This window comes from Microbulbifer sp. CAU 1566 (assembly GCF_023156515.1).
Taxonomy (GTDB): Bacteria; Pseudomonadota; Gammaproteobacteria; order Pseudomonadales; family Cellvibrionaceae; genus Microbulbifer.
Window position 1 is genome coordinate 1 of the sequence record NZ_JALNMG010000005.1, and the last position, 57,671, is coordinate 57,671.

The following is a 57,671-nucleotide window of genomic DNA, read 5'->3' on the forward strand; positions in this document are numbered from 1 at the left end:
AATAGTGGAGCCACGATTTCACGTTGCCAAATCTGGCTACACCAGGTGCCGGTACCACCGTTTGTTGCACCAGACTTTCCGAAAGCCAAAGCTCAAAATGCCACCGCTGTAAAAAACACTAACGCCCAGCGCAGGCGCAGCCAATGTGGAGCACCTTTTGTGTTAATGTTTGAGCGCCAGCGAGTAACACAAAAGGCGCGTAGAGTTGGCTGTCGCTCTGCCGCTGTTTGTTAGGCATTTACGCCCCTCAGATTTGGGTAGTTACTTATTAGAAGTTCGTACATTTCAGGCTTACCACTACAGTTTTTCCTATCGAGGGCTTCTTGTAGTAGATCTCTACCTCTCCAATCTTTGATAGTTACATTTGGGCGATACTCTAAAAGGATTTTTAATGCTTGTAAGTCTTTATCATTAGCATCGCTGGTGTACATTGCCGCGGTTGTATTATCTGAAGAGATTGCATTTACATCTACGCCAGCTTTTAGCAATGACTGCATAATTCCGAAATAGTGCCTATTTGTTGCCCACATTAACGCGGTATGACCTTGATGGTACTCAGAGTTACCAGAAGTATCATTTGGATCCATGCCATTGTTAAGAAGCATGTCAATGACTGCTTGATCACCAGCCATAGCAGCATTAATTAAAGATCCATCTCCTTGAAATGAGCCACCCTTTTGTATTAATGCACATGCGAGTTCAGACTTCTTTGATTGTATACAAAAAACCAGTACCGTTTGGCCGAACGGGCCTCTAGCATTTTTTAAGGTCTTTTCTGTGGCAAGAGAAAGAACTTTCTCGTCGTCGCCTCTCATCAATGCTTTGAATATCTTTGGTGCAAAAATCTTATATAGGAATAGAGAAAATCGCTCTTTTAATTCATCAAGAGAAACAGTTTCTATAAAAATTGCCAATTTTCTCTCCTAGGTGCCTAACGCCGCGCTCAGCCGCGGACAATTTTGGGCGCTTTATGCGCGATAATGGGAGCGCAGCGACTGCGCATAAAGTGCACAAAGTTGGCCGTCGGTCTGCAGCGCATTGTTAGAAGCCTCCTCCGTAGTAGGGCTCTACAACAAAACCATTATGAGAACTCACCACAACTGCTGGATAATAAGCTCGATACGCTGCGTCTAAGATTTCATCTGTAACCCAAAATAGGTGGCGACCTTCCGAAATTTTCCCCTTGTAAGAAATACGAATATGATGCTGGCCGTTTTCATACTCAAGGGAAAACTTTCCGTTATAATCAAATTTATCCTTAAGCAATGTCTTCCGGTTGATTTGCGGCCCTAAAGACAAAGGAAATTGACGAATGCGTACACTATTCATTATTAATTCAATAAAATTATCTACGTTAGACGTTTGTTCGACCCCACGCGTGAGAGAACATTCCAGGTACTCACTTGAAACAAGCTTATTTATGGAAGTTTCAAGAATACGCTCCGAAGCTCTGAGTTTATTATAACTAGCACAATCCGATGCGACCTTTCCAGATTCCATAGCAATTTTGCTTTTTTCCCCAGCGAAACATACTGAAGAAATCATCATCAAAGCGAAAAAGTAACTCCGCACTGAACCTCCTAAAGCTTATAAAACTTATTTAGATTGAATTACTGTACGAACCTTAGTCTTGAACCCGATGGAATATCCTCTTTATGTAGCCCCATTAAAATATATGCTCCTTTTTCGATAGGAGTTGGCATTCGCCTGAGAAGCCACTCTTTAAAGGCCACCGTTTCGACATAATCACCATCAGGTTTAAGAACCTTAACCCCGAGAGGCTTACCGACAGGACGATCTGAGATATCGTCGAGGATCACAGCCACTCCCCGACCTGTAATCTCAAAGCACTCTACTATTTCGTACTCACCGGTCATAACTTCAACTTCTAACGCCGCGCACAGGGGCGGCTTACTTTATGCGCGTTTTGCGCGAAAATAGGAGCGAAGCGACTGCGCAAAACGTGCATAAAGTAAGCCGTCCCTTTGCTGCGCATTGTTATGTGCATTTCCCTGGAGGGACAATGCGAAGAGTCTCTGCGCCCAACTTAGTTTTATTCTTTGACAGGCAGATTTGTTCACCTACTTTCACTTGCCCCGCAGAAGATACATTTACGTCGGCCAATCTTCCATCGTTTAACTTAACCCTCAACATCGAACGATTACCAAGGTCAGATCCTACATAGAAATTTTCTATTGCGACAGCCCATGTGTATGAGGTTTTCGACGCGGGTATTCCAGAATATACAAGCAGAGAAACTACAACTGCTACTACAGCAAACCCTATCAATAGTGAGTTTTCGGCAATGTAGAACCTTATTAAATTTTTCACTTCACTCCGAAACTGTTTCTTGCACATAACAGTTAATTAGTAGGCGAAGTGCGCGATTCCCCTCTGCCTCATATCTTTTGAATTCTTTGACGCAAGAATGCCCCGGAGCCCTTGAAGCGTCAAGATTTCCGACGATTCCTCCTAATCACACCCCAGGAGTAATTGATCGACCTGCCCACTATCCCAATATTTCGGACACCACCTAACCTTTTGAAAAATAAGGATAAATTAAAAGTTCACAATCAATCCACTAGTTATGGGGCAGTGTAATCACTTGTAATTGGCAAAACTCAAGAACTGTGCAAAATACTGTATAGATAACCAGCAAAGGAAGTGCTGATGGAAGACTTGCCTCGCCCTATTCCAAACCCGCCGGTGCGCTTTATGGATCGCTTGCGAGCATTTATGCGCGCCAAAAGACTGGCTTATCGGACGGAAGATAGCTACTGCCGATGGATTCGGGACTTTATCCGGTATCACGGTATGCAAAGGCCCGAAGACTTGACGACAAGGCACATCGACCAATGGCTATCGCATCTGGTCTGCGATCGTTCGGTGTCGGTGAGTACTCAGAAAGTGGCGTTGAACGCTGTGGTATTCCTCTACCGGCAGTTTTTGCAGCTGGATATGGATACACTTCAGTTTCAGCGTGCCTTAAAAGGGCGGAGGTTACCTGAGGTATTCAGCCATGCGGAGGCGACAAAGGTCTTGTCATTGATGACCGGCCCGACGTTGCTCGCGGCATCCTTGATGTATGGCTCCGGGTTGCGCGTTATGGAGGCGCGCGACTTCGAGTGCGCGACCTGGATTTTGAGCGGCGATCGTTGATTGTCCGTGAATCCAAAGGGGATAAGTGGCGTAATACCCTGTTACCTGAGTCGTTAATTGGTTCGTTAAAGTCTCAAGTGGATCTGGCCATCGCGCTACATCGCCGTGACCTTGAGGAGGGTTTCGGTGCTATCTATGTCCCGGGAAGACAATCAGTCACTAACCGGGAGCCCGGTACTGAGTGGCTATTTTTATTTCCGGCACCAGATCGGGCGTTGTGCCCGATTACCCGGGTGGTACGCCGGCACCACATGCGCGAACAACAGATACGTCGCGCGGTGCGCAGAGCAATCAGGCAAGCAGGTATTCCCAAACTGGCCAGCTGTCATACGTTCCGCCATTCATTTGCAACCAATCTACTTATGGCGGGAACCAGTATTCGGAATATTCAAGAGCTGTTAGGCCACAGTGATGTGAATACCACCATGATTTATACCCACGTGGTGGGCAAGCACAAAGATAATGTGATCAGTCCTCTCGACCGCTCCAATAAGTAGTGAACAGTTCTTCGTGGGCGGGTAATTATATAGAGGAGAAAAAAAAGGCCCGCGATCGCGGGCCTTTTTTTGCGGGTTACTTGATTCCCAGTACTTCCTTTCCCTGAATGAAGGTCACATCCACAGGGATGTTCGCCTCCGCCAGGCGATCCAGGTCGGCCTGCAGCTCAGAGCTGATTACGCCCATACCGTCCAGCAACTCCTTGGCTTTGGCATAGTTACCGTCGCCCTGCACGGTCAGGATCAGATTGGACAGCTTGGTCATGGCCGCCTGCATTTTCTCGAAGTCGACACTGTACTGACCGGTTGCTTCATCACGGGTGAAGGCGCCTTCATTTTTAAAGAAGTTAAAGCGCATCATGTTGGCCTTGCCGTGGGCGCTGGCGGCACCAAAGCGTACGCTGCGGAATATGCCGGCGAGGAAGGTGACGTAGTTGTCCATCAGCTCCCCCTCTTCCAGCTCACCTTTCTCGTGCAGTTTGGTGATCATGTAGAGGCCAAGAATGTCTGCCTTGCCTTCTTCCAGCGCGGAAGAGGTTTCTTTCAGTGCCTGGCGCACATTGCTGCCGTCGGTGACGGTTTTCTTGATGCCAAGGCCGTGGGCCACTTCGTGGAACATGGTATTGGCGAAGAAAGCGTCGAAGGTAATGTGCTTGCGCTGGTCTTCCGCGATCAACACACCGCTAATCGGCAGCATGATCTGGTCAAACTTGGCGCGCATGGCATTTTTCAGCTGTAGGCGACGGGTGCCTTTTTTCAGCTGAACTTCTTCGTCGTTTGGCAAGTTGATGGCGATGGTCTTGGAGCCCGCGTTGCTATGCCCCGCGTAGTAGAGCACGTCGTAGGCATTCAGGTCGGAATCGGTTCCAGGAGTCTCCGCTTTGTACTTGTCATCCACCGGTAGGCCGCGCTGTAGCTCCGGCAGGAAGGCGGCGAACTTGGCCAGTTTTTCACTCCAGGCCATGTCTTTCAGCAGTACATAGGACTCGTAGGCGGTACGGTAGGCGAAGAGCTGATCTTCATAGTTTTCGATGGGGCCGATCACCACGTCGATGCGATTGTTCTTCATGTCCATCCAGGCCATGTCACTGTCGCGGAACTGATCGCTGACCAGCGCATCGGCGCGCAACTTCAGGTAGTTGGCGAATTCGGCATCCTCGGCCAGCTCGGATGCCTCGCGCAGCAGTGCGGCAGCCTTTTCCAGCTCAGTTTTGTAGGCTTCGGAATAAGACACCAGTTTCAGTTTGCCATCGCTATCGCGGCGCACCAGAGAGTACTGACCTTCCTTACCCGGTTGCTGCCAGGCCTCAAACTCTTTCTTGGTCATATCTTCCGGGTAGAACTCAGCCCCCAGGGGTTTGTCGCTGTAGCCCTCGATAAACGGTTTGTTGTCGTTCAGGCGATCCCAGGGACCATAATTGATGTCGGCGAATTTACGCGCAGCGCTGTCGTCGATGCCGCTCAGCAATTCCTGCGCCGGGCCGTAAGATTGCTGCCAGAACAGTTGATCCATGATTTTGCTGGCGTCGATCAGCAGGCCAATCATCTGGCGTTGCTTGTCAGACAGGGAAGAGAGATCCGCATTCAGCTCCACCGGTGCATAAATATTGAACCGGGACGGATCCACCCCTTGCGCGATGCCTCCCGCCTGAGGTCCAGTCGCCGGCTGCGCAGCTTCCGGTTTTACGGCTTGGGCGGAGGATTCCGCGGGTGCCGCGGACTCGGTTTCGGTGGTCATTTTGTTGGCGGTTTTATCGTCACTGGAGCAGCCAGCCATAACCGCGAGTGCCAGTGCGGAGGCGGCAAAGATTGCAGCTTTCATTCAGGTTCCTGCCTGTTGTTTTATTGGAGTAACGCCCGGGGGCTTGGGAGCCACATTAAATGTGGTCCCAAAAGATGTCCAGCTGTCCCCGGCGCAGAGCCCGGTGGGCCGCATATTCGACTGCAATTATGGGCAAGGAAAGGAAATTACGTGGCGCCAACTGCGCAGGAAAAAACAATTCACGCCACGCGTGTGGAAAAGACGGCAATAGCACACATGGCTAGCGGGATGAATGCCTACTTGCCGAAATCTCTTATCGGGAAGCCCTAGGGCGCAGCGGTTTCGGAATCCAGGGACCGCTCCCGCTGCTGCATACGCCACAGTGCCGCATAGTGACCATCGGCTGAAACCAGCGCACGGTGGTCCCCCTGCTCCACAATTCTGCCCTGATCCATTACCAGGATCAGATCTGCATCCACCACGGTGGATAATCGGTGAGCGATCACCAGGGTGGTCTGCTCCCGGGAAATTTCCTGCAACGCCCGCAGTATCCCCTGCTCCGAGTGGCTATCCAGGCTGGACGTGGCCTCGTCAAACACCATGATCGGCGGGTGCTTTAGCAGGGCCCGGGCAATGGCTACCCGCTGCTTCTCGCCGCCAGAAAGTTTCAGGCCGCGCTCACCAACCATGGTATCCGCGCCTTCCGGCAACTGGGCAATAAAGTCATCCAGCTGGGCGTGACGGATGGCTTCCATAACCTCGTCATCACTGGCGCCGACACGGCCGTAGCGCACATTTTCCAGGATCGATTGGTTGAACAACACCGTATCTTGCGGCACTACCCCGATGGTGCTGCGCAAGGAGTCCTGGCTCACTTCACGGATATCCTGGCCATCCACCACGATGCTGCCAGTGTCGACGTCGTAAAAGCGAAACAGCAGCTTGAACAGGGTAGACTTGCCCGCCCCACTGGCACCTACGATGGCCACCTTCTGCCGCGGCGCCACGGTAAAGCTGACGCCTTTCAGGATTTCCCGATCCGGGCCGTAGCCGAAATGCACGTCGCGAAACTCGATGGCACCGCGCTCGACCGCAAGCTCGGCTGCATTTTCACGGTCCTCGATCTTCGGTTTGACGTCGAGAATCGAAAACATTTTTTCGATATTGGCCAGTGCACCCTTCATTTCCCGATAAACAAAACCCAGGAAATTCAGCGGAATGAAGATCTGCATCATGATGGCGTTGATCAGCACAAAGTCACCAATGGTCATAGTGCCTCTGGTGACATTGACCGCCGCCATCACCATGGCACCGCACATGGCGGCCGCGATAATCAGGGCCTGGCCCGCGTTCAGCCCGAACAGCGACAGGCGGCTCTTGCGCCGGGCCTGCTCCCATACCGCCAGCTCCCTGTCGTAGTGACTGGCTTCATGCCGCTCGTTGCCGAAATATTTGACGGTTTCGTAATTCAGCAGGCTATCGACCGCGCGGCTGCTGCTTTGGGATTCCGCCTGGTTCAGCTCCCGCACAAAGCGGGTGCGCCACTCGGTGGCGACTACGGAAAAACCGATATAGGCCGCCACCGCCCCCAGCACTAGCAGGGCAAAACTGGCGCTGTAATTCCACCACAACAAGCCCACCACCATCAGGATTTCCACCAGGGTGGGCACTATGTTGAACACCATAAAGCGCATCAGAAACCCGATGCCGGAATTACCCCGTTCAATATCCCGCGACAGGCCGCCGGTGCGGCGGTTAAGGTGATAGTCCAGGTCCAGGCGGTGCAGGTGCTGGAAGACTTCCAACCCTACCCGGCGCTGGGCCGCGCTCGGTGACGCGACCGAAAATGGTGTCTCGCAGTTCGCCAAACAGCACCGAGGAAAAGCGCACAAAGCCGTAGGCCAGCAGTAGACCGAGCGGCAGTGCAATGGCAGCAGCCGCACCGCCGGCCCGATCCAGGTCATCGACAATATGTTTAAGCAGGAACGGCAGCCCCACACTGGCCGCCTTGGCGCCAATGAGGCACAGTAATGCCAGCAGCACCGGGCGCTTGAATTCCAGTAGATAGGGAAACAGGGTTTTGAGGGCGCTCCAGTGGACATCTTCCAGAGCGACGGCGGACTTGGGTCTGGGCATGGTCAATCTCGGCAAAACAGGCGCGCAGTATAACCGACCATCGACTCCTGATTGGGCGGCAACTTAGCTCAGCGCCCTGACCGGAACGTCATCCCGGCGCCCGATGGGAACGTCCAGCACCCGCACCAGGAATTCCGTCAACACACCGGCCGTAAAGCCCCAGATTTCGTAGCCCTGGTACTCGTAGGCCGGCAGGTAGATACGCCGCTGGTCGATGGTGATACGGTCAGTGCGAATCCGTGGATCATCAAAAAACCATGAAAGGGGTACACGGAAGATGGCGTCCAGCTCGCCGGGATTTGGGGTAAGTGTCGCATCGGCAGGCACTATGCCAAGCCAGGGGGTTACTTCTACCTGCCAGCGGGTACTGCGCGTCCACAAGGGGCCAAGAACCCTTACCTGATCCGCAGGCAGGCCTATTTCCTCGTGAGTCTCCCGCAGTGCGGTGTATTCGAGGGAAGGATCGGTATCGTCCCAGCGACCACCGGGCAGGGATACTTCGCCGGAGTGGCTGGATAACTGTTGGGAGCGCAAGGTCAGGATGACCTGTGGGTCGGGCTCATCGGTCAGTGCCAGCAATACGGCAGCGTGGCCGTGCAGGTTCGGGCCTTTTGGCACCCGCACCCGCAGCTCGTCGTTCACTGCAGAAAACTTGCGTTCAATAATATCCAGCATTGTGTGCTTCTAATACCGCTGCCACTCTTTCTAACACTATACCGCTGCGGAATGAATTGACCAGTACAGTGATTAACCGGACCAAGCGCATTGAACGTCATGGCATAAGCCTCTGACCGAGTTGCTGCTTAAGTCATTACGTCGTCCGCACCGACATCCTTGGGCTGGTGCCCGCCTTTCAGCTTCTCCCGCACGCCTTGTACCAGGCCGTAGTAAATAGGGACGAGGAAAGTTGAAAAGATACTTGCAGCAACCATGCCACCAAACACTGCCAGCCCAAGAGATACGCGGCTGGCTGCGCCAGCGCCTGAAGCGATGACCAGTGGAAAGATCCCCAAGATGAATGACATCGCCGTCATCAGCACAGCGCGAAACCGCAGGCGTGTAGCCTCCAGCGCAGCCTCTTCTACTGATTTCCCCTGATCCCGCTGCAACATGGCAAATTCCACCATAAGAATCGCCGTCTTCGCGGACATGGCGATTAGTAGCACCAGGCCAATCTGGGTATAGAGGTTGCTGTCGTGCCCCACCAGCCAGCACGCCAGTAAACCGCCGGCAATGGCAATGGGGATCGCGAGCAGTACCGCGATGGGAATGGACCAGCTCTCGTACTGGGCCACGAGAAACAGGTAGGCGAACAACACGGCGAGGGAGAACAGAATCGGCGCCAGGTTGCCCGCGCTAATCTCCTCCAGGCTGGAACCGGTCCACTCATAGCTGTAGCCCTGGGGCAGCTGCGCCCCCAGAGCCTCCATCGCCCCCATGGCCTCACCGCTGGAGTGGCCAGGCGCGGGCACACCGTTGACGCTGATACTGTTGTACATGTTGTAGCGATTCACCGTCTGCGGCCCGACGATCGGCAACACCTCGGTTACCGAGCTGACCGGTACCAGCCCACCGCTGTTGGCGCGCACGAAGAAGCCGTTTAGGTCCTGCTCATCATCACGAAATGGCGCATCGGCCTGCGCCATCACCCGAAACATTTTGCCGAAACGGTTAAAGTCGTTAACGTAGAAACCGCCGAGGTAGGTCTGCAGTGTCAGGTACACATCGGATAGCTGCAGCCCCAGTATGTGCGCCTTGTCTTTGTCTACCTCTAATTGCAGCTGGGGCGTGGCCGCCTGATAGGTGGTGAAAGCACGGCCAATTTCCGGGCGCTGGTTCGCCTCACCGAGAAGCGCATAGAGCACGGCTGCAAGCTCCTGGACATCCCGTCCTTGCAGGTCCTGCAGCACAAACTCAAAACCACCGATAGTGCCAAGACCCGGTAGCGCCGGCACCGGAAACGCCTGAACCTGGGCCTCGGGAACCCCGGCCCCCATCTGCTGCACTTTGCCGAGAATCGCAAACTGGTTCAATTCCGGCGACGTGCGCTCATCCCACGACTTAAGGATCACGATCATAAATGCGGTATTGGAAGTCACACTGTTGGACAACAGGCTGAAACCCGGTACCGCCATCACGTGTGCCACACCATCCAGTTTACCGATGTTGTCACTCAACCCCTGCACGACATTGACCGTTCGCTGCAGCGACGCCCCGTCAGGCAGCTGCACGTTCATCATGAAAAAGCCCTGGTCCTCATCCGGGATAAATCCTGTCGGCACCGCGCTAAACAGCCAGGCACACAGCACACCCACACCCACGATCGTCGCCAGCCCGATGATCGGTCGCAGAACACAGAAACGCACGATGCCCACATACATTTTTGTCGCACTGCGCAGGAAACGGTTAAAGAACCCGAACACTCCCGTCAATTTCTCCCCGTGCTCCCCCTCGCCTTCGGTGGGGCGCAACAGCAATGCGCTGAGTGCCGGACTCAGAGTCAGGGCGTTGACACTCGAAATAAATACAGAAATGGAAATGGTAAGGGCAAATTGCTGATACATCTGCCCTGTCAGACCAGGCATTAGCATGACCGGCACAAAAACCGCAAACAATACCGCGGTGGTGGCAACTACCGGGCCCGTCACCTCGCGCATGGACTGCATTGCCGCCTCTTTCGGCGTCAGCCCTTCGCCCAGTAATCGCTGGGTGTTCTCCACCACGATAATGGCATCATCCACCACAACACCAATGGCAAGAATCAATGCGAATAGGGTAACGGTATTGATCGTCATACCCGCCGCATACATCACCGCAAAGGTGCCGATTAGCGACACCGGTATCGCCACCGCGGGAATCAGCGTTGCACGCCAATCTTGTAGAAACACAAACACCACGACGATCACCAGCAACAGGGCGATCACCAGCGTCTCCACCACCTCCTTGATTGAGGCAATCACGAAATCGGTGGTGTCGTAAAGAATTTCCGATTTCAGCCCCACAGGGAAACGCTGGGAGAGAATATCCATCTTTGCCTCGATGGCCTGCGCAACGCTCAGCGCATTGGCATCCGGCAGCTGGTACACCGCGATTACAGCCGAGGGCTTGTTGTCCAGCTCACCGAACGCGCTGTAGCTCAGGCTACCGAGTTCGATTCGAGCGATATCACTCAAGCGCACAATGGCGCCATCGGCATTCGAACGAATGCTGATCTTGGAAAATTCTTCCGCGCTTTCCAAACGCCCGCGCGCAATGATGGTGTACTGGAACTGCTGTTCTTTCTGGATTGGCGGCGCACCAATACTGCCCGCAGCCACCTGCAGGTTTTGCGCACGCACCGCAGCAATCACATCGCTCGCCGTCACATCCAGCGCTGCCATCTTGTCCGGATTCAGCCACAGCCGCATGGAGTAATCCTGGGCACCCAGGATCTGCACGTCACTGACACCGTCCACTCGCGCCAGCTCATCGCGAATAAAGATTTCGCCATAGTTGGCCAGGAACAGGTTATCGAACTTGCCCTCTGGCGATAGCAGGTTCACCACCAGAAGAATGGTATTGGATCTTTTTTCTACGGTTACACCGCTGCGAGTCACCTCTTCCGGTAGGCTCGGCGTCGCCTGCTGCACGCGATTTTGCACATTTACCTGGGCGACATCTCCGTCATAGCCGCTCTCGAAGGTCACTGTCAGGCTGTAAGTGCCATCGCTGCTACTGGTAGAGGACATATACTGCATCCCCTCCACACCATTGATCTGCGATTCGATGGGGATGGCCACACTGTCCCGCATTACTTCGGCACTGGCCCCCGGAAAGGAGGCACTTACTTGCACCGTGGGCGGACTGATATCCGGAAACTGCGCGATAGGCAAAAGTGGCAGGCATAAAATCCCGGCGAGACTGATCAGGATCGAGATGACCAGCGCGAAACGCGGGCGACGGATAAACGTGGCACTGATCATTATCAGGCCATCCGAAACAACGGTGCGATATGCCGAGAACTACTTGCCGTCAAAATACGCATCCGGCTCCCTTTCCCGTGTCGGATCTTCCCGATCCCGCTGCACATCCGTGTCAGAAGCACCGGATTTTCTGCGCTCCTGTTCCGTTACTTCGCCTTCGCGTAATGGCATTACCGGGCTTGCGGTACTGGGCGGCTCTACCGTTTTTAATCCCTTGTACGGATTTAATTGGGTATTTTGCGGGGTAACCGGTTTTCCAGCATTCACCCGTTGCAGGCCGTTTACGATGAGTCGTTCACCGGCCTTGAGCCCCTCGGTTACTGCCCACAACTCCCCTTCCCGCTGGCCCAACTCCAGATAGCGCTTGTGCGCGATGTCCTGGTCATCGACCACGTAAACAAAGCGCCCCTGCATATCCTCCTGTACCGCTGCCTGGGGAATCAAAGGCTTGATCCCTTCCTTGCCAGAAAACACACTGATTTCCACCCGCACGAATTGCCCCTGAATCAACAGTTGCTCGGGGTTGGGGAAGCGCGCACGCACCAGCGCAGAGCCGGTGTTGGGATCGATCTGGTTATCCACAAATATCAGCAATCCCGGATACGGGTACATCTCACCATTGGGCTGTTTAATCCGCACATCCCGACGTTCTTGAGCAATCCCCTGCTGACGGCGCCGCTCCGCCTCTTCCTGCACTACAAATAGCCGGTGTTCAGGCACCTCGAAATTGACCAGGATCGGATCCATGCGCACGATGGTCGTCAGCGGCTCCGAATTGGGACCTACCAATGAGCCGTCGGTAAACTGGCTGCGGCCAATGATGCCCATCAAGGGCGCGCGGATTTCGGTGAATCCCAGATTGAGTTCGGCCGTTTCCACATTCGCCTGCATCGCCTCCATCTGAGATTGCGCAGACTCGTAGTTGCCGGTGAGTTCATCCATCTGCACCTTGCTGATGGCGCCGGTGCGCACCAGCTCTTGACCCCGGTGGAAATTGCGTTCCGCGATAGCGAGTGCTGAACGCGCTTGGGACAGGTTCGCGCGCTGATTCTCCAGCGCGGCCACGAACGGCCTGGGGTCGATGACATAGAGCAATTCGCCCTGCTGCACCATCTGCCCCTCGACAAAATTTCGGCTCTCTATGTAACCCTCTACCCGCGGGCGTACTCGGTATTCGTCGGTTGCTTCCACCCGCCCCACATATTCATAGCGGGGCACAACCTGGTGCGCACGCACTGCCAGGACTTCCACCGGTGGCGCCTTGGGTGCCGGCTGTTCCTCTTTTTTCGAGCAACCGAGCACCACCAGGGTAAGCAAGAAGAAAACAACAAAACGCGCCATGGAAAACCAACCATCGCCAACAGCTAAAAATTCTCTCTAACACTATAGAAGGCAGACTGGCGCTCACCCCTTCCGCGGGTATACTTGCGCCATGAAATTTTGCAGCCACTGTGGCCACTCCGTCGTATTCGAGATCCCCGCCGGGGATGACCGCCCCCGCCATCTGTGCCGGGATTGCGGCGCCATTCACTATGTCAATCCACGGGTAATCGTCGGTGTATTGCCTTATCTGGGCGACCAGGTGCTGCTGTGCAAGCGTGCCATTGAGCCGCGCCACGGGCTCTGGACCCTGCCGGCGGGCTTTATGGAAAATGGGGAAAGCAGTGAACAGGGTGCCCTGCGGGAATCCTGGGAAGAAGCGCGGGCCAATATCCGCGTCGACGAGCTGTTTTCGGTCTTCGACATCCCGCATATCAATCAGGTATACCTGATCTATCGCGGCGAACTCACCGACACCAATTTCGGCCCCGGCCCGGAGTCTCTGGAAGTGGAGCTATTTGACGAGAAAGACATCCCCTGGGAGGAGATGGCCTTTCCGGTAATGACCCAGACACTGAAGCACTATTTCAGCGATCGGGAGAAAGGCGTTTATGGCCTGCACCGAGGAGTGATCGAGCGGAAGCTCTGATCTGAATTACACGGGAAAGGATCCCTAAGCGCAGCGATCATCCAGCCGCCACAGGTCGAAGGCGGGTTCTTCGTAGGGGTGGGCGCTGCGCATGGCGGCGAGGACCGCGTCCACCACCTCGTCGGCACACACGGTTTCCACCCGGTATTCCGCAACCTGCTCCACCTGCCCCGTCTGCCCGATAAACGGCTGACTGCCGTCCAGCGGGCGGAACTGACCCATCCCCAACACCTGCCAACAGCAACTGTCGTAGTCGCCGATTCGCCCAGCGCCGGCAGCGAACAATGCCTGCTTGACCGGCTCCAGGTGCGACTCGGGAATATAGACGCAAAGTTTGTACATCGTCAGATCACGAACTTCAAAATAACAGGGTCATCAGCTTGCGCTGGTAGGTGGTGGCGACCGGGTCACCGGCGCCCAGTGCCTTGACGATATCGAGGTAGGCCTGCTTGGCAGCACCTTCGGCAAAACCCATATCTTTGCGCAGCAGACCCAGCAAAATCTCCAACGCCTCTTCGTGACGATCGGCCTGGCTCAGCTGTACCGCCAGTTTGTAGGCTGACTCCTGGTCGTCCGGGTTTTCCGCCAGCGCCTGTTGCAGCGCCTTGATTTCCGGGGAGTCGGCCGCCTGCAGTTTCAGCTCCAGCTGCGCCATCAGCTGCTGGTAATCGGCATCCTGATCCGCCATCAGAATCTTGCCCAGTACCTCTTCGGCATCCTTTGCGCGATTCTTTTCCAACAGCACCGCCGCGTACTGCTTGGCGATATCCGCGCGCTCACCGGAATCCCCGTAGGCCTGACGCAACAGCGGCAGCGCCTCGTCCAGTTGGTCTTCGCCAATCAGTTTCTGCGCCTGCTGCAGCTGTAGGTCCCAGGACTTGGGCAGGTACTTGTCCAGCATCTCGCGGATCTGCTTTTCCGGCTGGGCGCCGGCAAAACCGTCCACCGGCTGGCCGTCTTTCAGCAACATAACCGTCGGCAGGCTACGTACGCCCAGCTGGCCGGCGAGCGCCTGCTCGGTATCCGCATTCAGTTTTGCCAGCAGGAACTGGCCGGCGTATTCATTGGCGAGCTTTTCCAGAACCGGCATCAGCTGCTTGCAGGGCTCACACCAATCCGCCCACACATCCACCACCACCGGGCGCTTCATGGATTCCTCGATCAGCACCTGCTGGGCGTTCTGGGCGGTTACGTCAACAATGAATTCTTCCACTTTAACTCCTGAATTGGGCAACTTTGCCTGCACCGCCACATTTGGCCATGGCGGCCAGTGATCGGGCAAATTTAGCGCGCTATGATACCGGATTCAGCGCCGATCGCAGCCCGACGGCTCGAAAATCGCCTGGCGCCGAGGGTAAAAGGTAAACTGCCGCCAGAACCCGCAACTCCATGCCCACAACCCTATGCCCACAACCTCTCGCCCGGAACTGACCATGTCCAATCCCATTCACAAAGTTTCCCTGCTGTTCGCCATGGAGGAAGAGGCCGCCCCTGTCATCGCCGCACTCGGCCTTGCCAGGGATTCGGCGCTACACGATGGTGACCTGCCGTTTGTCACCTATTCTGGCTCGGCGGGGGATCTGCAATTGTCGCTTACCGTGAGTGGCCAGGACCCGCGCTTCCAGGTGGAGAACATCGGCCCGGTCGCGGCCACCTTGATGAGCTACACCACCATAGACTGTTTCTCGCCCGACCTGGTGATCAGTGCCGGCACTGCCGGCGGCTTTGCCGCAAGAGGGGCAGAAATCGGCACTGTGTACCTGAGCGATGATCGCTTTGTATTCCATGATCGCGTGGTGCCCCTTCCAGGATTTGATCAATCTTCTATCGGGCACTACCCCGCGTTGAATGTGCGGCGCATGGCAGCCGACTTGGGCCTGCCCACCGGCATTGTGTCTTCTGGCAGCTCGCTACAGAAGCATCCGCGGGATATTGACGTGATTGAGACGTTTGGCGCCGTCGCCAAGGAAATGGAAGCCGCGGCTGTAGCCTGGGTGTGCATGTTGAAAGGCACCCCATTTGTGGCCATCAAATCGATTACCAACCTGCTGGACGGCCCCGGCACGTCGGAAGCACAGTTTGTCGAAAATCTCGCAACTGCCAGCCAGAGTTTACAGGAGCAGGTATTACGCGCGCTCGCCTATATTCAGGGGAAAAACATACTGGCCTTGTCCGACTAATCTCACCGGACTGACCTTGCCGGACTGACCTTACCGATAAATATCTTCCTTCCCGTACGAGAGTTCAAGCGCCTGCCGCTCAATTTTGCGCAGGCCTTTGACGACCAGGCCGTAAGACCGGTCCATCATCCGCTCGATTTCATGATCCGGCACACTGCCATCCAGCAGCACTGTGTTCCAGTGTTTCTTGTTCATGTGGTAACCGGGTAAAACCCCGGAAAATATATCCCGCAGGGCCTGGGCTTCATCGGGGTCACACTTCAGGTTGGTGCGAGCCAAACCATCCTGAGTTGCCAGGGTAGCGAACATTTTTCCCTTGATTTTGAACACCGCCACATCGGGACCGAAGGGGAAGTCCTCAACGGTTTCGGGACGAGTAAGCAAATAGCTGCGCGCGCTGGAATAGTTCATGGGGCTAAATGTTGATGAAACCAGTCTGCCACTGCCTGGATATAGGCCTGGCGATTTTTGTTGAAGCTATGGCCGTCGCCCTCGAACTCCACCAGGCGGTGTTTGAATCCCAGGGTTTCCAGGCGCTGATCCAGCTTGCGGGACTGCTCAACGGAAACCCGATCATCTGCGCTGCCGTGTATCAGCAGGATCGGGACCTCCCGGTTGAGAGATTCCGCCCAGTAGAGTACCGAGCGACGCTGCAGCGCTGCCACTTTATCGTCGTCGTACCCGGGTATTCTGTTGCGGAATACTGTTTCCATATCCGGGCGCTCTTCCAATCCTGCGGCCAGGTCCGCGACGCCCGCAGCCACGACCAGTGCCCTGGCGGGTACGCCGGTTCGCGCGGTCATGAAGGTCTGAATTCCACCGCGACTGTGTCCCCACATACCGACTCTTTCTACATCGGCGCCCTGAATATCGGGGATAAGGTCGAACAACTGGCGAACATCATGGATATCGCTGCCCCCAAACTCATCCCTCGCCGCTCTCACATCTGCTGCCCCCGCCTTGGCGAAGGTACCGCGATACTGGCTGCCGATGACGATAAACCCCTGATCCGCGAGCGGAAACAGGTTGCGCATCATGCTGGTAAAGGTAACGGCGCCAAAGTCGCCATTGCCGCCGCGGTTGTAGACCACAACCGGTAACCTGCCCTGAGTATTCGCAGGTCGGATCAGGTAGCCAAGAACATCGATACCATCGACGGAGTAAGTGAAATGTTCGCAGCGAATCCTTGTGCGGAAATATTCGTACGTCTTTTCCGGAAAAGTGCGCTGAAATCCTGCCAGTGCTTTTTCGGCTTTTTTCTCTGGTAAATTGCGCGCGGCAATTCTGCTTGCCATCAGTGACGTCCACTCGGCATAACTGGCGTAGTCGTCGCTCCAGCAGCTCTCCGCGTTCTTGATCAGCGGCGAGGGCCCGTTACCAGTTTCCTCGGCCCAATTCACGCCGGGTGTCATCAAGGCTGGCAGCATCGCCAGTAGCACCACGAAAAACTTTGTCGGACACATGGCTTTGCCCCACACGCAAAAGATTACCAGTTCAGTGACGACGGCAGACGCGGTGAAGACAGCAGTTTGGAAAAGCGTTGCCAGTGTGCGTCTTCTGAATCCTCGCCCTGCTCCACGTACTCTTTCACCAACTGCTTGCCCCAGTTGTAATTGATCACATAGGCACCGTAGGTATCCACAAAGCGCACTCGCTGCCGGGCCTTTTCGGGGCTCATCACGGCGTATTGCTGAAAGTGTTCTACGGCTTTTTCGCGGTCAATGTCGCCATTGATATACTGGCGGGCGACCACATTTTCGGCAAAACTGAGTTTGCCTTTCAGCGCCAGTACCTGGTCATACTTTTCTGCCTGCTGGGGATCCAGACCCGCCAGGGGATAGAGCACTTCTTTTTCAAACGCCAGCCGCTTTTCTCCCGGGAAGGCGAGATCAATACCGTAGTTTGCACTGCCCTCTGCGATCAGCGACTGCGGACTGAACAATGGGTAAACACTGTATTCCACCCACCCCTGGTCTTTCACCAGGGTTTGTTCCAGCAAAGCGTTGTAGGTGTGATGCCCCGGGTAACCTTCGTGGCAGCCGAGATCAATCGCGCGGTCAATATGGATGGGGAGCTCGGTGTTGATCTGGATCAGGCTCTGGGCATTACCCTGATACCAGTTGTAACCGCTCCAGGGTTTGTCCTGGACATACTCCAGCACGAAGTTTTCATTGGCGGGCAACTGCACATGGGCTTTGGTTCTTTCCCGGCAACCTTTGATGGCTGCGTCAAAAACCGCGGCCATTTTATCGGCGGGAATTTCGAATTGATCCTGAAAGGCTTTCACCCGCAGGTACAGTGGCTCCTCCCCTGGCAACAGCTGTTCCAACTCCGCCAGTACCGGCTCAAATTCACTGTACTCTTGTATCGGTGGTGCCGTGTCGTATAGCGCCAGTGCCTCGCGGTCAAAGTCGCGGAAGCTGGCATCAGCCAGGTGATGCGCATGGTAAACCACCGCCCGCAACTGGGTTTTGAGGTAGTGGGCACGCAGGGTTTCCAGGTCCGATGCCGGCTTTACCTGTTGCGGCAGGCGCGCCAGTAACTGTTCCGCGCGGCTGGCCAATTCTGCCGCCGTCGCAGGATCCTGCACCGCTGCATCTTTCCACTCGGCGGGCCCATAGTAGGCATCCACGTAACTTCTGTCGTGATTGCCCAGGGTCAGCACAAGTCGCACATAGTCTTGCGCCAGCTGATCCATATCCAGGCTATGCAGGCCCTCCGCGGGCGCAGCTTGCTGGCCATTCGCCGTGGGCTGCGCCGATGCCGTCGATTCACGCTTTTCCGCCGGGGACTGCCGGTTGTCGCAGGCGGTAAGGGCGAGGAGAGAGAACAGCAACATGAGCAGCAACAGAGGTAGCGTTTGACGAGAAAATGATTGAATCACGGTAAGCCTTATCCTGAGATTGAGTTGTCTGTTTGTGTAGCGAGTCTAGCGCCTGAAAGCCCAGGGCTCAGGGCACCAGTGCAATTTCCGGAGGCAGCTTCGACAGTTCCTGCTTGATCCACTGCAAAAACAGCTGCACCTTGCGTGTCCGGTGCATATCCCGGTGCGTAATCAGCCACAGGTCTATCCGCCAGGACTCCGGTGGCGGCAGCATCTGGAGCAACCCTGGATTGCTGGCGGCGCCCCAGCAATGCAAAGGCGCCAGCCCCACACCTTGCAAAGCCGCATCTGCAAAGGGCCCGAACTCATTGCAGCGGAACACTACCTGTTCGTCGGGCACACTACGCGCTATCCAATCGATAAATGGCACAAAGGCCATTTCTTCGATGGCACTGGCAAACCGGTGCCCCTCAATGTTTTCGAGGCTTTCCAGCGGTCCACATTCCCGCACATAGTCTTTCGACGCGTAGAGACTATGCTGCAGGCTGGCGCCCAACTGCACCACATAATCTGGTGCCGTGGGGCGGGCGCCAGGGCGAATGCCTATATGCGCCTCACCGTGCTCCAAGCGCAGGTGGCGCCGATCAGCCACTATCTGCAGACGCACCTGTGGATAGCGCTGCTGAAATCCGCGCACGATTGGCATCAGCTGCGGAATAAGGTTATTGACCGTGGTAATGATGAGAGTTCCGCGGAGTTCCTCGTCCACCCCCTGTACCCGACCGACCAATTGATCCAGCTGATCCTGCATGTTTTCCGCGGCACTCATCAGCATGCGGCCGGCTTCCGTGGGAATGTAACCGCGGGCATGACGGTGGAAAAGGCGGGTTTTCAGCGCCTTTTCCAGAGTGTCGATGCGCCTGAGTACCGTGGTGTGCGATACCTCCAGCTCCAACGCCGCTCCCGACAGGGTACCCGCCCGGGCCACCGCCAGCGCATAGTGCAGGTTGTTCCAGTCTTTAACCGCCACGCCAATTCCTCGGATGGTGCCTGATTTCCGTTCCGTGGTCGCTATTCGGGCTCCCCACTGATCTCAGGCAGGCTAGACGAATAACACCTTCTGTGCAAATACGCACAGTAGCATTGCGCACAGTGCATTTATGTTCTTCCGCGAATCGGCCAGAATCCCTGCCATTGAAGTAATCCCCGGCGTCCAGCCCTTTAGCAGGCGGGCCCGGAACCAGATAAAGAGGGTTCCCCATGAGCACTGCAACCACCGACGTAACCAACGACCAACGCAAACCGCGTCTGCTGGCGCTTGCCGGTAGCCTGCGCAAAGACTCCTACAACCGCCAACTGGCTGCCAGTGCCGCACAGCTGGCCCGTGATGCGGGTGCGGAAGTGGTTGAAGTCAATTTGCGTGACTATCCCCTACCCCTGTTTGACGAGGACCTGGAAGCGGCCGGTATCCCGGACAATGCACGGGCATTAAAAGACCTGTTTGCGACGGCCGATGGCCTGCTGATCGCAAGCCCGGAATACAATGGCTCGGTAACGGCCGTACTGAAAAACATGATCGACTGGGTTTCCCGCCCGGACGGGCAGTTTGCGCGCGCAGAGCTCTTCGCCGGCCGCCGCGCGGCGCTGTTCGCCACCTCACCCGGCGGCCTTGGCGGCATGCGTGGCCTCAATCACCTGCGGGACATACTGCAGCCACTGGGTACCTGGATAAGCCCTACCATGCTGGCAGTGCCCAGCTCGATGAACATCTTTGATGAGCACGGGAAACTGGTCGACGAGATGGCGACCGCGCAATTACGCGACCTGGTGCAGCAGACGATTGCAGCGATTCCGACAACAACAATTCAGGCATAAACGGACCACGGAGGAAGCGCTAGCGAAGAGGGGCGGCGGATCTTCAGCCCTGTTCCTCGTAGCGCTTCCAGTACCGCTGCATTTTCAAAAAGAGGAAGGACGCCGTCCAGGTAATCAACACCAATCCAGTCAGCGCCTCCAGGCCCGCAGTGAAACGCAGCTCGCCATGAGGCTCTACATCACCAAAACCCAGCGATGTATAGGTAGTGAAGGAGAAGTACACACAATCGATCAGCGTGCCGTTGAAGTTGCCGGTGAGCGTGCCAAAAAATGGCGAGTTGTACATAAAGTAGTAACCCACCGCGAACATCCAGATCTCCAGCACATGTCCCACCAGTGCACCGAAAACACCAATCAGCACACCAAAATTGCGGCGCAGCTTGAGTTTGTGGCCGAGAAAAAACAGGCTGTTGAGCACCTCGTGATGGATCACGACGGCAAACGACACCAGAGCGGCATTAATCAGGAAGGCAAGCAGCATATCAGCGACGCTTTTGAAAGAATTCCTTGACCAGAGTACCCGCTTGCTCCTGCAGAACGCCACCTTCAACCTGTACCCGGTGGTTGAAAAATGTTTTCTCGGGCAACTGCAGCTGGCTCGCCACTACCCCCGCACGGGGTTCGGCCGCGCCGTAAACCAGGCGCGCAATACGCGCGTGAATCAGGGTTCCGAAACACATGGTGCAGGGCTCAATGGTGACATACAGTGTGGCACCGGGCAGGCGGTAATTTTCCTGATGACTGGCTGCTGCGCGCAGGGCAACGACCTCTGCGTGGGCACTGGGGTCGGACGCCGTAATCGGCTGATTGAAACCCTCACCAATGATCTCCCCGTCCAACACCACCACAGCACCTACCGGCACTTCTCCCAGCGCAGCGGCCTGCGACGCCAGCTCCAGTGCCCTTTGCATGTACATAAAATCCCGTGGTGTGGCCAAGGTTAACCTTCCTGCTCGATTGAAGTTACTGCTTTGATCCCGTGTTCCGCTTGGCACACATTATTCACTGGGTTTACGCAAGCGGCGCAACAGAAAATCGGCTTCCAGTATCAGTCGATCCAGCTGTTCCAAAGACTCGCGTGCCTCACTGCGCCCTTTCCAGGCAAACGGCGTCATTGAAAGAAAATCCTTGATCAGCGGCTGCCCGGCGATTTTCAGCGGAAAGCCGCAGCGCAATTCCACATCCGGATCCAGGCCTGCCAGCGGCGCCGGCGCCTCGTGCAGCTGGGGGCTTTCATACAGTCGGCTTTTAAGGCTCCAGAGGTGCTCTGGACCAGGAGAGACATCCAGCAACACGCCACCCGGTTTCAGTACGCGCACCAGCTCTTCGACAGGGCCTGGTGCGAAGACGCGCAAAATGGCATCGACACTGCCATCGGCCACTGGCAGGTGGTAACTGCTGGCCACGGCAAAATGTGCAGCTTTCTGCTTTTTTGATGCCAGACGCACGCCAGCCTTGGCAATATCGATCCCGCAGATCTGCTGTTGACGCCAACCATAGGCTTGAAGAGCGCGACTGTAATAGCCTTCACCACAGCCCACATCCAACAATACCGCGTGACTATTTCCCAGGTTCGCCAGCAGGGCACCAATGGCTTCCGCCAGTGGCTGGTAATGTCCCGCCTCCAGAAAGTTGCGGCGAGCATTGAGCATTTCCGCGGAATCACCCGGCTCACGGCTGCGCTTCTGCTGCACCGGCAGCAGGTTTACGTAGCCTTCTTTTGCACAGTCAAAACTGTGGCCACTGGCACAACGCCAGCTTCTGTTGTGCAATTCAAGGGACTGTTTGCAATGGGGGCATTGCCAGATCATGCGTTTTCGCTGATTTCCTGTTGTCTGTGAGCCGCCGTTTTTTTCAAAATCATTTCTGCGGCTTTTTCGGCGATGGCAATAACCGGCGCATTGGTATTGCCACTGATGAGGGTCGGCATTATGGAGGCATCCACCACCCTCAGTCCATCAACACCACGCACGCGCAACTCGTGATCGACAACCGCGTTTTCATCTGCGCCCATTTTGCAGGTACCCACGGGGTGATAGATCGACTCGGCCTGCTGACGAATAAAATTGGCGATAGCATCCCGCTGTGTCAAACATTCGCCGGGGTTCCACCAGCGCTTGTGCAGTGTTTGCAACTCTGACTGCGCAATGATTTCCCGGGCCATTTCGAAGGCTTCCACCATCACCTGAAGATCGTCCGCTGCCTCCAGGTAATTAGGCTGAATCAGCGGCGCTGCGCTGGGGTCGCGAGAGGCAAGTCGAATATGCCCCCGACTCAGGGGCCTGAGCGCACAAGCGTGCAGGGAATATCCATTACCCGGCCTTTTATCCTGCCCGTGACTGAACAGCGGCGCCGCACTCAGATGAAACTGAATATCCGGATGCTCCCCGGCCTTACTCGAGCTGGCAAATCCTCCGGCCTCGGCAATATTGTTGGTGAGCATACCCCGGTTGAGCAACAGGTACTCCGGCAGGTGCATGGCGGTTTTCAATTTGGGCCAGAACCCGTTATTGAAACCGACACAGCCATTGGTCTCCACCACCTGGGTAATATCCAGATGATCCTGCAGGTTCTGCCCGACCCCGGGCAGGTGGCACTGGGGAAGGATACCCAGCTTTTTCAGTTCATCCTCGGGCCCAATCCCGGAAAGCATCAACAGTTGCGGGGATTGAATCGCTCCCGCGCACAAAATCACTTCTTTATTGGCCACGATACGGCGACCGTTCAACAGGGTTACCGCGCACACTCTGTCGCCCTTGAATTCCAGGCCCGCCACCTGGCAGCGGGTATAGATACTCAGGTTAGGGCGGTTTTTTACCGGGTACAGGTAAGCGGTGGCGGACGAGCATCGGCGACCGCGCTTCTGGGTCACCTGATAGAAACCCACGCCGTTTTGCTGGTAGCCGTTAAAGTCATTGTTCAGGCGGTGGCCTGCGTCCTGGGCCGCGCGCACAAAGGCCCGCCCCGCCGTCGATTTCCACTTGAGATCAGAAATCGCCAGCGGGCCATAGCCGCTGTGATAAGCATCACTGCCACGCTGATTTCCCTCCGCCAACAGGAAATAGGGCAGCATGTCTGACCAACCCCAACCGGGATTGCCGGCCTGCTCCCAGGCGTCGTAATCCCCCGGGTTGCCCCGGGTATAGATCATGGCATTGATGGCGCTACTACCACCCAGCACACGGCCCCGCGGCCAGAACAGGCGGCGATTGCACAGCTGGGCTTGCGGTTCGGTGTAGTGATGCAGGTTGAAGCGTTTGCCCGGAACCAGATAACCGATACCCGCAGGCATCTGAATCAGGAGGTTGTGATCAGATGGGCCGGATTCCAAAAGGCAAACCCGGTTTTGCTCGTCTTCACTCAGACGGTTAGCGAGTACACACCCCGCAGAACCCCCGCCGACGATCACATAGTCGAATACCATGCTTCTAGCCATGCGCTTCACTTCTTTAATTTATGTGTTAGTGATTGACCCAGCTATTGTAGACCCGCATGGCGCGGCGATTCCGCTGAAGTGATGGGAACGGCGGAGAGGAAAGCGGTAAATGAGAAATAATGCAGTCGGTAAGGATGGGAAAGAAGAGGGATTTGGCGGGGAAAAACAAATAAGGGGCGGCGTAACCGCCCCTTCGTCCATCAGCCGATTATCTGGCGCCCAATACTCCGGCCGGCGCGATTTCCACTGCGCGACCGGCGCGCTGGCCATCGGCGCTGCGAGCTCGCAGTGACACAACGGATTCCGGCGCGACGTCGTCGGTGAAGGGTGCCCACTGCGCACCATCAAAATACTCCAGCTGCAGCCCAGGGTAAGGCAGCGCGGTCTGGATACCTTCACTTTGCGCTACCGCACCTGGCACCGGTACCCGGTAGCCAATGCCAGCGCGATCCAGTTTCAACAACTCTTTGTTGCCCAGGGCAGCGGAGAAGTCCAACCAATCGCGAGCCAGCGCGTGCTGGTCGACGAAGGTGGTTTCCCCGGAGAATGTCTGCCCCGCCTTGAGCGGCAGCTCCCAGGAGGCCTGATGCCAGGCGCGCTCCGCCAATGCCAGCAGGCGCGGGAACACCTGATACTCCACCGCTTCATCAGTGCGCACCACCTCACTCCACAGCTGTCCCTGGATACCGCGCACACTGCCGGCGAACTCTGCCTCCGGTGAGGTAGCGGTCCAGCTTTTGCCATCGCGGTTCGGGTAAACCTCAGCCAACTGCGCGGTATTCAACGGCGCGTAGCTGAAGGTCTTGCGGGTATCGGTGTAGCGGGACGCCCAGTAATAGCCACGCTCTTTCGGATCCACTTCCTGCGGCATATCGAAGTAGAGGTAGTCCGAGTGGGACTGCACCAGGTCAAACCCGGTTTCCGCGAAATGCGCACTCTCGTCACCACCACCCCAGAAAAGTGGCGCCCAGGAGTTCACATAGTTGTGCTCGGTGGCCAGCTCTTCCTCGGCGCTTTCAATTTTCTTCACCCCATCGTTCCAGGCCGCCATGGTGGGAATACCGGCATCGGCCACCATCTGGCTCACGCGCTTGGCGTAGAGTTCACCCAGTTCATCAATGGATTTCACCTCGCCATCGGCAATCAGCTTCTGGCACTGGGGTGAATTGGTCCACGGCTTGTTGCGTTTGTCCGCAACCACATCCCCTTTCTCCGGATTCTGGCCGGGGCCCACCTCGAACGAATCCGAAGCGAGAATGTTCACCGCCTCGTCACCGCCAAAGTGCCAGCTTTTCAGCGGGTGGCCGGCGGTATCGTGCATGGCTTTTACTTCGCGGATCAGCTTGCCAACAAAGTGGTAGGTCGAATCTACACAGGGGTTGATATAGCTGTCGTCGTAGAACTGTACCGACAGATACTGGGTATCGTCCTGCGGATCGATCAGGCGGTAAGCCTCCGCGGCAGCCGGATCAGAATCCTTCAGCTTGCGATAGCGCGCTTCCATGGCCACCACCGCAGAGCGGGCGTGGGCGGGCATATCGAATTCCGGCACCACTTCAATGTGTCGCGCGGCGGCGTAGCGCAAGATTTCCACATAGTCGTCGACGCTGAAGTAACCACTACCGAAATTATCCGCCTTGGGGCCAGAACCCAATTGCGGCAACAGACAGCGATTTTCTTCCAGATCAAAGCAGCGCTGGCTGCCGATATCGGTCAGTTCCGGCAGCCCGGGGATTTCCAGGCGCCAGCCCTCGTCGTCCGAGAGATGGAAATGGAACCGGTTGAGTTTGTAGGCCGCCATCTGATCCAGCAGCTTCAGCACCACGTCCTTGCTGTGGAAGTTGCGGCCCACGTCGAGGAAAAACCCGCGGTGGGGGAAACGTGGCGCATCTTCCACCAACGCCTGGGGCAGGCTGTTGCTGCGGAGGTCCACCAGGGCCAGCAGGGACTGTACGCCATAGAAGGCACCGCTGGCTTCTGCCGCAGTAACTTGGGCACCCTCCGGTCCTACCTCAAGGCGGTAGGCGCCTGCAGGTTTGTCGTTAAACGCGTCGGGCACCACCGCCAGCTGCAACGGATAGGCCGCGTCGCCCTGCGGCAGCAACTCGAGCTGCGCCAGGCGCTGGTTCAGAGCTTCGATCGTGTTCTCATCCACCCCCTCTGCCACCAGCGATATGCCGTGTTCGAGGTGCACTGCAGCCCCTTCCGGGAGTGCAACCGACGCCGGCTTGGGAATAATCCGGCCACGCCACGCTTCCGAGTCACCCACTGTGGAGGTTTTGGCAAGCATTTCCGCATCGGCGGTAAACTGCTGGTAACGGCTGGCAGCGGTAGCCAGCGTGTTGCCGTCATCCGCAGCCCGTTTCCAGTTATCCGGACTGTTCTTATTGATCGGCAGCACTATGTCTTTCAGGTCGTCAGTATCCGTCGAGGCGATAACCTGGGCCTCGCCGTCGGCGCCAACCACAAACAGGCGCGGCTGGAAGTCCGACTCGAATTGCACCCAGCTCTCAGCCAGCAAATCCAGCTCCAGAGTCTCCCCGGCGGCAATACCATCAAACTTCTCGGTGGGAACCAGCCGGTGCAGGTCGCCATTGACCCGTTCCAGGGTGAAAGCATCACTGTTCAACAGTGCCAGCGAACGGCGCACCGAGTGGAAATAGAGTGTCCAGTCCCGCTCCCCGGCAGCCACCGCCGGGCCTTTGTTGATCAGGCTGATGCGATAGGTAAAACAGGCTGCAGCGCTGCCACCCACCTTCTTACACTCGGCACGCAGTGCCTCATCGGCCCCCTGGAAGTTGGTAAGAACTTCCTGAGTGACATCGAAATTGGCCGCAATGCGCGCAGCCACCGAAGCGTCGATGGAGGAAGTCTTGTTTGGGGACTCGGAATCAGCGCAGGAGGCAATGAAAGCCGACAGTGCCAGGCTGGCAAAGAAGGGAAGCCGTTTCATGGATCTTCTCTATTAATGGATGCTTTATGAATGTTTTGGTTTCTTATGCTTTCACCCCCGTATCCAGCGACGGGGAGATCACCACCATAGCGAAAAAGACAACGCTGTCAATAATACAGCCCGTAGAGTCACCCTATACCCGGAATTTCCCTGCAGGCCTCCAAGGACCCCGACCGCGAATCGCGACCAAAACTTAAGCCGTAGTCACAATAAATTTCCTCCGCGCACAGGCTGGCGGCCCACTTCCCCGATCTGGATTACAGGTCAATAGACTAAGTTTTTATAAGAAATTTGATTAACTAAGGGTTTTGATCTTAAAAAACATTGGCGGAAACCTCTCCGCAGGCCCCGGAAAATGGGCAAAACTCTAAACACCCAGCAATGGCGGGCCCCGCACAGATATGACTGACAAATCGCCCGCATTCGCAACCCGGATTGGATAAATGGCACGATTTGTGAGATATAACGCTTTAAGCGCGGTGAGCCATAATAAATTCAGTGGTTGTTCAGTAACCACATGAGCCAAGTAAAAATGCCCCGGGGTGGAAAAATGGAAGTTTGTAGTCTTCGGTTCCGTTTCAGTAACTGCCTGACTGGTAAGCTTCCGGTCGTGTTTGGCATATTGCTGCTCCCCCTCTCCTCCCTGGTATGCGCCGACGATCTTTTCATCCCGGATTCCACCAGTGCCCTCAACCTCCAGGCCGACAACGCGTTTTTCATCGATAGCGCCTTCGGCATGGACAACCAGGCCCTGTACGACTCAGCAGAAAACCTGCGCAATAACTCGATGGGAATGATCCAGCGCCGGCTGAACCACCAGTGGCTGGAGCTGCACACCAGACCCGAAAGCTCAGAGAATGTGACCGGCGGTCGCGCGGTGAATGAAATCCTGAAAATGGGATTCAAAACCTACATGGCGCAACACAAGCGCAGCAAACAGCACCCCCTGCTGCGTTACACCAACAGCCAGGGGAGCTTTAGCAGCGCCCTGGACTACGATGTCCGCCTGTCGGATGACAAGTTCAAGATCTCCTTCGAATACGAATTCTGAGCCCCTGGGCGCGCGGTAATCTCTTTTCGCCGTACTTTTCGCAGCAGTCTGCAAACCTCTGCAAATCTCTGCAAACCATAGTCGCGCAGCCCCCTCCCCAGATTTGCTAGAATCTCCGCCATTTTCAACGGCGGAGATTCCCGTGTCCGACACAGTTAACACCCCCAAGCAGTTCGATCATCTCCCCTACGCCGGCGTCTTGCCACGGCTACTGTCTCTCATCTATGACGCGCTGATCATTGCCGGGCTCTGGATGGTGTATGGCTTTCTCGCCATGTTGCTGGTCTCTACCTTTGGCGGCCTGCAATGCCAACCCGAGCATATCGACTACACCCCCTGTGTTGGCGGCCCCCTGTATCAGCTGGGGCTTCTTCTGGTGACCGCTGGCTATTTTTTCTGGTCCTGGCGGGTTGCCGGGCAGACCATTGGTATGCGCGCCTGGCGACTGATGGTGGCAAACCGTAACGGTGTGCAATTGAGCTGGTACCAGTGCTTTATACGCGCCCTGGTGGGCCCGGTGTCATTGGCTTGCCTGGGGCTGGGATTCTTTTGGGGGTATTTGCGCGCCGACCGCGCCAGCTGGCACGATCTCGCTTCAGACTCGGAAGTAAGGCAGCTGCCGAAGAAAAAGAAAGCTAAAAAGCTCTGAAGGCGACCATTAAAGGGATGTTTGAAGCGGGCGGCGCTTAACGCGCCCGCTTCAACAGCAGCCAGCCAAGCAGGAAGCTGGCAAGGATAGGCACGATTACCGCGACAAAGGGCGGGAAACCGAACACCATGGAAGACGGCCCGAGCATATCCTGCATCGTCTGGAATACGATCCCCACGATCACTCCAGTAAACACCCGCAATCCGGTCGTCACCTCGCGCAGGGGGCCGAAAATAAACGACAGCGCCATCATCACCAGACCGGCAATGGTCAACGGCTGCAATACCTTCTTCCAGAACGCCAGCCAGTAACGTGCCGAATCTTCGCCCTTGCGGTCGAGGAAGCGGCCATAAGACCAAAGGTTGCGCGGCGACAGGTCGGACGGCACCGGTACCACCAGAGAAAACAGGTCCGGCGACATATCGGAGTTCCACTGTGAGCGCTCGGCTTGGCTGCTAGTCGCCCGCTCCGGGGTTAACCGGGTCTGGCGGCTGTTCTGTAACTCCCACCGACCGTCACTGAAGTGCGCGCGTTCGGAGAACTCCACCTGCTGTAGCTGGCGGTTCTCATCAAATCGATACCGGGTTATCCCAAACAGAGTACCGCCGGGCAGTGCGGCATTGAAGTGCACAAACTCTCCGTCCTCAAAAAACCAGAGCCCCTGCTCCAACCCTGAGTTTTCCAGCTCGCCCTGCGCAATTGCCTTGCGGCTTTCAGCGGTCTGGTTTGTCACCGGTATCACCAGCTCCGCCAACAGCATTCCCGCAACAATCAGCGCTAACACCGGCTTCATCACCGCCCAGGCAATGCGCGCAATGGAGATACCGGAGGCTCGCATCACCGTCAGCTCACTGGTACCCGCCAGGGTTCCCAGTCCGACCATGCAACCCACCAGCGCCGAAAAGCCCAGCTGGTTGTACACCCGATCGGGCAAGGTCCACATCACATATTCGAGCAAATTGGAGAGCTTGTAGTCGCCCCCCAAATCGCCGAGCTCATCGACAACAGCGAAGATGATATCCAGCCCCAGGATCACCAGTAGCACGGCGAGGATTGCCAGAGTGACGGTGCGCGCGATATACCGATCAAGCAGCGACATCGGTAGCACCTCCATTTCCACTACCATTTCCACGACCGGAAGTCGGCGTCTTAGTCCTCTTGCGCGGCTTTTTATCGCGGCCACCCAGCAAAAGCAGCCCCAGAATCAGGAACGGCGGGTGCACCAGCCAAATAGCCCAGGCCTGTTCGATTTTGCCGTCTTCAATGGCGCCGCGCACCCCTTGCAATGCCACCAGGTAAACGATGTAAAGCAGTACTGCGGGAATCATCTTGGCGTAGCGCCCCTGGCGAGGATTGGTGCGGCTGAGAGGAACCGCCAGAATCGCAACGACGAGGACCAGTACTGGCAGAGAAAGGCGCCAGTGCAGGTTCACCCGTTCGCGCGGGTCTTCACTCCGCCACAGTTCCGCGGTGGACATGGACTGCAGCTGCTCACTGGCCTTGGTGCGCAGGCGTGGAACGTCAAGCAGCACCTCGTAGCTGGAAAAGGCCATCTGCCGGTAGTCACTCTGTCCGGGAACACCTTCGTAGCGATAACCGTCGCGCAATACAAGGTAACGCAGGCCCGTTTCCGGGTCGATCTGCTGTACCCCTTCCCGGGCTACGGTAACAATCTGGTGGTCGGTCTCCGTCTCGCCACGGGAATTTCCCAGCTCCGCCAGAAACACATTGTGCATCATGGACTTGTCGTCGCTCAGCCCGTCGGCGTAATACACCGCCCGGTCGCCCTTGGTGGACACAAATTTCTTCGGCACCAGGTGATCGAACTCGTTACGGGTCTTGTCTGCGGTCAGCAGGTGGGAAGTGCGCTCGATACCGGTGGGGGTCAGGTACAGGCTCATCGCCGCTACAAACGCGGCGACCAGCAACGCCGGTATCAGGGTATAGCGCAACAGCTGACGCTCACTGAAACCACAGGCGTGCAACACCGTCATTTCACTTTCGATGTACAGGCGCCCGTAGGCCAGCAAAACACCGACAAAAAAACCAAGGGGAATCACCAGCTCGAGGAACCCCGGCAAGCGGTAACCCATCAGCGCAAACAGGATGCCCGCCGAGAGGTCGCCCGCCGCTGCCTCGGCAAGATACTTCACAAAGCGGCCGCTCATCACCATTAGCAACAGCACAGCACTGACAGCCAGGGTTGCTCCCAGCAGTTCGCGGCAGAGGTAGCGGAAAATAATCACAGAACGGCCAGCTTCCCAGATTGCTATAGGTAGAAATGGCGGATGAAAATCGAGATCCCGAATATTGCCATCGGGCGGTGTCAGGATAAGACACCCAATCAAGCAATCCGATCCTTCTCGGGTTAAACTTGTGCGGCGCATTATCACCAAAAAGCCCGGCGATGTCTCGGCCTGTAATCCTTCAGGCCAATTTGATCGCCCCGTTTTGCCTGCACTGGGAATTGTCTACCCTGAGTATTGCCCATTTTAGTACTCGGATATTCAATACTCCCCCTCCCCAAACGCAGTTTTGCTCAAGGGTCCGGGGTCGGGAAGCCGAAACGGCAGAACCACAACGGCAGCACCAAAGCACTACCGAAGCGACACAGCCCAGTGTCGACTGCGGTGAACAATCAGCCGCCGGGGCTTACTCGCTATAAGAGCATCGCTAAAAGAACATCAAGGAACCATTACATGCAGTTTACCGCCAAGGTCACCGACATCAGCAAACAGCGCACTGCCTGCGCCATCATCGCCGTCGACAACAAAAACCGCTTTACCGACAGCGGCAATGCCCTCGACAAGGCGAGCAACGGCAGCCTGGCCAAATTGCTCAAGCGCGGCGACCTCGGCAGCGCGGCGGGCAGCACCCTGATGGTGCCGCTTCTGGAAGGCGGCGCCGAGCGCGCCCTGCTGGTGCGCTCTGGCAAAACCCCGATCAGCAAGGCGGAGTTCCGCAAACTCGCCGATGCCAGCGCCAAAGCCGTAACCGCCCAGAAAGAAGCCACCAGCTACCTTGCCGAAGTTTCCGTCAGCGATGCCGACGCCAACTGGCAGGCCAACCAACTGGCACTGGCCGCCGGTCTCGCCGCCTACAAATTCACCCGATGCCTCAGTGAAGCCAAGCCCTACCCGCTGGCGAAATTCACTGTGCATGCCAGCGACAAGAAGCAGCTGAAAGAAGTGCAGAAGGGCGTCGATATCGGCAGCGCCCAGGGCCTCGGCAGCAACGTTGCCCGTGAACTCGGCAACCTCCCTGGCAATATCTGTACCCCGAGCTATCTGGTGGCAGAAGCCAAGGCGCTGGCGAAAAAACATACCAAGCTGACCACTACCGTGCTCGACAACAAAAAAATGGAATCTCTCGGCATGGGCGCCTTTATGAGCGTCGCCAAGGGCAGTGATGAGCCGGCGGCAATGATCGCCATGAACTACAAGGGCGGCAAAGCGGGCCAGAAGCCCATCGTCCTCGTGGGCAAGGGCATTACCTTCGATACCGGCGGCATCAGCCTCAAGCCCGGTATGCAGATGGATGAAATGAAATTCGACATGTGTGGCGCCGCCAGTGTATTCGGAGTGATGAATGCCCTGGTGGAGATGAACGCACCGGTAAACGTTGTCGGCGTAGTTGCCGCAGCGGAAAACATGCCCAGCGGCCGCGCCAGTAAGCCAGGCGACATCGTCACCTCCATGTCTGGCAAGACCATCGAGATCCTGAATACCGACGCCGAAGGCCGCCTGGTGCTCTGCGATGCCCTCACCTGGGCCGGCAAGTTCAAGCCCAGCGTGGTCATCGACATCGCCACCCTCACCGGCGCCTGCGTAATCGCCCTCGGCCACCACGCCACTGGCCTTTACGCCAACCAGGACAAGCTGGCGGAAGAACTGATCAGTGCTGGCGAAACCACCGGCGACCGCGCCTGGCGCATGCCGCTGTGGGATGAGTACCAGCCGATGCTGAACTCCAACTTCGCCGACCTACAGAATATCGGCGGCCGCGAAGCCGGCTCCGTCACCGCCGCCTGCTTCCTGGCGCGCTTCGCCGAAGACTACAACTGGGCGCACCTGGATATCGCTGGCAGTGCGTGGAAGTCCGGCGCCGCCAAAGGTGCAACCGGACGCCCGGTACCGCTGCTGCTGCAATACATTCTGAACAAAAAATAACCACTTCATCTACGAAGTAGATTACCCGATGCGAAGCCCCTGCAGTCGGTGGCCGTTCGCAGGACCTTCCGCGAGAGGGACCTCGCGGAAGAGCCCCCATGGATGGGTTCACGGCGTGTCCGGCGAACGGCCACCGGCTGTAGGGGCGCCACCGGACTAGATTCAAAGCACCGAACCGGGACCGTGGCGGCGAAGCTGCCGGGGGCGGTTTGCGAGACACGCCGTAAACCCATCCATGGGGGCTCGGCTGCGGCCGTCCTGGCCGCAGACGGTCTCGCAAACCGCCCCCGGCAACTCCGCCTTCGCAGAAAATATGTCACCTCGAAACCACAAACTAATGAACTGATGACCCGAATAGACTTCTACGTCCTCCCTTCAGAAAACCCGGAAGAAATCGACAACTTCGCCTGCCGCCTTGCCGAGAAAGCCTTCCGCAACGGCCTGCGGGTACTGATTGCCGTGGATACGCCCGAACAGGCACAAAAATTCGACGATCTGCTGTGGGACTTCCGGGAAGACAGCTTCCTGCCCCACGCTCCGCAAAACGCCGACCAGCAGGCCGCCATCGAAATCAACAGCGGCGAAGACCCCGGCCAACACCACGGCCTGCTCATCAACCTCTGTGCCGACATACCCACCTGGTTCAGCCAGTTCGACCGCCTCGCGGAAATCGTCTGCCAGCACCCGGACTCCCTCGCCCGCTCCAGAACGCGATACAGTCACTTTCGCGACAGGGGATATCCGTTACAATCGCACAAGATAAATTAACATAGAAAAATCAACAAGTTAGGAGATATCGAAGACCCAAATGTAGACACATTTGTAGACCCGGGACACTACGATATTGGGCAGAGCCTCCCGACAAGAGCAGCTTATGCGCGAGCAACTGGCAACGCCCCAAAATCCGAAGTAAAAGCTTGTGAGAGAAATGCCCGCTGCATCTCCCAATCTGACGACAAACGAGCACTGCCGAGAACAGCCTTCCCCCTACCAAACCGCTCATTGATCGAAGCAAGGCACTCAGACAGTACTCCGTCGTCCCCGCGACGAGAGCTCGAGAACAGGTCATTCTGCACTTCCGAATCAACCTCCAGTGACGACAACATAATCGATGCCCGCCGATACTCGTAGCTATCATCGAACATATCTCCAAGACATCCTCGAGCAGCTGCCGTAAGTACTGGAGGAGAATTCGTCGCCGGTCGCAACTCAGTGTGTGTAGATATCTCCCGCCACTCTCCTCCCGGCTTTCGTCTCTGAATGCACACAACCAACCTCCCCGCCACGCCCTGCTGAGCTCTGAGTTTTTCACTGGCGAGTAAGACATGGTTAGCCACAGCGGCCATCAAAGCATCGAAGTCATGTAGCAACTTGCCAAATGTACGACCAGATACGATCTCGTTCTTGGCTTGGTCCATCGGCGCAAGCTCTATGCAAGATATCCCCTGCAATTCCCTTACAGTTCGCTCAAGAGTTACACCGAATGCCTTTCGCATGGTCGGCAGATGCGCCTTAGAAAGCTCCCAAGCAGTCCTGATGCCCATCGCCCCGAGTCGCTTAGACAATCGCCGACCAACACCCCAGACTTCACCGACTGGCAACTGCATCAAAAGTTGTTGTCGATGATACTCACTACCGATCTGTAACACTCCTCCAGGCACACCCAGCGTCTTCGCAAAATGATTCGCGGCCTTCGCCAACGTTCTCGTAGGGGCGACGCCGGCACAGCATGGCATTGAGGTCCACTGGCGCACGGCAGCTACCAGCCGCTGGCTATGCGATGCCAGCCGCTCACCAAAGCCGTGGAAGTGTAGGAAGCTCTCATCAATACTGTACTGCTCGACGTCAGGGCAGAACTGCTCCAGCGACGAAACGAATCGGCAGGACATGTCATGGTAAAGGGTGTAGTTACTGCTTCGAGCAACCACTCCTCGCTCACGGAACAACTGCCTCACCTCGAACACAGGGACACCCATCTTCACGCCCATTGCTTTAACGTCAGCGCACCGAGCGATCACACAGCCATCGTTGTTGGAATAGACGGCGACAGGCTTGTGTCGGAGGCTTGGGTCGAAGGCTCTCTCGGAGGACACATAGAAGTTATTTACATCGACAAGAGCGATCTGATCGGCCTGTAAGTCCCAGCGCTTCATCAAGCCCCTCTGCGTCGAGTGAGACTGGCGATCACTACTCCATCCAGATCGTACTGTGGAGCTCTCTCCAGAATGATATCGGGATATGCAGCATTCCCAGCCACCAGTCGGCCAGGTTTTGTTCGGTACTGCTTAACCAGGAAGCCGTCGGCACAACCTGCGATGACGATATCACCATCGTGGAGCTCGCAGCTGCGGTCCACCACCAGCAGACTTCCATGGTGTAACCCATGATCAGTCATAGAGCAGCCTTCAGCTTTAACGAGATAAGTCGCAAAAGGACGACGGATTAACCAGTCGTGCACAGATTTAGGCTTGGGGCCGGGGTCAGGCCGACGACGATACAGACGGATAGTAGCGGCAACCACGACGCCCATACCGGGCTCAGAGGCTTCCTCACAAGGCCAATCCAGCAATTCATCCATGTCCGCAATCCAGAGCTGGTCTCCAGCTACGGGTCGCATGGCCAAGTCCAACATGAGGTATGTACGTCCATCACTGCCCCAAGGGGCCAACTGGCAAGCTGAACGTGTCGGCCAGAGCCAGTCATCCAAGACCAAGGGCTTAGCTGAATAGGCAGCTGCTGGCGAGGGAAAGCCAGCTGAGACGGCGATAAGCAGGAAAGGTACGGGAGGCGAAACCACTGTATTCATGTACAGCATTCTGGGCAAGCTAAGAGCTCGGGTCAAGACTCTGATTCAGGCAAAACTGACCGTTTTTTGGCACAATATCCAACAGCAGAATAAACCGACAACGGAACGTATATGCGCTCTATCCTTGCCGCCTCGCTCTTCCTCATCCCAGCCTTAGCCTTCCCTCATGGCGGGGGCCTTAATGCCGAAGGGTGTCATAACGACCGCAAGCGCGGTGAGTACCATTGCCACCGCCCCACAAACGCCCTCACCCCTTCAGTGGAGACTGTCTCACTCAAGAGTGATCGAAACTCCATCACTACATTCTCCCAAGCGAAGCGTGTCCTCTCATCGACGGTATATCGGGAACAAGCTGAGCAAATCGCCTTCTATTCTGGGTGCACCTACCACCGCCAGGGAAAGAAGCTTGTGCCCGACTGGGCTACTTGCGGATATCAACCTCGCAAGAACGCTAACAGGGGAAGCCGTATTGAGTGGGAGCACGTGGTTCCTGCTTGGGTCATCGGTCATCAGAGACAGTGCTGGCAAACCGGTGGGAGGAAGAACTGCAGCCGGAATGACGAGATATTCCGCATGGCCGAGGCCGACATGCACAATCTCGTACCGGCGATAGGAGAACTTAATGGTGATCGGTCAAACTACCGCTTCACGGAGCTGGGAGATGATTTCGGGCAGTACGGGAACGTCGAGTTCAGAGTGGACTTCAAGCAGCGTGCGGTGCAACCGCCGGCAAATCGAAAAGGTGATATCGCAAGAACTTACCTCTACATGGCCGAAACCTATGGACTATCACTGTCCCAAAGCCAAGTGCGACTGTTCAACGCTTGGAATAGACAAGACCCAGTTGATACTTGGGAGTGCGAAAAGGACCGGCGCATATCTGGAATACAGGGGAACTCGAACCGATTCGTATCTACCAACTGCGGAAGCAATAGATCAGGTTAGCAATTCAACAGGGTTCAAGCCGTCCATCGGGATATTGCCAGTAGTATCGCCCAGTACTCATATCCCACATCAGCCGTCGCTCTGACTCCAACTTTTTCGTATACCTTGCCCGAGCACGGGCACTCGCTTCAGCAGCCAGTTGCCGCTGCGCTGTCTTGTTGCTGATCGACTGCTTCAGGCTCTGGCGCTCGGTATCGACAAGCTCCTCAAAGTGCCCACTGATAGCCTGCGCTCCAACGGCCTCAAGACGCGGGCCAAGCCACCGCACAAACGACAGTGATAGTGGCCCGTAAGGCTGCGTCTCGCCGCTGTACGCATCCTTGTTGTGTCTGGGCAGGGGCTTCAACCCCAGCAGACGCTTCACGAAGAAGATGTGCGTGAAGTCCTCTCCGTGAAAGCTCCCTGGATTTGATGCACACGCCCAGCTCAGTCCAACCAACCTAATAGCAAGGTCTGGGGCAGTTACAGAGCCTTTGACAAGGTGCTGCAGATGGAATGCCCACAGTTCCTGCGGTTTGTATTCGCGCTTGTGGCGGTGCTCGCTGAATGTGTACCTGCCAGCTCCGTGCATCTCGTGGGTAAACCACTCGATGAGCTTGGAGATGTCGTTACGCCTCGCCCAACGCTGCCCCGCAAGGAAGGACAAACGGATATTGGCGTCGGACTTGAGGCTCGGCTGCTTTCGTGTGGGATGGCCGTGGCGCTTGTTATGCGTGTTGTGACGCTGGCAGTACCGACTCCGCTGGACGCCCTTGGGATCGACCAGAACGGCCTGCTGACAGCCTGGTGCTTCACACTGCTTCATCGGTTCTTGTTCTGACCCTCCAGTTCACTGACGAGCTGACGCGTGTACTCGTGGTCGAAGCCGCCTATGCGAGCCTCGTAACCGAAAGCATCGTGATAGCAACGCCTCATCAACTCGCCCAAGGCTGACCCATGCTCCGTAGACGTGATGTAGCTGTCATGTACCGGCAAGACCGGAATACCCTGCTCAAGGGCACCGTCAAGAATACTGCGCGTCAGTTCGCTGTCTGCGTATTGCAGCTCTGCCCACTTCGCCCGGAACATGATGTCTGCGACATCGCGATGACGATCTTGATACGCGGCAAGCATCTCCTCCGCTTCATCGGTCTCGATCTCGTACTTGCGTCGGAGGTTGTTCAGTGCCTCGCCACGGCTTTTACAACTCATCGCGAGCTGTCCGATATGTTTCCACACCGCACGAGGCCGACCGGGTAGGTCATAGCAATCCTCGGGGCTGTCCAAGCTCTTCAGGTGATACAGGATGCGAGCTTGGTGGCTCTTGAAATCCAGCTCAATGGTGGACTTACCGTCGATCTCAAGCGTCTCCCGCTCGATCTTGCGGAGGTTCTGTGCTGGGCAGTAATACCGTCCCCCAGCCGTAAACGAGCCGTTGAAGATACGTCTGCACTCCAGATCAACCGCTCCGAGGTTCGTCCAATCGTTCTCGTAAACTGAGATGTTGGCGTTCAGTGCCGCCAGCGCCTCATCGTCATAGTTGCTCGCTTTGCGGTGCTCATCAGAATCGTCCAGATCAATGGCGCGATACCGCCAGCTGCACTTCACCCTCGCAGCATTTGTACGTGCCAGCTGAGCCCGGATATCACGGGTAGTGTCCGTGTCCTCGTAGTCTACTTCGACCTTGTCCTCGCTTTTCAGGACGACGAGTTCCCTGCCCTCGCTCAAGAAGGAAACGCATGCACCGGGAGTAACATCCCTGACCAGCCGCCTACCGCTATCCGTTGGCAACCAGAGGGTCGTCAAGCCTTCGGGGAACCGGTCAGTCTTAAACCCCTTGTGCCGGACCAGATATCCCCTGTCAGCCAGCTCTTTCAGTATCTTGGCGAACAACGGAGGCTTAAAGGGTGCCTGTGCATAACGCTTCGGGGCAGCCGTGGACGTGGTGGTAGTTTTTTGAAGAAAGCCGACATTCTCGTACGAGCGACAGCAAGCAATAGCGAACAAAGCACAGCGCACAGCTGGCGGATGCGTTGCTTTCTGCCGCCGTATCAAATCCGGATAGAGGGAATGGATAAAATCGTCGACCTGCTGTCCCTGCAGCCCCACGTCAAGACGCGGATGAAAGGTGTACAGCCGCTCGGGCTCGTCTGACGGCAAATCTCCAGCAGCACTGGTAAGCCTTCGATCCAACTCAATGGACCACTTCTCATTGAACTCGTAACGTGGCGGGGCCGAAGGAAGACTCATCAATCACATACTCACTGTTAAATCATTTCTATATCCCGCCGCTCGCCTCCCGCCTCTTTGAGCAGTCTCTCAGTTGGCTCTGGTAGGCTGTATGCCCGCCTGTAGCTGTTGTCTGGTGATGTTAACTACTGATGATAACTACATAGGTAACTCGCTCCAGATATCAGTCAGTTACCTCTGCCTGAACAGCAGCAGCGAGTATCTTGTGGACTGCACCCTTACTACACCCCACTTGGTCAGCGATTTTCCCCATGCTAAACCCCTGCTCCCGAAGCTCGATGACTCGGCCAGCATCAATAGTAGGTTTGCGTCCGAACTGCACCCCACTCTCTTTGGCTTTGGCGATCCCCTCCATCTGTCGCTCGTATCGAAGGGCCAGTTCAAACTCGGCAACGGCGGCGATCATATGAAACATCATCTTCCCTGCGGCAGTGGTGGTGTCGATGCCCTGATCAAGGATGACCAGACCAACCCCATCGGCCTCCAGCTGCTTCGCGATGTTCGCCAGGTCGGCCACTGAACGGCCCAAACGGTCGAGCTTGGTCGCTACTACCACATCACCCTCCCGCACATACCGAAGCATCTCCTTCAGCTGAGAGCGTTCTGCAGTGGCACCCGATGCTTTCTCTTGATAGATGCGATCGCAGTCTTTGAGAGCGTCGAGTTGAACATCCAGCTTCTGTCCAACTGTCGATACCCGAGCGTAGCCGATTCGCTGTCCAGTCATTGTTATTATCTCCGTATACCAACGTCTAAAGGTTTGATGAACACAATCATAATGAACGGTAATTGAACGGGTCAAGAGTAGCATTCAAAAATGTACAGTATGGTGAACGAGCATGATCGCCAGGGCAGTCGCCCATCGTCGAAGCAAAAGCCTCAGGCATGGGAAAACTTCGGTAAGTTGTTAACGGCGACAGGGGGGGGCCACGGGGGGAAACAGGGAGACCGAACCGATCGAGTGCCCACAGAAATTTTCTTGCTGAAATCATCCGCTTATACTGCGCGGCTGGCTCCACTCAACATCAAGCAATCTCACAGGCAGCCAAAGCAAATAAATCACATTAAAATATTTGATATGCACACTAAAATATGTGACCATAAGTTCAACATCGATACCATCAACCTATGACGTACAAAGAATTCACGCGTCAGCTTGGCAAAGCGGGGCTGTCAGTCACCGAGTTCAGCGAGCTCGTAGGTATGAATCGGAACTCAATCTCGAATTACGCCCAACGTCCTGACGTGCCCTCTCACTTGGCGATCATCGCAACCTTGATGGGGGAGATGGCCGAGAAAGAAATTGACTTCAGAGGCGTGATCGAAGGTATCGATGTGAAGCCAAAGAAAGCCCGAGGGAGCACCCCATCAGGAGCGCAGCCATGCAACGGGAAAGACAATTGATAAGACCTGTGGAACACATATTGGGTAGTGGACAATGAGCAGTATCGAGCTTTTCGCGGGAGCGGGCGGACTGGCAATGGGGATGGCCAATGCAGGTTTTCAGCATTCGGCAGTAGTGGAGTGGGACAAGGACGCCTGTCAAACCATCAGAGAGAACCGTCATCACTATGATTCGCACGGCGAGGACTTCGTCCTGTTCGACGGCGACGCTCGAGACTTCGATTTGACTCCGTTTGTAGACGACGTGGAGATCATCTCAGGGGGACCGCCATGTCAGCCGTTCTCTCTCGGAGGTAAACACAAGGGAAACCTTGATGAGCGCGACATGTTCCCTGTCGCCGTTAGGGCTGTGAACCGTGCCATGCCCAAGGCATTCATCTTTGAAAATGTGAAGGGGTTGCTACGCCAGAGCTTCGCAAGCTACTTCGAGTACATTTACTTGCAGCTGAGCTACCCTGACAAGCCGAAGCGAGCAAAGGAATCTTGGGAAGACCATTTGGGACGACTGGAGGCCCTGCACAGTTCAGGAAAACAGCGCCCAACGTACAACGTATGTTTCCGGCTTCTTAACGCTGCGGACTACGGCATACCACAAAAGCGTGAACGGGTGTTCATCGTAGGGTTTCGTTCCGACCTGAAGGTAGAGTGGTCATTTCCTGAACCCACCCATTCCGAGTACGGTCTCCTGCACTCTAAGTGGATAACGGGGGAATACTGGAAAAGACACAAGATTCCGAAGTCGAAGCGCCCCCAGGCACCACCAAATATTGAGGCTCGACTGCAGAGATTGGAGGCAGCGAAAAAACATGCTCCTGGTAGGCAACCATGGGTGACTGTTCGCGATGCGATCAGCGACTTGCCGAACCCAGAAAAAAGTAGCCCCGGTCTATTCGAGATACCGAATCATGTATTCAACCCAGGGGCAAGATCGTACAAGGGGCATACGGGCAGTCCTTATGACGAGCCCTCGAAGACCCTCAAGGCTGGCGCACATGGTGTCCCAGGCGGAGAGAACATGCTCGTGAAGGACGACGGTTCCGTTCGTTATTTCACGGTTAGAGAGGCGGCGAGAATACAGACCTTTCCCGACAATTACGTCTTTCACGGCGCATGGAGTGAGACAATGCGACAGTTGGGGAACGCCGTACCAGTAAAACTTGCTCAGGTAGTTGCCCAGTCTGTAGCCGCTGTTTTGCGCTAAGCGTTTATCGTGGCATAGTTATCCTCTTGTTCAATTGGAGGGTAACTATGTCCGACCGTACATGTTATGAAGACCTTGAATTCAATCTTCCGCAGAAGTTGCTGGAGGAGTTGGTCGCAGTATTTGAGGACATGCAGGTTGGCGATCTTACAGAAGACGGCCTGAAACCAGTTCAAGAAGAACAAGGGGTGTACCAGTTATTCAAGGACGGAGAACTGGTGTATATCGGGAAAACCGACTCAGATGCAGGGCTGCGAAAGAGATTACAGCGACATTCGACCAAGGTGAAAGGTCGACTAAACCTGACACCCGAAGATGTAAAATATAAGGCCATCCGACTGTACGTCTTCACCGCAGTAGACCTCGAAGGAATGCTGATAAAGTACTACAAGGACAAAGGCCACCGACCAGCTTGGCAGCATAGCGGGTTTGGCTCAAACGACCCAGGGAGAGAACGGGACACATCGAAAGTAAAAGATGAGCATTTCGACGCCATGTACCCGGCAGACTTGTCTCTGGAGCTTGAGATTACAACAGATGATAGTGAAATCTCTGTTGCGAGCCTTCTACAACAGCTGAAAGACCAAGCCCCCTACACAATTCGATTCCTAAAGAGTGGAAAGAGGCCCCACAAGGACCTTGAAGATGCAAAAATTTCATCACCACTTCCCCGAGACTCAGTTGACTCGTACCTAAAAGCGGCGGCACAGGCTCTCGGAAATGAATGGCAAATCACCAATCTCCCAGGATACGTAATCGTATACAAGGAAGACAGGACATATAAATCAGGGCAAGTAATCACCCCCTGATAGTGTCACCCACGTTACCGCATCAATCCAAGAACTGCTGAACCCTCGCCTTCAACGCGACAATGTCTGTGAGCTCACACTCCCAGATAATCAGTACTTTCCAGCCGTTATTGACGAGGTCTTGAAGGTTACGCTGATCACGCTCTTTATTCTGGGTAAGCTTTTGTGTCCAAAATTCAACTCGACTTTTGGGTATACGGGCCAGCTTACAGTTGTCATGTCGATGCCAGAAGCAACCATGAACGAAGATCACCTTCTTGCGCTGCCTGAAGACAATGTCAGGCCTACCAGGAAGCTCCGGGGCATGCAGTCGATATCGGTATCCCAAGCCGTGAAGCATCCGTCTTACCACCATCTCTGGTCGGGTATCCTTGCCCTTGACCCGCCCCATCACCTCGCTTCGCTTCTTGCGCGAAACAGTATCCACGGCTAAACCACCCCCGTGAGAGCCCGGTAGCAACCTACGGTGCTAAGCTGCTCCACCGCCTCCTTCAGCTCAATCAGGGTCAATCCTTTAGAGTAATCACTGAAAGCAAGGTCTTGTTGTACATGCCCCATCAAGCGCTTAATGGTCTCGGAGCGGACATTGGCTTGCTCAAGACCAGTAGCAAACAACCCCCGTAGAGAGTGCGTTGTTGCCTCGCTCTGGATACCAGCCCGATCTTTACGCCTATTCATGAACTCAGTAGAACGCTGTGGCTTGTCCGGCTTGATCTTGCCTTGATACAACAAGCCGGGGTCTCCAGCTTTATCTGATGCCCACTCAGCCAATAAGGGATGCACAGGTATACGCCGCACACCCGCCTCAGTCTTCGACTTCGTGATGTCAAAGTACATGATGCCGGTGTCCTCGTCGGTCTTAATATCCGTCCCACGGAGAGCACACAGTTCACCCCCACGCATACCGCTGAAGGCCAACGCGCGGGTGAAGTAGTCGTCATCAACAGCCAACAACGCTCTCAGTTCTTTGTCCTTGAACGGTATTTTCCCCCGCTTCGCCTTCCCGAAAATACCCACCTTTGCAAACGGGTTAGCCGTTACCAAATCGTCATGCTTGTCTACAGCATCATCGAAGATTGTCTTAAGAGTTCCCACCTTCAGCTGTATGGTGCCCTTCGCACCTCCGGCGAGAGCCATAGCCTCCACCCATCCATTGACCTGGGACCGTTTAATCTCGGCCAGCTGGATATCCACCAGACCCAGGTGTTCAAGAAACTGCTTCGCATGGAGTTTGCGGTTGCCGATCACCTTCTGTGTCGCACCTTTCAATTTGGCGCGATTCTGAGATAGCTCGATACAATCCATCAACGTGACGCCGTAGCGAGAGCCATCATAGCCAGCATGTCTTGTCGCAATCGCGTCCAGAGCAGGCAAACCACCGCGTTCTACAATCTCGGCGTACAAGTTCATGCCCTCCCTTTCGCTCAGATCGGGAGTGTCCCGCTGCTCAAGTTCAGCCAGAAAGTGAAGGTACTTATCACGGGGACGCTGGGAACGGGTCTGACGCAGAGCCTCATCCATGTCAGCAACCATACGTGCGGCCATCGTTTTGGCGACTGAGACATCGCTTGTGCCGAGGCTTTTGGTTAACATGGCTTTGCCGCCGTATAGATGACGCAGCTCCTTGGGAACTCGCCTCTGAAACAACCAGAGACCCCGCTTCTGCTTCAGGTATTGTGGCACGTAATACACCGTGTGATTGTTTAAATGTAGACCCAAGTGTATACCCATTTGCAGACCAAAGGCCAGCAGCCATGCGGGATACAAGGTGATACGGGGCCCACAGACGGCCAAGGAAACTTTCCGTTACAATCCCATAAAATTCCCAACTAAAGCGCACAGCAAACGCCAACCATGTCCGGTCGAAAGAAAAATAGAAAACACCACCGCGGCCAGCCCTCCCACGAGTTGCTCAACGAGCTCAACTCCCTGAGGGAACTGCTCGGCAGTGACATGGAAGCCGATATCCCCCTGCTCGACCAGGTTGCAACACCCTCCCCCGGCAGCAGCGATCAGCCCTCAGCCAGCGCAAGTAGCCACCCATCCCCATCACACCGCGCACCACTGGCACCGCCGCGCCCGCTGCAGGAAGCCGACCTGCCTATCCTGTTCAGCCCGGTCGACGAAGAACCGATCGAGGAGATGACCTCGCAACTGAGCGACGCCGACCTGGAACTGCTGCGCCCGCTACAGAACCTGCCGCGCAAGCCCGAAACACCGGCACCGCAGATTGAGACCGTCTCGCCGGAGTCGCCAGCAGCGGAAGTCCGTATCGAGGCCGATAGGGAGCCAATAGAGTTAAGTGCACAGCGACAGGAGCCTCGCGAAGAGTTTCAGCCCAGCCTGTTCGAGGGCCCTCAAGGCGAGGAGCCAAGTGTGCAGGAGATCGTGCAGCAACAAGCTCCCCTCAAGGAGAGCTCCAAAGAGGATTCCAAAGAACAACGCCCGAAAGACCGGGTAATAGAGCCTCAAATATCTGCTGCGCCACGCGAAACTTCCAAAGGGGCACCAGATGCACCGGTAAAAGAGGGGCCGGTAGCAGAAGAACCGGCAAAAGAAGCACCGATTAAAAAAACCAGCCAACACAAAGTGCCGGTAATGACCGAAAACCCGTTCCTGCCCCCACATATCCGCGCACGCCTGACGGGCGGCCGGATTCCGCGTCCCGAGGTCGAACCAGCAGCCCCCTCCCCGGAGCCAGCGGCTATCGCCCAGGAACCCGCTGCGGCGCCGGAACAGGAACAGGAACAGGAACAAAAGCAGCCGACGCCAAGTGAACGGGAACGCCTGATCGAACAACTGGTGGCGGAACAAATGGCCGAGTTAGAACAACAGCTTCGGGCCAATATCACGGCGCTGGTGGACGAAATTTACCCACAGGAAGCGCCCGAGTAGCCCGTATCCGGGCTCGGGGCTGCCATCCGACGCTGGGCAGCCTTTTGCCCTACCCCGCCCCGGCGGTATAATTCCGCCCCTTTTTATATACTCACCCTTTTATACTCATCCTTACATTTCATCGCCCCGGTGTGACCATTGATCCGGCCCCGGGCGGCAAAGCGATTCAAAGCAAGGCATTCCCCCGCGCATGGACAAGACATACCAGCCCAACGCCATCGAACAACAGTGGTACAAAACCTGGGAAGACAACGGCTACTTCAAGCCCTCCGGCGATACCGCCGCCGATCCCTACTGCATCATGATCCCGCCGCCGAACGTCACCGGCAGCCTGCACATGGGCCACGGTTTCCAGGAATCCATCATGGATGCCTTGATCCGCTACCACCGCATGAAGGGCGACAACACCCTGTGGCAAGTGGGTACCGACCACGCCGGTATCGCCACCCAGATGGTGGTAGAGCGTCTGTTGAGCGCGGAAGGCAAGAACCGTCACGAACTGGGTCGCGATAAGTTCATCGAGAAAGTGTGGGAGTGGAAGGAAGAGTCCGGCGGCAACATCACCCGCCAGCTGCGTCGCCTCGGCGCCAGCCCGGACTGGTCCCGTGAGCGCTTCACCATGGACGACGGCTTCTACAAGGCGGTGCAGGAAGTCTTTATCCGCCTTTACGAAGACGACCTGATCTACCGCGGCAAGCGCCTGGTGAACTGGGACCCGAAACTGCACACCGCGATTTCCGACCTGGAAGTACTGAACGAGGAAGAACAGGGCCACCTGTGGCACTTCCGCTACCCACTGTCTGACGGCTCCGGCCATCTCGTGGTTGCCACCACCCGCCCGGAAACCATGCTCGGCGACACCGCCGTGGCGGTGCATCCAGAAGACGAACGCTATAAGCACCTGATCGGCAAGACCATCAAACTGCCGCTCACCGACCGCGAGATCCCGATCATCGCCGACGACTATGTCGACCTGGAGTTCGGTACCGGCTGCGTGAAGATCACCCCAGCCCACGACTTCAACGACTATGAAATGGGCCAGCGCCACAACCTCGAGATAATCAACATCCTCGATGCAGACGCCAACCTGAACGACAACGTGCCAGAGAAATACCGCGGCATGGAGCGCTTTGCTGCGCGCAAGCAGATTGTCGACGACCTGGATGATCTCGGCCTACTGGAAAAAATCGACCCGCACACGTTGAAAGTACCCCGCGGTGACCGCAGTGGTGTCGTGATCGAGCCGTGGCTCACCGATCAGTGGTACGTGAAAACTCAACCGCTGGCGGACGAAGCCATCAAGGTGGTGGAAGACGGCCGCGTCGAATTCGTGCCGAAAAACTACGAGAACATGTACTTCTCCTGGATGCGCGACATTCAGGACTGGTGTATCTCCCGCCAGTTGTGGTGGGGCCACCGCATCCCCGCCTGGTACGACAACGACGGCAAGGTCTACGTCGGCCGCAGCGAGGAAGAAGTACGCAAGAAGCACAACCTGGGCGATATCGAATTGCGCCAGGACGACGACGTGCTCGACACCTGGTTCTCCTCCGGCCTGTGGACTTTCGGCACGCTGGGCTGGCCGGAAGAAACTCCGGAGCTGGCGGCCTTCCACCCGACCTCAGTACTGGTCACCGGCTTCGACATCATCTTCTTCTGGGTCGCACGCATGATGATGCTGACCCTCTACTTCAAGAAAGAAGTGCCGTTCAAAACCGTCTACGTACACGGCCTGGTACGCGACGGACAGGGCCAGAAGATGTCCAAGTCCAAGGGCAATGTGCTGGACCCTATCGACCTGATCGACGGTATCGACCTCGAGAGCCTGGTGGCCAAACGCACCTCTGGCATGATGGTGCCGCACCTGCGCGAGAAGATCGAAAAGCAGACCCGCAAGGAATTCCCGGAAGGCCTCGCCGCCTACGGCACCGATGCCCTGCGCTACACCTACTACTCGCTGGCCTCCACCGGTCGCGACATCAAGTTCGATGTGGGTCGTATTGAAGGCTTCCGTAACTTCTGCAACAAGATCTGGAACGCCTCCCGCTACGTGCTACAGAACTGCGACGGTCACGATTGCGGCCAGGATGGCAGCGAAGATTTTGAGCTGAGCATCGCCGATCGCTGGATCATTTCCCTGCTGCAGCGCACCGAGCTGACCGTGAAGGAAGCCATCGATAGTTATCGATTCGACCTGGCCTCCCAGGCACTGTACGACTTTGTGTGGGGCGAGTACTGCAGCTGGTATCTGGAACTGTCCAAGCCGGTGCTGTGGGACGATAACGCCTCGGATGCGGTGAAGAAAGGCACCCGCCGTACCCTGATCCGCGTGCTGGAAACCATTCTGCGCCTGGCACACCCACTGATGCCGTACATCACTGAAGAGATCTGGCAGCGCGTGAAAGGTCTCGCCGGCGCGAGCGGCGACACCATCATGTTGCAGCCCTACCCGGAAGCCAACCAGCACCGCATCGACGACAATGCCGAAGCGGCGATTGCCTGGCTGAAAGGCGTCATCGAAGGCGTGCGTAATATTCGCGGTGAAATGAATATTTCCCCGGCGAAGAAAATCCCACTGATCCTGCGCAACGGTTCCGAGCAGGACCAGGACCTGCTGAACCAGACCCGCAGCCTGCTCACCAAACTGGCGAGCCTGGAGTCCATCGACTGGCTGGAAAAAGGTGCCGATGCGCCAGCCTCCTCCACCTCCCTGGTCGGCGAGCTGGAACTGCTGGTGCCGATGGCAGGCCTGATCGACGTAGAAGCGGAAAGCGCGCGTCTGCAGAAGGAGATCGACAAACTGGGTAAAGAGCTGGGCCGCGTATCCGGTAAGCTCAACAACCCCAAATTTGTCGACAAGGCCCCGCAAGAAGTTGTGGACAAAGAGAAGGCCAAACTGGCGGAAATGGAAAGCGCCCGAGCCCGTTTCGAGCAGCAGCTGGAATCTCTGAAAAACCTGTAAGTCTCACGATTTACGGGTAAAAAAATGGCGAACCGGAAACGGTTCGCCATTTTTGTTTTGGTTACCTTAAAACGATTTACATCGAGCCAGGTGCGGCAAAATAGTCCATGGAGTAAGCCACCCGCTCTTCCACGTTTTTCTCCAGCTGCTCCATTTCCATCGATTCAATATGCTCAAGGCGAGTGCGCAAGCCGATGCCATTGGCAATCTGGATCGCAAGACCCGGACGGGCATTGGCCTCCAGTAACAGAGGGCCGCGCTTGCGGTCGAGAACTATGTCGCAGCCGAGGTAACCGAGGCCGGTCATTTCATAGCAGCTGGCCGCCAGGCGCACCAGTTCCGCCCAGCCCGGCACCTCAAGATCGGAAAACGGCATTTGGGTATCCGGATGAATATCCACCCGGATACCGCGCTGCACCGCATGGGAGGCTTTGCCAGTGGCGAGGTCAATCCCCACCCCCACTGCACCCTGGTGCAGATTCGCCTTGCCATCGGAGTCGTGCGTGGAGCATCGCAGCATGGCCATCACCGGAAAACCGCGAAATACAATCACGCGGATATCGGGCACGCCTTCAAAGGAATACTTGTCAAAAATCGGATCGAAATCTACCAGTGCTTCGATCATAACCCGGTCGGGCTTGCCACCGAGGCTGTAGAGACCACTGTGCACATTACTGACATGGCGCTGGATATCCAGTGCCGTCACCTTGTTTCCCGAGGGCTTGAGGTAATCGTCGCCATCGCGCCCGACAATAACCAGAATACCCTTGCCGCCAGAGCCGCGCGCCGGCTTGATCACGAACTTTTCCAACGGCTCGATCACCTGCATAACCCGGGTGCGGCTGGGCTGGGTTTCAAAGGCCGCAATCAGCTCCGGCACCGGAATGCGGAAACGCTTGGCCTGGCGCTTGGTGTTGAGTTTGTCATCGACAATCGGGTATTTGTCCCGGTCGTTGTAACGTGCGATATAGCGCACGTTACGCGCATTCATGCCCAACACACCAATTTTGCGCAACTGGAATGGCGAGACCAGCCCGCCGCGGAAAAAGGACGGCAACTGCATTAGCGCACCAGCTGGCGGAAGCGCGCCAGTTCACCAAGGCGGAAACCGGTGTAGTTGCCGATGATCAGAATTACCCCCAGCAGTACCAGCAGCAATTCCGGGAAGTTGAAGGTCCAGTGCTCGATAAAGCGGTTAGTCATTACCCACCAGGCGAGCACCGCCACCAGCAGGCTGCCACCGGCCTGCACCACCACTTCGTAGGGGCCATCCTCTTCCCACACGATGGACATGCGCTCGATGGTCCAGGCGAGAATGATCATCGGGAAGAAAGTCACCGTCAGCGCCTGCTCGATACCCAGCTTGTAGCTGACCACGCTGATGGCGCCCATCAATATCACCACCGTCACCACCACGGCGGCGATCCTCGCCACAAGGAGCAGGTTGAGCCGGCTTAAATAGAAGCGCACCCACAGCCCCAGAATTAGGATCAGCACAAAAATGGACAGGCCGGTGAGCAGCTGGGTTTCAATAAAGGCAATGGCCAGCAGTACCGGCATAAAGGTACCGGAAGTACGCAAGCCCACAAAGACCCGCAACAGAACCACCACCAGGGCACCCACCGGCACCAGCAGGATCAGCTTGAAGATGCTCTGCTGCTCGATAGGCAAACTGTAAATGGAGAAGTCCACCAGGGCTTCTTTCTCCTGGCTGGTACTGAGCATGGCCACATCGCGGGCCGGCACATCGTTGGAGATTACGGAGAAGGTGACCTTGGAATTGCGCCCACCTTCCACATCCAGCAGGCTTTTACCGCCGCGCTGCCAGATAAAGAAGTTTTTCGGCACTCCCGGAGAACCGCTCAGCGGCTCGAATACCACCCAGCGCTTGCCGTCATAAATTTCCAGCAGGTCTTCCGGGTCCAGTCGGCGCCGGTCGTCTTCCAGGTAAAGCCCGCGAATCCGGTGCGCGGGAATATCCGCGGCCGCCAGCACCAGCAGCGACACATCCACAAAGGACTGATCGCGGTAATAGCCGAAGATCAGGTTGCGGTCCTGATTGCGATTGTCACCCAGGGCAATCAGCAATTCGGAGGTGAAGGTGCGAATATCGGAGGAGCGCTCACGTGCGGTTTCCACCAGCGAGAAAATCGCCTGGCGCACCGCTTCCTGCTCACGGGCACCGAGCAAGGGCTTGGTGACTTCCGTACTCAGATCGAGGGGCTGCTCCAGTGCCGCGCCGGGAGTCTGGTGCACGTCCAACTGATAAAACAGGGATTGCGACCCCGCCGCGTGACGCTTGGCCCAGACCGCACGATATTCGTCATCGGCACGAATGATATTGAACCCGTAACCGGATGAACTGAAGGTTTCCCCCAGCACTTCCATATTGCGCTGAGCGCGCGGCAAGGTGAGCGCCGCTTTGACAGGACCGCCGTCCGCGGTAAAGCCCACTTTGGCTTCGATGGTCCAGACGGTGCGGTATTCACCGGGCAACAGAGGGAAGCCCAGTTCAAAATGTTTATAGATGGTGAGGCCGGCGCCCATCAATGCGAGCAGCGCGGCGAGAATATAGACCTGAGCCCGTGGCGACATTCGCCATTCCCCGCTTAGTTGTTGTGTACAGCTTGTGGCTGCTTATTCTTGCCGGTAACTGGCGGATCTGCCAGTGCCCGGCACACATTTTGGGGCTTTAGTACTGGAATTATTTGCTAAAGGCAGGCAATTGCGGCTTACCCTGTACCTGTTTGCGGCTGACATCCACTACTGCGGCGTCTTTCAGGAAGTTGCGCCCCACCAGCAGTGGAAACTCAAACTCCCCGCGCTCGATCAGGTTGACCTCGACCATATGGGTCACCTCACCCACGGTGAGGCTCATATCGACAATGGGACGACGCTGGCGATCGAAACCCGGGCGGGCAACCCGCACATGGCGCTTGATGGGCAGCTCGACATTGACGGGTTCGACATCACTGCCGTCGCCCAGTTTAAAACGTACCCACTCGCTGCCATCGCGCTCGAATGGCGTGAGATCCAGCACACTCAGCGAACAAGTCGCTGCGCCGGTATCCACCAGTGCGCGCAGGCGCACGCCGCCCGGCTCCACGGTAAACAGCTCTTCCGAACCCAACACCAGCTTGTCTTTGGCAACCGGCACTTCCACCACTTTTTCGAAATTGCGCTCAATCACCCGCTCTACTACTTTGACTTCGGGCTCAGCGCACACCACGGTTTCCGCCGCTGGGCAGAGACTCGGATCGAAATCGGCGGTTGTCAGGGTCGGGGATTCATCCGTTGCCGGGGTTCCGGCACCGATATCTGGCAGGTTCTGGCAACCGGCAAGCAGCTGCGCAACCAGTAAAGAGCAAACTAAAGGCAAAAACCGCATCTGTTTATTACTACCTTAAGGGGCGGAAAAGCCGGCCCTGTGCGATGTTTTTTTGTGTATTCCTGGCGGTATGGGGGTCGGGCCGTCCATGTCGCCCGATTTTTGCGAAGCCCGGATAGTACCTCATCCGCCGTCAGGCTGCACCGGAGCCAGGGTGGACTCTCAAGCTCTCAAGAGGCATGGAGTAACCATCGGCACCCAAATACCGCCGATGTAGGATAGTCTCCGGCGCAAATCAAGACGAGATGGTACCAATTGGTCACAACGAATCAAGCGACATCCGGCCCAGCAGTGATTCCACTGGCCGTTTCCGGCACTATTTGCGCCGCCAATTGACCACCCCAATCGTCCAACTCGACGACTCAGCCCTCGCCCTGCTCCAGGCGCTCGTCGATCTCGGACAGCTTGCGCACCAGCGCGGCCACCGGCAGCTCGCCACCGCGGAAAAACTCCTCTGCCATGGGCGCCACACCGCATTTCTGCGGCAGTGGTTGCTCGAACTCCACCAGATGGCTCATGCGCGGCAAAAAGACAAACTGCAACCACTGGGGCAATGTCAGGGTATCCACGCAAAAGGGTTGGGTGCTGGCCAGGGCTTCTGGCGAAGGCCACTCTTCATCCCATAGATTGAGCGTACGCAGCTCCGCTTCCAGCTCCAGTAACAGGGTGGCAATATCGGGGTAAATCGACTTCATTGATTCAAATTAGTTCAGTTAATGGGACGCTCAGTTAATTGCGCGCCGGAATGGCGGCAGCGAATCCAGCATGGCACGACCATAGCGCTTGGTAACAATCCGTCGGTCCAGCAAGGTGATGGTGCCACTGTCCGACTCGGTGCGCAGCAGGCGACCGCAGGCCTGTACCAGTTTGAGGGCAGCATCAGGGACGGTGATCTGCATAAAGGGGTTGCCGCCTTTGGCTTCGATCCACTCCGCCAGCGCCGCTTCGATGGGATCATCCGGCACCGCAAAGGGCAGCTTGGCAATCACCACATGACTGCAGTAATTACCTGGTAAATCCAGGCCTTCAGCAAAACTGGCGAGGCCAAAGAGCACACTGTGGCCGCCGCTATCGATACTTTTTTTGTGGCTGTCGAGCAGCTGCTGCCGGGACTGCTGCCCCTGCATCAGGATGCGATTGCGCCAGGTGCCCGGCAGGGATTCGTAGACGGTTTCCATCTGCCGACGCGATGCAAACAGCACCAGCGCGCCATTGCCACCGGACGATTCCGTCGAGGTATCGAGCAGCCCCGGCAGCGCTTCAATCACCGCGTCCGTGTGCAGGTCTGCGTTATTCGCCTCTACCGCATCCCTGGGGACACGCAATTCCGCACGGGAAAAATCAAACGGGCTGGGCACGACTTCATAACTGGCGTTGTCCGGGGTGCCGGCGCGCATTTTCAGCCGGTCGAAGCGTCCCAGGGCGGTCAGGGTAGCGGAGGTCAACACGGCACCGTAGCAGCGACGCCACAGGCTGTACTCCAGTGTTTTGCCCGCGAGGATGGGAGAACTGCATACCTCGAAATCAAAAGAGCCACCCCAGTCCACCAGTGTTACCCAGCGCGCCTGGGGTACGGAACCCTCATCCACTCTCGAATAATTGGCCCAGAGCTCCAGGTTGGCCTCGGCGCGTCCGTGCCAGCTGCCGAGTACCGGGTACCAGCGCTCCAGGTCGACAATAGGTACGGGGCTGTGGGCGTCTTCCATCATGCGCTGGGCCACCTGCACCATCTTGCTGAGCAGGGCTTCCATTTCATCGAAGTCTTCTCGCAGCTGATCGGCCAGCTGCATCAGGGACTCCGGCACCACGCCACCCTCAAAGCGGTGACGGGCACTGCGCCCGGGGCCATTGGCACCAGAGCGGCCGCGCTCCTCTTCGAAGTCACACAGATCTTCCAATAGCGGCCAGGCCATTTCCAGTTTCTGTTTGGCGGAAGTGAACAGCGCGGGCAAGTCTTCACCCGCTCGATCCAGTTCACTGCCATCACCGATTTCACCCAGCAACTGGCTCAGGTTCTTGTTCGCCTGGTCCAGCCAGCCGGTAGTGGCACCGACGCGGCTGTGGTGGGCAAAGTGGTTCAGGGCCTTGTCCGGCAGGTGATGCGCCTCATCGAGGACATAGATAGTGTCTTCCGGCGGCGGCAGAATCGCGCCGCCACCCAGGGCCAAATCCGCCAGCAGCAGATCGTGATTGGCAACAATCACCCGGCTTTTACCGAGGCTTTCGCGGGCGCGGAAGAAACTACAGCTGCTGACATGGGGGCAGCGGCGGCCACTGCACTGACGGTGATCGGTGGTGACGCGGCTCCAGTCTTCCGACTCGATGGTGTCTTTCCAGTTGTCGCGGTCGCCATCCCAGCTGCCGGTGGAGAGCTGATCAGCCATTTCCCGGTACAGCTTGATCCCCACCTCATCGACCTGCGGCTTTTCGTCTTCGTAGAGTGCCAGGGAAGCACCGACGCCACTGGAGGTCAGCTCGGTCAGCAGCTGGTCGAGTTTCGACAGGCACAGGTAGCGGCCGCGGCCCTTGGCCAGGGAGACTTCAAACTTGAGACCGGAATGGCGGATGAGTTCGGGCAGATCCTTGTAGATGATCTGCTCCTGAAGCGCGACCGTGGCCGTGGAAACCACTAGCGTCTTGTCGTGGGCGATGGCCATCGGGATCGCGGCCAGCAGGTAGGAGACGGTCTTACCGGTACCGGTGCCGGCCTCGACCACGCAAATGTGCTGGCCATCGGTCTTGCCGTGATCCCGCTCACCGGCGCCATTGCGCTGGATACCGCCCAGGGCGCGGGCGATCGAGGCAATCATCAGTTTCTGCCCGTAACGGGCTTTCAGTTCGCGACCGTTGAGAAACTGACGATAGGCGGTTTGGATGGATTCTTTGTCTTTATCGCTGAGCACTGGGGACCGGCTGAAAATACATTGGGGTTAAATCAGCCGGGCATTATCCACGCTTGCTCAGGGTTTAGCCAATGGCAAAACCCGCTGACATTGCACCGAGACCGGGTATCAGGACTCGAACGCCAGGCGGGACACCACCGGATTGGCATAGGCCTGAATCGCCTTGTCGCGCCAGCGCTCGTCGATCGCCGCCATGCGTGCTTCGAACTTTTCGCGAATCTCCTGGTGCTCATCCGGGTGCCACGGCTTGGCCGGGTAGCCCACCGGGAGCGCCGGGGCCTCACCATAAATCATCTGGTAAGCGATGAGATTGGTGGGGTGCAGCACGTAATTGCCAATGATCTGGCGATCAATCTCTTCCGCCAGTGCGGTCACATCGTTGAAGTCATTTTCGATCGGGGTACCGAAGGCCGCATGAATATGCCCCTTCTGCCCCACGACGCCCTTGGCAATACTGCCCAGGTCTTCGTGCGCCTCTTTCTGGTACTCGTCCTGGTGCTCGGTGATGTACAGCTCCCGCGCCTTGTAGCGGTCGCAAGGGTCCCACTCGTAGGAAATGGACAGCGGCACTATGTGCAACTCGCGCCAGAAATCTGCAAACGGCTGCTCCTTGGGCTTTGCCATACCGAACATCGCCGCCAGCGCCGGGTTGGTGCGGTCGCGGCCGTCTTTGGCGCGGCCGGCACGCTGGGCAATCCACACATGCTCGTTGTCGTTGACGATGGAGTGATGGATATAGTTGGACAGGGTGGTGGCCGCCGTCAGCTTCTCGCGGCGGCTGCCGGAACTGCGCTTCACCACAAAGCATTTGTTGAGCTTCATGATATCGCTGGCGAATTGCTTGGACAGCAGGTTGTCGCCGATGGCGATGCGCGAGGTCTCGTGCCCTTCTTTGTACATGGCGAGGATGGCCAGTGCGGGATCCATGGCGATATCCCGGTGATTGCTCACAAACAGGCAGGCGCGATTTTTCGGCAGGGTATCCAGCCCGGATATGCTGAGTCCGCAGCTGGTGCGATTGACCGCCTTGTCCAGATAGCGGGCAATAACATCCTGAACCCCACGCACATTGTTGGCCTTGCGGAATTCAAAACGGACAAACTGGCGCACCAGCCAGGCCAGCGGGCGCTCGAGCTTGCTCGCCATACCGGGCAACAGGAAGTGTGCCACCACCCGGGACATCTCCGGATCGTCTACCAGGCGGCGGAGCGCCGGGCGCACCTCATCGTCCCGGTAAGGGCGGATATCTTCAAAAAGACTGGGATCCAAATTTCTCGCATTCATGGGATATTGCTACCTGCCAACTTCAGCGCGCGAACTCTGCGGACGCTGCGCTCTGGCCAATTCTTATTGTGGCCCAGCTAAAGGTCCCCACAGGGTATAGCCGGCGAAACGGCGCAGAACATACCGGATGCTAGGAAGAACTGCCAGTCTTGCGGCAGACTGGCCGGTAATTCCACGGCGTGTGATTTCCACACACCGGAAGCACGGGGCGCCCGCCGAATGTGCACCGCCGCGGCGCGACTGACATACGCCGCTGGGGCACGGCTATAGACTTCTGCCGGGCCTCCCCCGAGAATAGGGCGCTTTGTGCGCTAGATAACAAGAAACTGACCCGGCGGACCGGCCACAAGCGGGGCTGCCAAAAACGCAGGAGAACACCTTGAGCCAGACCAGTTCCAGCACGCCCGCGAACAGCAATACACGCGGCAGTGACCACCGCAAACCCAGCCTGCTGGATGCTCTGATCCCCCTGCTTGTTCTTATTGCCCTGCTCTCCCTGTCCGTCTTTTTCTACGGCGCCGATTCCTCTTACGGCCCCAACCAGATCGCCCTGCTCCTGTGTGCCGGTGTCGCTGCCCTGATGGGTATGAAAAACGGCTTTACCTGGAAAGAAATGGAAGGGGGAATGCTGCATGGCATGAGCCTGGTGTTTGGCGCCATCCTGATTCTGCTGGCGGTGGGCGCGCTAATTGGAAGCTGGATTCTCGCTGGCACGGTGCCGTCGATGATCTACTACGGGGTACAGATGCTGTCACCCCAGTGGTTCTACGCCGCCAGCTGTATCATCTGCGCCGTGGTCGGCCTCAGTATCGGCTCCAGCTGGACCACGGCGGGCACCCTGGGTGTGGCCCTGATGGGCATCGCCGCAGCCCTGGGGCTGAACCCCGCGATTACCGCAGGCGCGGTCATTTCCGGCGCCTATTTTGGTGACAAGATGTCCCCGCTGTCCGACACCACCAACGTGGCGGCCGCAGTGACCTCCAACGACCTCTTCCTGCATATCCGTCATATGCTGTGGACCACCATTCCGGCATTCACCATCGCCCTGGTGATCTTCGCTGTCATTGGTCTCTCCTCAAATACTGGGCACGCTTCCGCGGATGATATCCAGAAGCTGCTGGGCGCCCTCCAGGAAGAATTCCGCATCTCCATCGTCAGCATGCTGCCGCTGGCACTGCTGCTATTCATGGCCTGGAAGAAGATCCCGGCCTACCCGACGCTCATCATCGGCGCCCTGGTTGGTTGCCTGATCGCCATCATTTTCGAGCCCAATGCCACTCGCCAGCTGGCCGGTGGTGAAGGCCCGCTGAGCCTGTTGAAAGGCGCCTGGCACAGCCTGTTCGATGGTTATAAATCCACCTCCAGCAACGAAGCGGTCGCATCGCTGCTGTCCAAAGGCGGCATGAGCAGCATGCTCAATACCATCTGGCTGATCATCTCCGCCATGGCCTTCGGTGGCGTGATGGAGCGGGCGGGATTCCTCGAGCGCATCGTTAACTGGGCGCTCTCTGGCGTACACTCGGTCGGCGGCCTGATTACCTCCACCGTATTGACCTGCTTCGGCATGAACGCCGCCGCCGGCGACCAGTACATGGCCATCATCATTCCCGGGCGCATGTTCCGCGAAGCCTTTGAGGGCAAAGGGCTGCACGGCCTCAACCTGTCCCGAACCCTGGAAGACTCCGGCACCATTACCTCGGTGCTTATCCCCTGGAATACCTGTGGTGCCTATATGAGCGCCACCCTGGGCATCGCCACCTTTACCTACGCGCCTTTCGCCCTGTTCAACATCATCTGCCCGCTGCTGGCCATCGCCTATGGCTGGCTGCACTTCAAGCAGATGCCCCTGGGCAAACAGGAGGTTCTGCCTGAGGCCGAGCCTGCGATGGAAGAGACCCGCGCAAGCTAACCCGGCTCACCTCTTCTGCGAAAGGCGCCAGTGACCAACCCGGCGCCTTTCGCTTGCCAGCAACAACATCCCTGCTTATACCCGTTAATACCTTCGCTACCCGCCGCCATTTTTACGATTTCAGACCTATCACCGTGAGCCAGATGACTTCATCTCCCCTACCCCCCAGCACCCTTTCCGAATTCATTGCCGCCGCCGACTTCAATCTGCGCTGGTTTGACCTGGGGCGGCGGGTAACGCCCATCAGTAAAAAAGACAGTGATGCATTTGAAGCCGGCACTGCCCCCTGGCCCAGCCCCTACCTGCGCCAGGCC

49 protein-coding genes and 1 pseudogene (1 of these 50 running past the window's edge) are annotated in these 57,671 nt (G+C 56.7%); 16 read left to right on the forward strand and 34 right to left on the reverse strand.

The window, feature by feature from the left end:
• Positions 1-230: 230 nt before the first annotated feature.
• From M0G74_RS12935 to M0G74_RS12945, 3 genes are all read right to left on the reverse strand, one after another.
• Positions 231-914 carry an ankyrin repeat domain-containing protein gene (locus M0G74_RS12935; RefSeq protein ID WP_248217689.1) on the reverse strand — a complete coding sequence of 228 codons (684 nt, stop codon included), beginning with the start codon at positions 912-914 and terminating at the stop codon, positions 231-233.
• Positions 915-1,041: 127 nt separating this feature from the next.
• Complete coding sequence (locus M0G74_RS12940; RefSeq protein ID WP_248217691.1) at positions 1,042-1,551, reverse strand: hypothetical protein; 510 nt, start codon at positions 1,549-1,551, stop codon at positions 1,042-1,044.
• A gap of 59 nt (positions 1,552-1,610) precedes the next feature.
• Positions 1,611-1,877: a hypothetical protein gene (locus tag M0G74_RS12945; RefSeq protein ID WP_248217694.1), complete on the reverse strand. Its 267-nt coding sequence runs from the start codon at positions 1,875-1,877 to the stop codon at positions 1,611-1,613.
• A 793-nt stretch (positions 1,878-2,670) separates the two neighbouring features.
• Here M0G74_RS12945 and M0G74_RS12950 point away from each other — a divergent pair.
• Both M0G74_RS12950 and M0G74_RS12955 read left to right on the forward strand, forming a co-directional pair.
• Positions 2,671-3,159: a site-specific integrase gene (locus tag M0G74_RS12950; RefSeq protein WP_248217696.1), complete on the forward strand. Its 489-nt coding sequence runs from the start codon at positions 2,671-2,673 to the stop codon at positions 3,157-3,159.
• Positions 3,126-3,656: a tyrosine-type recombinase/integrase gene (locus M0G74_RS12955; RefSeq protein ID WP_248217703.1), complete on the forward strand. Its 531-nt coding sequence runs from the start codon at positions 3,126-3,128 to the stop codon at positions 3,654-3,656. Before M0G74_RS12950 ends, M0G74_RS12955 begins: the two co-directional genes overlap by 34 nt.
• Before the next feature lie 76 nt (positions 3,657-3,732).
• Here M0G74_RS12955 and M0G74_RS12960 read toward each other — a convergent pair whose 3' ends face one another.
• The 5 genes and pseudogenes from M0G74_RS12960 to M0G74_RS12980 form a co-directional block, all read right to left on the reverse strand.
• Positions 3,733-5,478, reverse strand: coding sequence for a Zn-dependent hydrolase (locus tag M0G74_RS12960; RefSeq protein ID WP_248217705.1), 1,746 nt, complete (start codon positions 5,476-5,478; stop codon positions 3,733-3,735).
• A 266-nt stretch (positions 5,479-5,744) separates the two neighbouring features.
• Positions 5,745-7,554, reverse strand: a pseudogene (locus M0G74_RS12965) (ABC transporter ATP-binding protein/permease).
• Positions 7,555-7,617: 63 nt separating this feature from the next.
• Positions 7,618-8,229: a CoA pyrophosphatase gene (locus tag M0G74_RS12970; protein WP_160154187.1), complete on the reverse strand. Its 612-nt coding sequence runs from the start codon at positions 8,227-8,229 to the stop codon at positions 7,618-7,620.
• A 128-nt stretch (positions 8,230-8,357) separates the two neighbouring features.
• Complete coding sequence (locus M0G74_RS12975) at positions 8,358-11,516, reverse strand: multidrug efflux RND transporter permease subunit (RefSeq protein ID WP_248217707.1); 3,159 nt, start codon at positions 11,514-11,516, stop codon at positions 8,358-8,360.
• Between the two features lie 39 nt (positions 11,517-11,555).
• A complete protein-coding gene (locus M0G74_RS12980) occupies positions 11,556-12,857 on the reverse strand; it encodes an efflux RND transporter periplasmic adaptor subunit (protein ID WP_248217709.1) in 1,302 nt (433 codons plus the stop codon).
• Between the two features lie 91 nt (positions 12,858-12,948).
• Here M0G74_RS12980 and M0G74_RS12985 point away from each other — a divergent pair, with 91 nt between their 5' ends.
• A complete protein-coding gene (locus M0G74_RS12985; protein ID WP_248217710.1) occupies positions 12,949-13,485 on the forward strand; it encodes an NUDIX hydrolase in 537 nt (178 codons plus the stop codon).
• A gap of 24 nt (positions 13,486-13,509) precedes the next feature.
• On the opposite strand, the gene M0G74_RS12990 is transcribed toward M0G74_RS12985, so the two are convergent.
• Entirely contained in the window at positions 13,510-13,827 is a 318-nt protein-coding gene (locus M0G74_RS12990) for a YqfO family protein (protein WP_248217712.1), read from the reverse strand.
• Between the two features lie 16 nt (positions 13,828-13,843).
• On the reverse strand, positions 13,844-14,698 hold the full coding sequence (trxA, locus tag M0G74_RS12995; RefSeq protein WP_248217714.1) for a thioredoxin: 855 nt from the start codon (positions 14,696-14,698) through the stop codon (positions 13,844-13,846).
• A gap of 220 nt (positions 14,699-14,918) precedes the next feature.
• Here trxA and M0G74_RS13000 point away from each other — a divergent pair, with 220 nt between their 5' ends.
• Complete coding sequence (locus tag M0G74_RS13000; protein ID WP_248217717.1) at positions 14,919-15,665, forward strand: hypothetical protein; 747 nt, start codon at positions 14,919-14,921, stop codon at positions 15,663-15,665.
• 30 nt (positions 15,666-15,695) lie between these two features.
• Here M0G74_RS13000 and M0G74_RS13005 read toward each other — a convergent pair whose 3' ends face one another.
• The 4 genes from M0G74_RS13005 to M0G74_RS13020 all read right to left on the reverse strand — a co-directional run bounded on the left by M0G74_RS13005 (position 15,696) and on the right by M0G74_RS13020 (position 19,519).
• Complete coding sequence (locus tag M0G74_RS13005; protein ID WP_248217719.1) at positions 15,696-16,076, reverse strand: MmcQ/YjbR family DNA-binding protein; 381 nt, start codon at positions 16,074-16,076, stop codon at positions 15,696-15,698.
• On the reverse strand, positions 16,073-17,128 hold the full coding sequence (locus M0G74_RS13010; protein WP_248217725.1) for a prolyl oligopeptidase family serine peptidase: 1,056 nt from the start codon (positions 17,126-17,128) through the stop codon (positions 16,073-16,075). Before M0G74_RS13010 ends, M0G74_RS13005 begins: the two co-directional genes overlap by 4 nt.
• Before the next feature lie 23 nt (positions 17,129-17,151).
• Positions 17,152-18,549: a hypothetical protein gene (locus M0G74_RS13015; protein WP_248217727.1), complete on the reverse strand. Its 1,398-nt coding sequence runs from the start codon at positions 18,547-18,549 to the stop codon at positions 17,152-17,154.
• 67 nt (positions 18,550-18,616) lie between these two features.
• Positions 18,617-19,519: a LysR family transcriptional regulator gene (locus M0G74_RS13020; RefSeq protein WP_248217728.1), complete on the reverse strand. Its 903-nt coding sequence runs from the start codon at positions 19,517-19,519 to the stop codon at positions 18,617-18,619.
• A 230-nt stretch (positions 19,520-19,749) separates the two neighbouring features.
• Here M0G74_RS13020 and M0G74_RS13025 point away from each other — a divergent pair, with 230 nt between their 5' ends.
• Positions 19,750-20,364: an NADPH-dependent FMN reductase gene (locus M0G74_RS13025; protein ID WP_248217735.1), complete on the forward strand. Its 615-nt coding sequence runs from the start codon at positions 19,750-19,752 to the stop codon at positions 20,362-20,364.
• A gap of 43 nt (positions 20,365-20,407) precedes the next feature.
• Here the strand turns inward: M0G74_RS13025 and M0G74_RS13030 are convergent, their stop codons facing one another.
• The 5 genes from M0G74_RS13030 to M0G74_RS13050 all read right to left on the reverse strand — a co-directional run bounded on the left by M0G74_RS13030 (position 20,408) and on the right by M0G74_RS13050 (position 26,753).
• Positions 20,408-20,845, reverse strand: coding sequence for a potassium channel family protein (locus tag M0G74_RS13030; RefSeq protein ID WP_248217738.1), 438 nt, complete (start codon positions 20,843-20,845; stop codon positions 20,408-20,410).
• Between the two features lies 1 nt (position 20,846).
• The gene (gene tadA / locus M0G74_RS13035; protein ID WP_248217747.1) at positions 20,847-21,281 is read right to left on the reverse strand and encodes a tRNA adenosine(34) deaminase TadA; all 435 of its coding nucleotides are present in this window, start codon (positions 21,279-21,281) and stop codon (positions 20,847-20,849) included.
• An 81-nt stretch (positions 21,282-21,362) separates the two neighbouring features.
• Entirely contained in the window at positions 21,363-22,175 is an 813-nt protein-coding gene (gene rlmA, locus M0G74_RS13040; protein WP_348983714.1) for a 23S rRNA (guanine(745)-N(1))-methyltransferase, read from the reverse strand.
• Complete coding sequence (locus tag M0G74_RS13045) at positions 22,172-23,800, reverse strand: GMC family oxidoreductase N-terminal domain-containing protein (RefSeq protein ID WP_248217756.1); 1,629 nt, start codon at positions 23,798-23,800, stop codon at positions 22,172-22,174. Before M0G74_RS13045 ends, rlmA begins: the two co-directional genes overlap by 4 nt.
• A 208-nt stretch (positions 23,801-24,008) precedes the next feature.
• Positions 24,009-26,753: a family 20 glycosylhydrolase gene (locus M0G74_RS13050; RefSeq protein WP_248217764.1), complete on the reverse strand. Its 2,745-nt coding sequence runs from the start codon at positions 26,751-26,753 to the stop codon at positions 24,009-24,011.
• Positions 26,754-27,270: 517 nt separating this feature from the next.
• Between M0G74_RS13050 and M0G74_RS13055 the strand changes: the two genes are divergently transcribed.
• Complete coding sequence (locus tag M0G74_RS13055) at positions 27,271-27,804, forward strand: hypothetical protein (protein ID WP_236250414.1); 534 nt, start codon at positions 27,271-27,273, stop codon at positions 27,802-27,804.
• A gap of 142 nt (positions 27,805-27,946) precedes the next feature.
• Entirely contained in the window at positions 27,947-28,453 is a 507-nt protein-coding gene (locus M0G74_RS13060; RefSeq protein ID WP_248217772.1) for an RDD family protein, read from the forward strand.
• A gap of 37 nt (positions 28,454-28,490) precedes the next feature.
• On the opposite strand, the gene lptG is transcribed toward M0G74_RS13060, so the two are convergent.
• Complete coding sequence (gene lptG / locus M0G74_RS13065) at positions 28,491-29,552, reverse strand: LPS export ABC transporter permease LptG (RefSeq protein ID WP_248217774.1); 1,062 nt, start codon at positions 29,550-29,552, stop codon at positions 28,491-28,493.
• Entirely contained in the window at positions 29,539-30,699 is a 1,161-nt protein-coding gene (gene lptF, locus M0G74_RS13070; protein WP_248217776.1) for an LPS export ABC transporter permease LptF, read from the reverse strand. Before lptF ends, lptG begins: the two co-directional genes overlap by 14 nt.
• Before the next feature lie 453 nt (positions 30,700-31,152).
• Here lptF and M0G74_RS13075 point away from each other — a divergent pair, with 453 nt between their 5' ends.
• Positions 31,153-32,622, forward strand: coding sequence for a leucyl aminopeptidase (locus M0G74_RS13075; protein ID WP_248217785.1), 1,470 nt, complete (start codon positions 31,153-31,155; stop codon positions 32,620-32,622).
• A gap of 345 nt (positions 32,623-32,967) precedes the next feature.
• On the forward strand, positions 32,968-33,390 hold the full coding sequence (locus M0G74_RS13080; protein ID WP_248217790.1) for a DNA polymerase III subunit chi: 423 nt from the start codon (positions 32,968-32,970) through the stop codon (positions 33,388-33,390).
• Between the two features lie 104 nt (positions 33,391-33,494).
• Here M0G74_RS13080 and M0G74_RS13085 read toward each other — a convergent pair whose 3' ends face one another.
• The 5 genes from M0G74_RS13085 to M0G74_RS13105 form a co-directional block, all read right to left on the reverse strand.
• Positions 33,495-34,775 (reverse strand): Y-family DNA polymerase, encoded by a 1,281-nt coding sequence (locus tag M0G74_RS13085; protein ID WP_248217792.1) that lies wholly within the window; start codon positions 34,773-34,775, stop codon positions 33,495-33,497.
• On the reverse strand, positions 34,775-35,200 hold the full coding sequence (locus M0G74_RS13090; protein WP_248217793.1) for a S24 family peptidase: 426 nt from the start codon (positions 35,198-35,200) through the stop codon (positions 34,775-34,777). Before M0G74_RS13090 ends, M0G74_RS13085 begins: the two co-directional genes overlap by 1 nt.
• Before the next feature lie 1,177 nt (positions 35,201-36,377).
• Positions 36,378-37,178: a hypothetical protein gene (locus M0G74_RS13095; RefSeq protein WP_248217795.1), complete on the reverse strand. Its 801-nt coding sequence runs from the start codon at positions 37,176-37,178 to the stop codon at positions 36,378-36,380.
• Positions 37,175-38,602, reverse strand: coding sequence for a hypothetical protein (locus M0G74_RS13100; RefSeq protein WP_248217797.1), 1,428 nt, complete (start codon positions 38,600-38,602; stop codon positions 37,175-37,177). The genes M0G74_RS13095 and M0G74_RS13100 overlap by 4 nt, the downstream gene beginning before the upstream one ends.
• A 163-nt stretch (positions 38,603-38,765) precedes the next feature.
• Positions 38,766-39,329, reverse strand: a complete 564-nt coding sequence (locus M0G74_RS13105; protein WP_248217799.1) for a recombinase family protein — start codon at positions 39,327-39,329, stop codon at positions 38,766-38,768.
• 401 nt (positions 39,330-39,730) lie between these two features.
• On the opposite strand from M0G74_RS13105, the gene M0G74_RS13110 reads away from it, so the two are divergent.
• From M0G74_RS13110 to M0G74_RS13120, 3 genes are read left to right on the forward strand one after another with little or no spacing between them, the layout of a single operon-like run.
• Positions 39,731-40,006, forward strand: a complete 276-nt coding sequence (locus M0G74_RS13110; protein WP_248217801.1) for an XRE family transcriptional regulator — start codon at positions 39,731-39,733, stop codon at positions 40,004-40,006.
• Between the two features lie 34 nt (positions 40,007-40,040).
• Positions 40,041-41,207: a DNA cytosine methyltransferase gene (locus M0G74_RS13115; protein WP_248217803.1), complete on the forward strand. Its 1,167-nt coding sequence runs from the start codon at positions 40,041-40,043 to the stop codon at positions 41,205-41,207.
• Between the two features lie 47 nt (positions 41,208-41,254).
• A complete protein-coding gene (locus M0G74_RS13120; protein WP_248217805.1) occupies positions 41,255-42,016 on the forward strand; it encodes a GIY-YIG nuclease family protein in 762 nt (253 codons plus the stop codon).
• 22 nt (positions 42,017-42,038) lie between these two features.
• Here the strand turns inward: M0G74_RS13120 and vsr are convergent, their stop codons facing one another.
• Positions 42,039-42,443: a DNA mismatch endonuclease Vsr gene (gene vsr, locus M0G74_RS13125; RefSeq protein ID WP_248217814.1), complete on the reverse strand. Its 405-nt coding sequence runs from the start codon at positions 42,441-42,443 to the stop codon at positions 42,039-42,041.
• 2 nt (positions 42,444-42,445) lie between these two features.
• Positions 42,446-43,699, reverse strand: a complete 1,254-nt coding sequence (locus M0G74_RS18385) for a DUF6538 domain-containing protein (RefSeq protein ID WP_248217817.1) — start codon at positions 43,697-43,699, stop codon at positions 42,446-42,448.
• Between the two features lie 171 nt (positions 43,700-43,870).
• On the opposite strand from M0G74_RS18385, the gene M0G74_RS13135 reads away from it, so the two are divergent.
• The gene (locus tag M0G74_RS13135) at positions 43,871-44,911 is read left to right on the forward strand and encodes a hypothetical protein (RefSeq protein WP_248217819.1); all 1,041 of its coding nucleotides are present in this window, start codon (positions 43,871-43,873) and stop codon (positions 44,909-44,911) included.
• Between the two features lie 190 nt (positions 44,912-45,101).
• Complete coding sequence (locus M0G74_RS13140) at positions 45,102-47,873, forward strand: valine--tRNA ligase (RefSeq protein WP_248217822.1); 2,772 nt, start codon at positions 45,102-45,104, stop codon at positions 47,871-47,873.
• 76 nt (positions 47,874-47,949) lie between these two features.
• On the opposite strand, the gene M0G74_RS13145 is transcribed toward M0G74_RS13140, so the two are convergent.
• The 6 genes from M0G74_RS13145 to M0G74_RS13170 all read right to left on the reverse strand — a co-directional run bounded on the left by M0G74_RS13145 (position 47,950) and on the right by M0G74_RS13170 (position 55,448).
• Positions 47,950-48,936: an alpha-L-glutamate ligase-like protein gene (locus M0G74_RS13145; RefSeq protein ID WP_248217824.1), complete on the reverse strand. Its 987-nt coding sequence runs from the start codon at positions 48,934-48,936 to the stop codon at positions 47,950-47,952.
• Complete coding sequence (locus tag M0G74_RS13150; protein ID WP_160154223.1) at positions 48,936-50,468, reverse strand: UUP1 family membrane protein; 1,533 nt, start codon at positions 50,466-50,468, stop codon at positions 48,936-48,938. Before M0G74_RS13150 ends, M0G74_RS13145 begins: the two co-directional genes overlap by 1 nt.
• A gap of 109 nt (positions 50,469-50,577) precedes the next feature.
• Positions 50,578-51,261 carry a RimK/LysX family protein gene (locus tag M0G74_RS13155; RefSeq protein ID WP_248217834.1) on the reverse strand — a complete coding sequence of 228 codons (684 nt, stop codon included), beginning with the start codon at positions 51,259-51,261 and terminating at the stop codon, positions 50,578-50,580.
• Positions 51,262-51,623: 362 nt separating this feature from the next.
• On the reverse strand, positions 51,624-51,956 hold the full coding sequence (locus tag M0G74_RS13160; RefSeq protein WP_160154225.1) for a YqcC family protein: 333 nt from the start codon (positions 51,954-51,956) through the stop codon (positions 51,624-51,626).
• Between the two features lie 30 nt (positions 51,957-51,986).
• Entirely contained in the window at positions 51,987-54,164 is a 2,178-nt protein-coding gene (dinG, locus tag M0G74_RS13165; protein ID WP_248217835.1) for an ATP-dependent DNA helicase DinG, read from the reverse strand.
• A 108-nt stretch (positions 54,165-54,272) separates the two neighbouring features.
• Positions 54,273-55,448, reverse strand: a complete 1,176-nt coding sequence (locus M0G74_RS13170; protein ID WP_160154227.1) for a 1-acyl-sn-glycerol-3-phosphate acyltransferase — start codon at positions 55,446-55,448, stop codon at positions 54,273-54,275.
• Positions 55,449-55,827: 379 nt separating this feature from the next.
• Between M0G74_RS13170 and nhaC the strand changes: the two genes are divergently transcribed.
• Both nhaC and M0G74_RS13180 read left to right on the forward strand, forming a co-directional pair.
• Positions 55,828-57,357, forward strand: a complete 1,530-nt coding sequence (gene nhaC, locus M0G74_RS13175; RefSeq protein ID WP_248217838.1) for a Na+/H+ antiporter NhaC — start codon at positions 55,828-55,830, stop codon at positions 57,355-57,357.
• Positions 57,358-57,500: 143 nt separating this feature from the next.
• Positions 57,501-57,671: the beginning of a DUF3549 family protein gene (locus M0G74_RS13180; protein WP_248217839.1), read on the forward strand. It continues 957 nt past the right edge of the window; the window shows 171 of its 1,128 coding nt (coding positions 1-171); the start codon lies at positions 57,501-57,503; its stop codon lies beyond the right edge, outside the window.

Excerpts from the sequence above, each read along its gene's own strand:
- tadA (WP_248217747.1), bottom strand. The coding sequence starts at position 21,281 with ATGTACATGCAAAGGGCACTGGAGCTGGCGTCGCAGGCCGCTGCGCTG.
- M0G74_RS12990 (WP_248217712.1), bottom strand. The coding sequence starts at position 13,827 with ATGTACAAACTTTGCGTCTATATTCCCGAGTCGCACCTGGAGCCGGTC.
- M0G74_RS12975 (WP_248217707.1), bottom strand. The coding sequence starts at position 11,516 with ATGATCAGTGCCACGTTTATCCGTCGCCCGCGTTTCGCGCTGGTCATC.
- M0G74_RS13110 (WP_248217801.1), top strand. The coding sequence starts at position 39,731 with ATGACGTACAAAGAATTCACGCGTCAGCTTGGCAAAGCGGGGCTGTCA.
- M0G74_RS13095 (WP_248217795.1), bottom strand. The coding sequence starts at position 37,178 with ATGAAGCAGTGTGAAGCACCAGGCTGTCAGCAGGCCGTTCTGGTCGAT.
- M0G74_RS13075 (WP_248217785.1), top strand. The coding sequence starts at position 31,153 with ATGCAGTTTACCGCCAAGGTCACCGACATCAGCAAACAGCGCACTGCC.
- M0G74_RS12950 (WP_248217696.1), top strand. The coding sequence starts at position 2,671 with ATGGAAGACTTGCCTCGCCCTATTCCAAACCCGCCGGTGCGCTTTATG.
- M0G74_RS13170 (WP_160154227.1), bottom strand. The coding sequence starts at position 55,448 with ATGAATGCGAGAAATTTGGATCCCAGTCTTTTTGAAGATATCCGCCCT.
- M0G74_RS13030 (WP_248217738.1), bottom strand. The coding sequence starts at position 20,845 with ATGCTGCTTGCCTTCCTGATTAATGCCGCTCTGGTGTCGTTTGCCGTC.
- M0G74_RS12980 (WP_248217709.1), bottom strand. The coding sequence starts at position 12,857 with ATGGCGCGTTTTGTTGTTTTCTTCTTGCTTACCCTGGTGGTGCTCGGT.
- M0G74_RS13105 (WP_248217799.1), bottom strand. The coding sequence starts at position 39,329 with ATGACTGGACAGCGAATCGGCTACGCTCGGGTATCGACAGTTGGACAG.
- M0G74_RS13050 (WP_248217764.1), bottom strand. The coding sequence starts at position 26,753 with ATGAAACGGCTTCCCTTCTTTGCCAGCCTGGCACTGTCGGCTTTCATT.
- M0G74_RS13155 (WP_248217834.1), bottom strand. The coding sequence starts at position 51,261 with ATGCGGTTTTTGCCTTTAGTTTGCTCTTTACTGGTTGCGCAGCTGCTT.
- M0G74_RS13085 (WP_248217792.1), bottom strand. The coding sequence starts at position 34,775 with ATGAAGCGCTGGGACTTACAGGCCGATCAGATCGCTCTTGTCGATGTA.
- M0G74_RS13045 (WP_248217756.1), bottom strand. The coding sequence starts at position 23,800 with ATGGCTAGAAGCATGGTATTCGACTATGTGATCGTCGGCGGGGGTTCT.
- M0G74_RS13150 (WP_160154223.1), bottom strand. The coding sequence starts at position 50,468 with ATGTCGCCACGGGCTCAGGTCTATATTCTCGCCGCGCTGCTCGCATTG.
- M0G74_RS13090 (WP_248217793.1), bottom strand. The coding sequence starts at position 35,200 with ATGGATGAATTGCTGGATTGGCCTTGTGAGGAAGCCTCTGAGCCCGGT.
- M0G74_RS12985 (WP_248217710.1), top strand. The coding sequence starts at position 12,949 with ATGAAATTTTGCAGCCACTGTGGCCACTCCGTCGTATTCGAGATCCCC.
- lptG (WP_248217774.1), bottom strand. The coding sequence starts at position 29,552 with ATGTCGCTGCTTGATCGGTATATCGCGCGCACCGTCACTCTGGCAATC.
- M0G74_RS12970 (WP_160154187.1), bottom strand. The coding sequence starts at position 8,229 with ATGCTGGATATTATTGAACGCAAGTTTTCTGCAGTGAACGACGAGCTG.
- M0G74_RS13100 (WP_248217797.1), bottom strand. The coding sequence starts at position 38,602 with ATGAGTCTTCCTTCGGCCCCGCCACGTTACGAGTTCAATGAGAAGTGG.
- M0G74_RS13025 (WP_248217735.1), top strand. The coding sequence starts at position 19,750 with ATGAGCACTGCAACCACCGACGTAACCAACGACCAACGCAAACCGCGT.
- M0G74_RS13145 (WP_248217824.1), bottom strand. The coding sequence starts at position 48,936 with ATGCAGTTGCCGTCCTTTTTCCGCGGCGGGCTGGTCTCGCCATTCCAG.
- M0G74_RS13005 (WP_248217719.1), bottom strand. The coding sequence starts at position 16,076 with ATGAACTATTCCAGCGCGCGCAGCTATTTGCTTACTCGTCCCGAAACC.
- M0G74_RS13010 (WP_248217725.1), bottom strand. The coding sequence starts at position 17,128 with ATGTGTCCGACAAAGTTTTTCGTGGTGCTACTGGCGATGCTGCCAGCC.
- M0G74_RS13115 (WP_248217803.1), top strand. The coding sequence starts at position 40,041 with ATGAGCAGTATCGAGCTTTTCGCGGGAGCGGGCGGACTGGCAATGGGG.
- M0G74_RS13055 (WP_236250414.1), top strand. The coding sequence starts at position 27,271 with ATGAGCCAAGTAAAAATGCCCCGGGGTGGAAAAATGGAAGTTTGTAGT.
- M0G74_RS13140 (WP_248217822.1), top strand. The coding sequence starts at position 45,102 with ATGGACAAGACATACCAGCCCAACGCCATCGAACAACAGTGGTACAAA.
- M0G74_RS13120 (WP_248217805.1), top strand. The coding sequence starts at position 41,255 with ATGTCCGACCGTACATGTTATGAAGACCTTGAATTCAATCTTCCGCAG.
- M0G74_RS13135 (WP_248217819.1), top strand. The coding sequence starts at position 43,871 with ATGTCCGGTCGAAAGAAAAATAGAAAACACCACCGCGGCCAGCCCTCC.
- M0G74_RS13160 (WP_160154225.1), bottom strand. The coding sequence starts at position 51,956 with ATGAAGTCGATTTACCCCGATATTGCCACCCTGTTACTGGAGCTGGAA.
- rlmA (WP_348983714.1), bottom strand. The coding sequence starts at position 22,175 with ATGATCTGGCAATGCCCCCATTGCAAACAGTCCCTTGAATTGCACAAC.
- M0G74_RS12945 (WP_248217694.1), bottom strand. The coding sequence starts at position 1,877 with ATGACCGGTGAGTACGAAATAGTAGAGTGCTTTGAGATTACAGGTCGG.
- M0G74_RS13080 (WP_248217790.1), top strand. The coding sequence starts at position 32,968 with ATGACCCGAATAGACTTCTACGTCCTCCCTTCAGAAAACCCGGAAGAA.
- M0G74_RS13000 (WP_248217717.1), top strand. The coding sequence starts at position 14,919 with ATGTCCAATCCCATTCACAAAGTTTCCCTGCTGTTCGCCATGGAGGAA.
- M0G74_RS12960 (WP_248217705.1), bottom strand. The coding sequence starts at position 5,478 with ATGAAAGCTGCAATCTTTGCCGCCTCCGCACTGGCACTCGCGGTTATG.